48 protein-coding genes, 2 pseudogenes and 1 CRISPR repeat array are annotated in these 51,401 nt (G+C 63.7%); of the genes and pseudogenes, 23 read left to right on the top strand and 27 right to left on the bottom strand.

Annotated features, from left to right (window positions below; translation table 11 throughout):
* The 4 genes from BLR94_RS27730 to BLR94_RS25470 all read left to right on the top strand — a co-directional run.
* The coding region (locus BLR94_RS27730; RefSeq protein WP_208601373.1) for a hypothetical protein at positions 1–265 on the top strand (265 nt) is incomplete at its 5' end.
* Positions 266–295: 30 nt separating this feature from the next.
* Complete coding sequence (locus BLR94_RS25475; RefSeq protein ID WP_084308674.1) at positions 296–997, top strand: transposase; 702 nt, start codon at positions 296–298, stop codon at positions 995–997.
* Positions 998–1,051: 54 nt separating this feature from the next.
* Complete coding sequence (locus BLR94_RS28360) at positions 1,052–1,210, top strand: Imm42 family immunity protein (protein ID WP_425262118.1); 159 nt, start codon at positions 1,052–1,054, stop codon at positions 1,208–1,210.
* Positions 1,158–1,625, top strand: coding sequence for an Imm42 family immunity protein (locus BLR94_RS25470; RefSeq protein ID WP_425262117.1), 468 nt, complete (start codon positions 1,158–1,160; stop codon positions 1,623–1,625). The genes BLR94_RS28360 and BLR94_RS25470 overlap by 53 nt, the downstream gene beginning before the upstream one ends.
* Positions 1,626–1,669: 44 nt before the next feature.
* Here the strand turns inward: BLR94_RS25470 and BLR94_RS28355 are convergent.
* Positions 1,670–1,873: pseudogene (locus BLR94_RS28355) on the bottom strand (IS4 family transposase); the annotation flags it as partial.
* Positions 1,874–1,951: 78 nt separating this feature from the next.
* Between BLR94_RS28355 and BLR94_RS25465 the strand changes: the two are divergent.
* The 4 genes and pseudogenes from BLR94_RS25465 (at position 1,952) to BLR94_RS25450 (ending at position 6,441) form a co-directional block, all read left to right on the top strand.
* Positions 1,952–2,639 (top strand): annotated as a pseudogene (locus tag BLR94_RS25465) (transposase).
* Positions 2,640–3,019: 380 nt separating this feature from the next.
* Positions 3,020–5,161 carry an adenosylcobalamin-dependent ribonucleoside-diphosphate reductase gene (locus BLR94_RS25460; RefSeq protein ID WP_084308675.1) on the top strand — a complete coding sequence of 714 codons (2,142 nt, stop codon included), beginning with the start codon at positions 3,020–3,022 and terminating at the stop codon, positions 5,159–5,161.
* A gap of 10 nt (positions 5,162–5,171) precedes the next feature.
* The gene (locus tag BLR94_RS25455) at positions 5,172–5,855 is read left to right on the top strand and encodes a TSCPD domain-containing protein (protein WP_084308676.1); all 684 of its coding nucleotides are present in this window, start codon (positions 5,172–5,174) and stop codon (positions 5,853–5,855) included.
* A 178-nt stretch (positions 5,856–6,033) separates the two neighbouring features.
* Positions 6,034–6,441, top strand: coding sequence for a lysozyme inhibitor LprI family protein (locus BLR94_RS25450; protein ID WP_244158265.1), 408 nt, complete (start codon positions 6,034–6,036; stop codon positions 6,439–6,441).
* Between the two features lie 124 nt (positions 6,442–6,565).
* Here BLR94_RS25450 and BLR94_RS25445 read toward each other — a convergent pair whose 3' ends face one another.
* From BLR94_RS25445 to BLR94_RS25435, 3 genes are all read right to left on the bottom strand, one after another.
* Positions 6,566–7,012, bottom strand: coding sequence for a DUF7832 domain-containing protein (locus BLR94_RS25445; protein ID WP_084308677.1), 447 nt, complete (start codon positions 7,010–7,012; stop codon positions 6,566–6,568).
* A 27-nt stretch (positions 7,013–7,039) separates the two neighbouring features.
* A complete protein-coding gene (locus BLR94_RS25440) occupies positions 7,040–7,888 on the bottom strand; it encodes a DUF6508 domain-containing protein (protein ID WP_139207509.1) in 849 nt (282 codons plus the stop codon).
* 170 nt (positions 7,889–8,058) lie between these two features.
* On the bottom strand, positions 8,059–8,436 hold the full coding sequence (locus BLR94_RS25435; protein ID WP_084308679.1) for a hypothetical protein: 378 nt from the start codon (positions 8,434–8,436) through the stop codon (positions 8,059–8,061).
* A 253-nt stretch (positions 8,437–8,689) separates the two neighbouring features.
* On the opposite strand from BLR94_RS25435, the gene BLR94_RS25430 reads away from it, so the two are divergent.
* On the top strand, positions 8,690–9,694 hold the full coding sequence (locus tag BLR94_RS25430; RefSeq protein ID WP_084308680.1) for a hypothetical protein: 1,005 nt from the start codon (positions 8,690–8,692) through the stop codon (positions 9,692–9,694).
* A gap of 7 nt (positions 9,695–9,701) precedes the next feature.
* On the opposite strand, the gene BLR94_RS25425 is transcribed toward BLR94_RS25430, so the two are convergent.
* From BLR94_RS25425 to BLR94_RS25375, 11 genes are all read right to left on the bottom strand, one after another.
* Positions 9,702–10,025, bottom strand: coding sequence for a DUF3392 domain-containing protein (locus tag BLR94_RS25425; RefSeq protein ID WP_084308681.1), 324 nt, complete (start codon positions 10,023–10,025; stop codon positions 9,702–9,704).
* Between the two features lie 79 nt (positions 10,026–10,104).
* A complete protein-coding gene (gene hemW / locus BLR94_RS25420; protein ID WP_090423771.1) occupies positions 10,105–11,244 on the bottom strand; it encodes a radical SAM family heme chaperone HemW in 1,140 nt (379 codons plus the stop codon).
* Between the two features lie 99 nt (positions 11,245–11,343).
* A complete protein-coding gene (rdgB, locus tag BLR94_RS25415; RefSeq protein ID WP_084308683.1) occupies positions 11,344–11,937 on the bottom strand; it encodes an RdgB/HAM1 family non-canonical purine NTP pyrophosphatase in 594 nt (197 codons plus the stop codon).
* The gene (locus BLR94_RS25410) at positions 11,934–12,344 is read right to left on the bottom strand and encodes a DUF4426 domain-containing protein (protein ID WP_084308684.1); all 411 of its coding nucleotides are present in this window, start codon (positions 12,342–12,344) and stop codon (positions 11,934–11,936) included. Before BLR94_RS25410 ends, rdgB begins: the two co-directional genes overlap by 4 nt.
* Before the next feature lie 267 nt (positions 12,345–12,611).
* Positions 12,612–13,232, bottom strand: coding sequence for a methionine biosynthesis protein MetW (metW, locus tag BLR94_RS25405; protein WP_084308685.1), 621 nt, complete (start codon positions 13,230–13,232; stop codon positions 12,612–12,614).
* Positions 13,233–13,234: 2 nt separating this feature from the next.
* A complete protein-coding gene (gene metX / locus BLR94_RS25400; RefSeq protein ID WP_084308686.1) occupies positions 13,235–14,374 on the bottom strand; it encodes a homoserine O-succinyltransferase MetX in 1,140 nt (379 codons plus the stop codon).
* A 152-nt stretch (positions 14,375–14,526) separates the two neighbouring features.
* Positions 14,527–16,509: a dynamin-like GTPase family protein gene (locus BLR94_RS25395; protein ID WP_084308687.1), complete on the bottom strand. Its 1,983-nt coding sequence runs from the start codon at positions 16,507–16,509 to the stop codon at positions 14,527–14,529.
* A 107-nt stretch (positions 16,510–16,616) separates the two neighbouring features.
* Entirely contained in the window at positions 16,617–16,913 is a 297-nt protein-coding gene (locus BLR94_RS25390) for a DUF167 family protein (RefSeq protein WP_084308688.1), read from the bottom strand.
* 6 nt (positions 16,914–16,919) lie between these two features.
* Entirely contained in the window at positions 16,920–17,510 is a 591-nt protein-coding gene (locus BLR94_RS25385) for a YggT family protein (protein ID WP_084308689.1), read from the bottom strand.
* Between the two features lie 11 nt (positions 17,511–17,521).
* Complete coding sequence (gene proC / locus BLR94_RS25380) at positions 17,522–18,340, bottom strand: pyrroline-5-carboxylate reductase (RefSeq protein WP_084308690.1); 819 nt, start codon at positions 18,338–18,340, stop codon at positions 17,522–17,524.
* Positions 18,341–18,377: 37 nt separating this feature from the next.
* A complete protein-coding gene (locus BLR94_RS25375) occupies positions 18,378–19,064 on the bottom strand; it encodes a YggS family pyridoxal phosphate-dependent enzyme (RefSeq protein WP_084308691.1) in 687 nt (228 codons plus the stop codon).
* A gap of 135 nt (positions 19,065–19,199) precedes the next feature.
* Here BLR94_RS25375 and BLR94_RS25370 point away from each other — a divergent pair, with 135 nt between their 5' ends.
* Together BLR94_RS25370 and BLR94_RS25365 are read left to right on the top strand one after the other, a co-directional pair.
* Complete coding sequence (locus tag BLR94_RS25370) at positions 19,200–20,234, top strand: type IV pilus twitching motility protein PilT (protein WP_084308692.1); 1,035 nt, start codon at positions 19,200–19,202, stop codon at positions 20,232–20,234.
* Between the two features lie 291 nt (positions 20,235–20,525).
* Entirely contained in the window at positions 20,526–21,671 is a 1,146-nt protein-coding gene (locus BLR94_RS25365; protein ID WP_084308693.1) for a PilT/PilU family type 4a pilus ATPase, read from the top strand.
* 77 nt (positions 21,672–21,748) lie between these two features.
* Positions 21,749–22,076: a CRISPR direct-repeat array (repeat unit 28 nt; unit sequence TTTCTGAGCTGCCTACACGGCAGTGAAG).
* A gap of 216 nt (positions 22,077–22,292) precedes the next feature.
* On the opposite strand, the gene BLR94_RS25360 is transcribed toward BLR94_RS25365, so the two are convergent.
* Positions 22,293–23,150 carry a TIGR03915 family putative DNA repair protein gene (locus BLR94_RS25360; RefSeq protein WP_084308694.1) on the bottom strand — a complete coding sequence of 286 codons (858 nt, stop codon included), beginning with the start codon at positions 23,148–23,150 and terminating at the stop codon, positions 22,293–22,295.
* Positions 23,150–24,361 carry a putative DNA modification/repair radical SAM protein gene (locus BLR94_RS25355; protein ID WP_084308695.1) on the bottom strand — a complete coding sequence of 404 codons (1,212 nt, stop codon included), beginning with the start codon at positions 24,359–24,361 and terminating at the stop codon, positions 23,150–23,152. The genes BLR94_RS25360 and BLR94_RS25355 overlap by 1 nt, the downstream gene beginning before the upstream one ends.
* A 136-nt stretch (positions 24,362–24,497) precedes the next feature.
* Between BLR94_RS25355 and BLR94_RS25350 the strand changes: the two genes are divergently transcribed.
* Entirely contained in the window at positions 24,498–24,896 is a 399-nt protein-coding gene (locus tag BLR94_RS25350; protein WP_084308696.1) for an NINE protein, read from the top strand.
* 189 nt (positions 24,897–25,085) lie between these two features.
* Here the strand turns inward: BLR94_RS25350 and BLR94_RS25345 are convergent, their stop codons facing one another.
* From BLR94_RS25345 to gshB, 7 genes are all read right to left on the bottom strand, one after another.
* Positions 25,086–26,357: a dihydroorotase gene (locus BLR94_RS25345; RefSeq protein WP_084308697.1), complete on the bottom strand. Its 1,272-nt coding sequence runs from the start codon at positions 26,355–26,357 to the stop codon at positions 25,086–25,088.
* Positions 26,357–27,361 (bottom strand): aspartate carbamoyltransferase catalytic subunit, encoded by a 1,005-nt coding sequence (locus tag BLR94_RS25340; protein ID WP_084308698.1) that lies wholly within the window; start codon positions 27,359–27,361, stop codon positions 26,357–26,359. The genes BLR94_RS25345 and BLR94_RS25340 overlap by 1 nt, the downstream gene beginning before the upstream one ends.
* On the bottom strand, positions 27,358–27,879 hold the full coding sequence (gene pyrR / locus BLR94_RS25335; RefSeq protein WP_084308699.1) for a bifunctional pyr operon transcriptional regulator/uracil phosphoribosyltransferase PyrR: 522 nt from the start codon (positions 27,877–27,879) through the stop codon (positions 27,358–27,360). The genes BLR94_RS25340 and pyrR overlap by 4 nt, the downstream gene beginning before the upstream one ends.
* 27 nt (positions 27,880–27,906) lie before the next feature.
* The gene (ruvX, locus tag BLR94_RS25330) at positions 27,907–28,350 is read right to left on the bottom strand and encodes a Holliday junction resolvase RuvX (RefSeq protein WP_084308700.1); all 444 of its coding nucleotides are present in this window, start codon (positions 28,348–28,350) and stop codon (positions 27,907–27,909) included.
* Positions 28,350–28,916: a YqgE/AlgH family protein gene (locus tag BLR94_RS25325; RefSeq protein WP_084308701.1), complete on the bottom strand. Its 567-nt coding sequence runs from the start codon at positions 28,914–28,916 to the stop codon at positions 28,350–28,352. The genes ruvX and BLR94_RS25325 overlap by 1 nt, the downstream gene beginning before the upstream one ends.
* Positions 28,917–28,994: 78 nt before the next feature.
* Positions 28,995–29,891 carry an energy transducer TonB gene (locus BLR94_RS25320; RefSeq protein WP_084308702.1) on the bottom strand — a complete coding sequence of 299 codons (897 nt, stop codon included), beginning with the start codon at positions 29,889–29,891 and terminating at the stop codon, positions 28,995–28,997.
* A 162-nt stretch (positions 29,892–30,053) separates the two neighbouring features.
* A complete protein-coding gene (gene gshB, locus BLR94_RS25315; protein ID WP_084308703.1) occupies positions 30,054–31,016 on the bottom strand; it encodes a glutathione synthase in 963 nt (320 codons plus the stop codon).
* 229 nt (positions 31,017–31,245) lie between these two features.
* Between gshB and pilG the strand changes: the two genes are divergently transcribed.
* The 8 genes from pilG (at position 31,246) to BLR94_RS25275 (ending at position 44,926) form a co-directional block, all read left to right on the top strand.
* Complete coding sequence (gene pilG / locus BLR94_RS25310; RefSeq protein WP_084308704.1) at positions 31,246–31,653, top strand: twitching motility response regulator PilG; 408 nt, start codon at positions 31,246–31,248, stop codon at positions 31,651–31,653.
* A gap of 49 nt (positions 31,654–31,702) precedes the next feature.
* The gene (gene pilH / locus BLR94_RS25305) at positions 31,703–32,068 is read left to right on the top strand and encodes a twitching motility response regulator PilH (RefSeq protein WP_084308705.1); all 366 of its coding nucleotides are present in this window, start codon (positions 31,703–31,705) and stop codon (positions 32,066–32,068) included.
* A gap of 42 nt (positions 32,069–32,110) precedes the next feature.
* A complete protein-coding gene (locus BLR94_RS25300; RefSeq protein ID WP_084308706.1) occupies positions 32,111–32,647 on the top strand; it encodes a chemotaxis protein CheW in 537 nt (178 codons plus the stop codon).
* Between the two features lie 85 nt (positions 32,648–32,732).
* A complete protein-coding gene (locus BLR94_RS25295; RefSeq protein ID WP_084308707.1) occupies positions 32,733–34,781 on the top strand; it encodes a methyl-accepting chemotaxis protein in 2,049 nt (682 codons plus the stop codon).
* Between the two features lie 68 nt (positions 34,782–34,849).
* Positions 34,850–35,698: a CheR family methyltransferase gene (locus tag BLR94_RS25290; RefSeq protein ID WP_084308716.1), complete on the top strand. Its 849-nt coding sequence runs from the start codon at positions 34,850–34,852 to the stop codon at positions 35,696–35,698.
* Between the two features lie 14 nt (positions 35,699–35,712).
* Positions 35,713–43,398, top strand: a complete 7,686-nt coding sequence (locus BLR94_RS25285) for an Hpt domain-containing protein (protein WP_084308708.1) — start codon at positions 35,713–35,715, stop codon at positions 43,396–43,398.
* Positions 43,395–44,414: a chemotaxis protein CheB gene (locus tag BLR94_RS25280; RefSeq protein ID WP_084308717.1), complete on the top strand. Its 1,020-nt coding sequence runs from the start codon at positions 43,395–43,397 to the stop codon at positions 44,412–44,414. Before BLR94_RS25285 ends, BLR94_RS25280 begins: the two co-directional genes overlap by 4 nt.
* 41 nt (positions 44,415–44,455) lie before the next feature.
* Positions 44,456–44,926, top strand: a complete 471-nt coding sequence (locus tag BLR94_RS25275; protein ID WP_084308709.1) for a chemotaxis protein CheW — start codon at positions 44,456–44,458, stop codon at positions 44,924–44,926.
* Between the two features lie 325 nt (positions 44,927–45,251).
* Here BLR94_RS25275 and BLR94_RS25270 read toward each other — a convergent pair whose 3' ends face one another.
* Together BLR94_RS25270 and BLR94_RS25265 are read right to left on the bottom strand one after the other, a co-directional pair.
* Positions 45,252–45,782 carry a cytochrome b gene (locus BLR94_RS25270; protein ID WP_420492709.1) on the bottom strand — a complete coding sequence of 177 codons (531 nt, stop codon included), beginning with the start codon at positions 45,780–45,782 and terminating at the stop codon, positions 45,252–45,254.
* Positions 45,783–45,949: 167 nt separating this feature from the next.
* Positions 45,950–46,669 carry a 16S rRNA (uracil(1498)-N(3))-methyltransferase gene (locus BLR94_RS25265; protein WP_084308711.1) on the bottom strand — a complete coding sequence of 240 codons (720 nt, stop codon included), beginning with the start codon at positions 46,667–46,669 and terminating at the stop codon, positions 45,950–45,952.
* A gap of 384 nt (positions 46,670–47,053) precedes the next feature.
* Here BLR94_RS25265 and BLR94_RS25260 point away from each other — a divergent pair, with 384 nt between their 5' ends.
* The gene (locus BLR94_RS25260) at positions 47,054–48,364 is read left to right on the top strand and encodes an OprD family porin (protein WP_084308712.1); all 1,311 of its coding nucleotides are present in this window, start codon (positions 47,054–47,056) and stop codon (positions 48,362–48,364) included.
* 44 nt (positions 48,365–48,408) lie between these two features.
* Here the strand turns inward: BLR94_RS25260 and BLR94_RS25255 are convergent, their stop codons facing one another.
* Entirely contained in the window at positions 48,409–49,812 is a 1,404-nt protein-coding gene (locus BLR94_RS25255; RefSeq protein ID WP_084308713.1) for an adenosylmethionine--8-amino-7-oxononanoate transaminase, read from the bottom strand.
* 264 nt (positions 49,813–50,076) lie between these two features.
* Between BLR94_RS25255 and BLR94_RS25250 the strand changes: the two genes are divergently transcribed.
* The gene (locus BLR94_RS25250; protein ID WP_084308714.1) at positions 50,077–50,622 is read left to right on the top strand and encodes a cytochrome b; all 546 of its coding nucleotides are present in this window, start codon (positions 50,077–50,079) and stop codon (positions 50,620–50,622) included.
* A gap of 61 nt (positions 50,623–50,683) precedes the next feature.
* Positions 50,684–51,262 (top strand): YceI family protein, encoded by a 579-nt coding sequence (locus tag BLR94_RS25245; protein ID WP_042552441.1) that lies wholly within the window; start codon positions 50,684–50,686, stop codon positions 51,260–51,262.
* Positions 51,263–51,401: the final 139 nt, after the last annotated feature.

Genomic DNA, 51,401 nt, shown 5'->3' with positions numbered 1-51,401 from the left:
CCTGGGTGTAACGCGCTGGGAAGCCGCGCCACGTCTGGGCCTGGACGCCTGGACAACGAAATTCGCGTCGGGTGATACAGTTGGGGCAAAAGGAACTGGAAATATTACAGCTCACGCGGCTGATGATATTCGGTTCTCGCAGAATACCGTGTCATTCAATAAAACTGACCGGGTCACAGGTACAAACTACACGTACAACGATTTAGTTCAGAGGATTCCTCAGGGACAGACCACGATTATTCTTTCCACTTCGATAGTGGTCTAGGCTTGTAAGTCTCTATGGAAGGAGGTTTTCATGCCACGTCGAGCGCGTATTTTGTTGCCAGGAATGTCACTCCATTTAATTCAGAGAGGAAATAATCGCTCGGCCTGTTTCTACGCAGCTGAGGATTATCTTTTCTATCTGGATGTATTGGCGGAGCAAGCAAAGAAGCATGGGTGTGCTGTCCATGCTTGGTGCCTGATGACCAATCATGTTCACTTGCTGGTTACGCCCCAAAGCCCCGAGAGCACGGGGCTGATGATGAAGGGGCTAGGGCAACGCTATGTGCAGTACATCAATCGGACATACCGCCGTAGCGGTACGCTTTGGGAAGGTCGCTTTCGCTCCTGCCTGGTGCAGGAGGAAGCTTACGTGCTCGGTTGCTATCGATATATTGAAATGAATCCTGTGCGCGCCGGCATGGTTGAGCACCCAGCTGAATATCGCTGGTCGAGCTACCGGGCCAACGCGCAAGGCGAGGCGTCAGTTCTGCGCTGCCCCCATCCTATCTACCATGCATTGAGTCAAGATGAGCGGCTCAGGGTTAGGGTTGAGTTCTATAGGGAGTTGTTCCGCTATCAGCTAGATCCGGGGCTAGTTGATCAAATTCGAGCCGCGACAAATGGAAACTATGCGCTGGGTAGTCCGAAGTTTTCTGCCGAAGTGGAGGCAGCCTTGGGGCGAAGAGTCACAAGAGGTAAGGCGGGGCGTCCCAAGCGTGCGTCGGATCTTTGAGTGAAATCGGGGTCTGTCCCCTAATACACGAAAAGAGTTCGGGTTGCCTGGAAAATGGAGGTAAGTATGGTTTTTGGTAATCCCCATCGATTTGCCATCTGGGTGGAAATTGTTCCTGAGTGGAGTGGGTCTTTTAAAAAATGGATTGTTTTACTTTATTGTGAATGGGAATTTGTATCCCAAAGATATTCGAGTAGCAACATTGTCTACTGATTGTTTTGAGGTGATTGAAGACGGCAGTGCTTTAATTTCATTTCCTGAAAATAATGATACTTTTACTTTGCCAGCAGATGAAGCGTTTAACAGGCTGTATAGCTTAGCTTATCCAGAGCCGTCAGCTGATGATGAGTATCCAGAACAGATGTTTGACTACTATATAACGCCTACAAATATTAGTGAGTCTGGTGGATGTTTTTTTGCCGTTGCAAATGAGTGTGATCTGAGAATTGTCGGTGGCACTGTAGAATGCCTTTTGGAAGACTCAGTTAAGGGTGTGCACTATTGGGGTAAAATTAAGGATCCGAAGATAGAAGAAGTAGTGGTCTCTAAAGAAGAGATGAATAGAATAACTTCAGATTTGAATAAGTATATGACATCTATTGTTGGGTGCAAGGAAAAGAATCAATAGGGTCAAGAGTCAATGGGGTCAGATTCTGAGGAATCCCCACAAATCTACTCCAGCACCTGAGCTTGCCGGTGTACCTCTTCACGCAGCAATAGCTCCATCTTTGTGAGCGCCAAACAGGATAAATCGCTGGCTGAGCGCCTGAAGTATTCAAGGCCGATCCGCCAGAGTGACAGCACGGTTCTGTGCTTGATGCTGTTGCTCTGAAAGCGGCATGACCTGCCTTTCGTTCTAGCCTGAAGGCCAACCAGGGAAAAAGAGGAAAAAGGGGACAGATTTGTTTTCTACCTGATCGGCTAAGCTGAAGGTCTCAATGGACGTAGGTCGCTATGCCGAGGATGGGGCGAATTGTGTTGCCGAACCACCCACATCATGTGGTGCAGCAGGGGCATAACCGGCGGGTGGTGTTTGCCGCTGAGCAGGACTATCAGCGCTACATAGCTGACCTACGTGAGTTGAAAGAAGGTCTACGCTTATTGCCTCATGACCAATCATGTTCATCTGCTGCTGGCGCCCGGTGAGGCCATCGCTGGGTTGGGGCAGCTGATGAAGGCGCTGGCAGCACGTGCCACGCGGTATAGAAATCGTCTGGAAGGGCGCACCGGTACTCTCTGGGAAAGTCGCTACAAGTCCAGCGTGGTTGAGTCAGACACCTACCTGCTTGCCTGCTGTCGCTATATCGAGCTGAACCCGGTTCGAGCACTTATCGTTGCCGAGGCGGGTGATTATTCCTGGTCTAACTATCGGATGCGGGTAACGGATCAGGCTGACAGCGATTGGCTGGACATGGATCCTTGCTTCGTCGCACTTGGCGATACGCCTGAAAAGCGTCGCATCCGTTACACAGAGTTCATCCGCCAAGTCGTTCCACCAAGCGAGATTGATTTGATTCGTGCAGCACTGCAGAGGGGACAACTAACCGGCAGTGCTCGTTTCGTGGACGAAATAGAAAGAATCCAAGGGCTGCGGGTTGAGTTACAAGGCCAGGGCAGACCGAGGCGTAATCCTGAAAAATAAATCTGTCCCCTTTTCCTGTGTCCCCTTTTCCGATAACGAACGCAGGCCGGATGAGCGACGCGTAATGCATCGTTTGCCACGATCAGCCTTGCGGCCCCACTTGGCGAGTAAGCCCTGCGGCTCCCGTCTGCCGTTTCTGTGGCGCAATCTCCTTCCACCGGCAGCCTGGCCGGTCACCGCGATGGCGGCGTGCAGGCCTGCGCGCATCGGTCGCGTACGCTCGTCGACAAGAATCATTATCATCTTGGGCGATCCCTATATATGGGCTAATATCCGGCATCGGATACAACATCTTGTGCAATTCGGGTGATAGCCGAAGCATCCATCCCCCAAACGGTGCGCAAGCCACACCCCGCCCCCGAACCAGGAGGTTCCCTGCAATGACCCAAGCAGCGAAGGTACGACCCATCAGCAAGGCCGTCGCCGATATCCCGATCCAGGATGCGTCAATGGACATCTGGGACAAGAAGTATCGCCTCAAGGCCAAGGATGGCCGGGTCATCGACCAGACCATCGACGACAGCTTCCAGCGCGTCGCCAAGGCCCTCGCTGGCGTCGAGCAGACACTTGAGCTGCGCAAGCTCTGGGGCGAGAAATTTCTCTGGGCATTGCGGCGTGGCGCCATCCCTGCCGGGCGCATCACCTCCAACGCCGGTGCCCTGGAACACAAGCCCGCCACCAGCACCATCAACTGCACCGTCTCGGGCATCGTCGCCGATTCCATGGACGATATCCTCGAGAAGGTCCACGAGGCCGGCCTGACGCTCAAGGCCGGTTGCGGCATCGGCTACGAGTTCTCCACCCTGCGCCCGCGGGGTGCCTATGTTTCCGGGGCCGGTTCGTACACCTCGGGGCCCCTGTCGTTCATGGATATCTACGACAAGATGTGCTTCACCGTGTCCTCCGCCGGTGGGCGCCGTGGGGCGCAGATGGCCACCTTCGACGTCGGCCACCCGGACGTCGCCGACTTCATCCGGGCCAAGCGTGAGGACGGCCGCCTGCGCCAGTTCAACCTGAGCCTGCTGATCACCGACGAGTTCATGACCGCCGTGCAGGCCAACGCCGACTGGCCGCTGGCCTTCCCGCTGAGCCAGAAGGAAGTCGAGGAAGACGGCATCGACACCACCGACGCCAGCCAGGTGATCTGGCGCGACTGGCCGCAGAAGGGCCCCTACATCACCAACGACCAGGGCCTGACCGCCTGCCGGGTGTACAAGGTGATCAAGGCGCAGCGCCTGTGGGACATGATCATGAGCTCCACCTACGACTTCGCCGAGCCGGGCTTCATCCTCATCGACCGCGTCAACGAGATGAACAACAACTGGTTCTGCGAGGACATCCGCGCTACCAACCCTTGCGGCGAGCAGCCGCTGCCGCCCTATGGCGCGTGCCTGCTCGGCTCGGTCAACCTGACCCAGTTCGTGCGCGATCCGTTCACCGAGCGGGCGCGTTTCGACTGGGACGAGTACAAGGACGTGGTGCGCATCTTCACCCGCATGCTGGACAACGTGGTGGAGATCAACGGCCTGCCGCTGGAGCAGCAGCGCCATGAAATCCAGCGTAAGCGCCGCCATGGCATGGGTTTCCTCGGCCTGGGCTCGACCCTGACCATGCTCAAGATGCAGTACGGCGATGCGCAGTCGCTGGCGTTCACCGAGGACGTCGCCAAGCACATGGCCGTGGTCGGCTGGGAAGCCGGTCTGGAACTGGCACGGGAGAAAGGCGCCGCGCCGCTGATGGACGAGGACTTCGTGGTCACGGCGCAAATGCTCGCCAAGCGCCCGGAAATGGTCGTGGACGGCATCAAGCCCGGGGATACGCTCAAGGGCCGCGTGCTCTGGGCCAGGTACTCGCGCTACATGCAGCGCATCGGTGAAGTCGCACCGCAACTGATCGAACAGCTGGCCGAGACGGGTAGCCGCTTCAGCCACCACAGTTCCATCGCACCGACCGGCACCATTTCGCTGTCGCTGGCCAACAACACCAGCAACGGCATCGAGCCGAGCTTCGCCCACCACTACTTCCGCAACGTGATCCGCGAGGGCAAGAAGTCCAAGGAAAAGGTCGACGTCTACTCGTCCGAACTGCTCGCCTACCGGCATTTCATCGATGCCGATGCAGCGCCCGGCAACGGCCTGCCGGACTACTTCATCACCGCCGACGACATCACGCCGAAGCAGCACGTGGATATCCAGGCAGCGGCGCAGAAGTGGGTCGACAGCTCCATTTCCAAGACCGCCAACGTGCCCAGCGACTACCCCTACGAGTCGTTCAAGGACATCTACGTGTATGCCCACCAGCAGGGCCTGAAGGGCTGCACCACCTTCCGTTTCAACCCCGAGGCCTTCCAGGGCGTGCTGGTCAAGGAGGCTGACCTGGCCGCCACCACCTACCGCTTCACCCTGGCCGATGGCAGGCTCGTCGAGGCCAAGGGCAACGAGGAAATCGAATACGACGGCGAGCTGCACAGTGCCGCCAACCTGTTCGATGCTCTCAAAGAAGGCTATTACGGAAAATTCTGAGGACGTGCCGATGAGCAACAAGACAATCCGCATCGACAGCAAGATCGTTGGCTACGAAGTGGTCAAGCCGGAACGGGCCATCGCCGTCGACAGCGCCCCGGCGCCGGTGGAGATCGAGCTGATGCACGAGAAGGTCCAGCGCCCCGATGCGCTGGAGGGCTCGAGCTACAAGATCAAGACGCCGCTGTCCGAGCATGCGCTGTACGTCACCATCAACGACATCGTGCTCAACCAGGGCACCGAGCACGAGCAGCGTCACCCGTTCGAGATCTTCATCAACTCGAAGAACATGGATCACTTCCAGTGGATCGTCGCCCTCACGCGCATCGCCTCGGCGGTGTTTCGCAAGGGCGGCGACTGCACCTTCCTGGCCGAGGAGCTCAAGGCAGTATTCGATCCCAAGGGCGGCTATTTCAAGAAGGGCGGCAAGTTCATGCCGTCGCTGGTCGCCGAGATCGGCGATGTGATCGAAATCCACCTGCGCAAGATCGGCCTGATCGAGTCCGAGCGCCTGGACGAACACCAGAAGGCCTTCATCGAGCAGAAGAAGGCCGAGCTGAAGGCGGATGCCGGCAGCGCCGATTCCGGTTACCCGCCAGGCGCCATCTTGTGCGGCAAGTGCCACAACACGGCGTTGGTGCAACTGGATGGTTGCCTGACCTGCCTGAATTGTGGGGATAGCAAATGCGGATGAGCGGGGTCTGAAAACCGTTCGAGGTTGTTTGCCAGGGGCGCCAAAGCCCGTATGCCAGGCGGGTACGAGGTTTCGAAGTGCACCTGCAGACGGCAATGGGCCTCGAAGGCGCTATCATGCCCCCTTGTCGTAATGGCCGACTTCCAGAAGTCGCCTGGTAATTATCCAAGGAGCCTGTGTGAGAAAATTGTTCTGGTCGATTGCGGTTCTGGCTTTTTCGCCCTTGATGGCCATGGCGGATGACTGCATGGACACGGCCGTGTCGCAGACGGCGATGGACAACTGCGCGCGGCAGGGGTTCGAGGCAGCGGACAAGCAACTGAACGTCGTGTATCGCGAGGCGACCGGTCGTTTGACCGACGATACGGCAGTCAGGAAGGCGCTGGTCGCGGCGCAGCGGTCGTGGATCGCTTTCCGTGATGCGGAGTGTGCCTTCAGCTCCTCCGCGCTGGGCGAGGGCAGTGCACGCGTCATGGTCAATCTGGGATGCCTGGAGACGTTGACCCGCAAACGCACCGCTGACTTTCAAGCGTACCTGGATTGCCCGGAAGGTGATCTGAGTTGTCCACTGCCCCGAAGGGAATGAGCGTCGCCGCATAGCGCGATTCTGCTGGCCGCAGCGGTAGGTCGCTCGGCAGATCGCCTTTCGCGTTTTCTATCGGTCCGCCAGTTGACGGGCCCCGCGCGAGGCTCCGCGTCCGTCGCTGCGCTCAGCGAATGTACTGGGGCCTGCCCTGCTCGTTCCAGGCCTTGAAGCGTTCGTCGATCAGTATCGCCAGCCTGTCGTAGTTGGCCCAGTTGTCCTCGACATGGTAGAGGGTGTCCGGGTCATCGAATGCCCGCAGATAATCGTCGACGTAGCGGCTGTCGTCGTCCTCGCCCTGGTAGTAGGCAACGGCGAAGGCGTTGCCGGTGTCGTCGAGGTCCTCGTCGACGAGCTTTTCGTCCAGCACCTTCATGAGCAATTGTGCACCTGTGATGCGGCGCTCCTCGAGCGCGGCCAGCTCGTCTTCAGCGTCTTCGCGCAGGTCGTCACCGGCCATGCCATGAAGCAACAACCAGGCGAGGAACATGCCTATGTGGGTGGCGCCCGCTGCGGGAGGCAATTGCTTCGGGAAATCGCCTTCATAGTGCCAGGAGGCGTCGTCGTATTTCATGGTAAGTCTCCGTTGGATGCGGGTGGCTCATGCCGGGGTCGGATAGCGCTGGCGCAGCGTTTGCAGGCGCTGCAACAGGCGCAGGATATGACCATTGTCGATGACCGAGCCGTGGTGGCCGTCGCAGAAGCGTTCGCCGCGCACGCACCAGGTCAGCATGCTCTTGAGTTCGTCCAGCGAGGCCGCGGCCACCTGCTCGGGGTCGGCGAGCCGGTTGGCCGAGCGGGCCATGTCATAGTCGAAATCGCTCCAGCAGTCCTTGCCGGCGGCGCTGAAGAATGCCGTGACGGGCTCGGCATACACCGGCCAGCGGCCGTCGTGATAGGCGACTACAGCCTGGATGGGCGCGCCATCGGGGTACAACTGTGGCAGGAACGCCAGCAGTTCGTCCATGTCGGCGGGCTGCACGTGCAGGTAGGAGGAGGTGTCCACGGAAGCCACGTAGCGGTCGAACCAGCCGACCTGGATCCAGGTCAGCGGCCCTTCTTTGTACCCGTGGACATCGCGCTGGTAAGCCTTGAACTCCGCCGACCCGGGCCCGCAGGCCAACAGTGCGACGGTCGCCGCGCCCTGGGTCAGCCAGTAGATGTCCGGGGACTGCTCATGGGCCTTGGTGCTGCCCAGGTTGACGGCTTCGCCGTGCAGGTCGCGGGCGAGTTGCCGGCCCTGGTCGACGTCATGCTGCGGCTGGCGGACGAAGTCTCGATAGCGTTCCTGCAACTGCGCCGGAGCATTGAGCAGAGGGGGCAGAGCTGGCGGGTGATGCATCAGGCGATCGGCTGGCGGCGGCTCGGCGGGCATTCTGGCCTGCTGTGGCCGAGGGCTGCGCGGCTTGCCTCGTAGCCAGGTTTTCACGCGTTCTATGGGGCCGGGCATGTGCGTGTCCAGGGAAAGGCGAGGGGCATGTCCATTGTCTCGGCATCCGTTGTCGTGCTGCTTCGATGCGTGAGCGGTGGGGCAGGTTCCCGACACTCTGCCCAAGTGTCGGCTACCGGTCACCGGCGAACGCTGCAGGCGCTGCGGTTCGTCGGTGCTGCCCGTTACCGTCAGGGCAAGGTCAAGGTGACCATGCTACCGGAGAATATAGCCTGGAGGTGGGCGCGCAGTTGTGGGAGTTCGGTGCTTGGCGCAAGCTCGGCCCTGAATCGCCTGGCGCCCGCGCGCCGTGACGCCTCTTCGTTGAGGGTGATGCTCAGGCTGCCGCTGTCGAGCTGGACCGCTTGTATGGCGGCTGCCAGCTCGTATTCGGTCACTTCGTTCTGGAAGCCGATGCATTGATCGACGCAGCGGTCGTCTTCATCGAGCCGGGCGATGATGAAGTAGCTCTCCGGAGCGTAGGGATCGTCGCCCACGGCGACGGTCAGCACGTCATCTTCGTCGAGGCAGCTCACATAGGCGCGAGGGAGGATCTTGCTGGTGTGCATCAGGGCTCCTTGGCGGGCATTGCCGGCTGTTCGAGTGACGTGAGTCCAGGATCATAGCGAACCACCGTGCGCCCATCCCGCATGGTCGGCAATGCCGCCAGTGTGAAGCGAGGGAATGGCGCCGGCAAATCAGCCCGTCAAGGCCATGATTGGCTCTCGTCTTGGCCCTGCATATCGCTCCGACGGGCTTTGAAGACCCTTGTGCGAGGCTGTCATACTCCGCCGCTGGCGAAGGCGCACCTCAAGGACGTTCATGATACCCGTCAACCCGCTGGCCATGATGCTCGGTTCATTGATGCTGCTGATTTCAATCGCCTGCCTGGGCGGGTTGATCCTGTGGCTTCTGGCTTGCCTGCACCCGCGCTCCAGGCGGTTCATGTGCGTGCGGCGCTGGCGGTTCGGCCTATTGGCGGCGGTGCTGGCCGTGGGCAGCCTGCCGACGCTCGTGTTTCTGGGATGGCTGCTGGATGATTGGCGTGAGCAGCAGGCGCTCAGCCCTCGCCTGGAGCGGGAAGAAATCCTCGGCGATCTGGTTCTGCCTGCCGGCACGCGGGTGTGGCTGGAAAGCCTGGAGCCCATGAACGATCTCGGTGGCGAGCCACTGCCCTATGGCTTGCAAAGCGTGAAACGGGCCGAGTTCGACCGCGTGCCCGGCATGATCCTCGGCATGCGGGTGCGCCGCCTGGATCTGGATGCGAGCCGAGGCACCGCCGAGTTGCAGTTGCTCGATACCGCCAACCTGCAGGGCTGGCCCTGCTCGCCCGAGGCCGCGGTCAGCTTCGATTACCCGTTCAATACCCCCTTCGTGTTCGCCGGCTGGCGTCTGGAGCGCTGCACGCTGGCGCCTGGCAGCGAGGTGGCTGGTGTCGCGTGGCCCGCTGGGGTAACGGTGCATGCCGACGAAAGCGGCTGGCAGTTGCAAGGCGATGGGACGCCGACCCGCTTCCAGGGCCTGGATCTGCATGCTTTGACCCTGTGGTTGGATGCTCCGGCAGGTGAGGTCCAGAGCTGGCGCGCCGAGTTGGCGACGTCGCTCGATCTGGGGCCCATGCGCTACCCGTCAGGAACCCGGGTTCGTGCTTATCGGGATCATCTGCTGTTCAGCCCGAATCCCGATGCTGCCGCTGTCAATCGGCAGCATGGAACGTCCGTGGAGGTTGGCCAATCCGTGGAGCAGAGCCGTGCGGGCGAAATGCTGGGTATCCATCGCAATGAGGATGTCGGGGTGATCGACTGGGACATCCTGGAGGTGCCTTGACGGTCTTTCAGCTGCGATCCGCCAGAACGCCAATCAGGAACATCACCACCAGCAATACCGGTGCCAGGGTGTAGTTGTTGAAGTGGCCAAGCACCTGAGTCAGCAATGGCGTCAGGTAGACCAGTGCCAGCCCATAACCGACCACGCAGACGACGACGAAGATCAGTGTGCGCAGCACGAAGTTGAGGCTGCCGATGCGGCCTTGTACCCAGGCGTTGACGGCAGGGCCGAACAGCACCAGCAGGGTGGCCATGAGCCCCAGGGAAATCTCGCCGAGGTGGCCGCGACTCCAGCGTGACACGGTGGTGATCAGGTCCAGCAGATAATCCATGGTCGCTCCTTGGGCATGACGATTGAATCCTGTTGCCTCGGATCACCCGGCGCGCCGTTGGTTCGCTGGAGCCGGCGATTCAGGGCAGGAAGTGCTGCAGCAGATCATTGAGAAACAGTTGGCCTTCGCGGGTCGCCACCAGGCGGGTCGGATCCGCTTGCAATAGGCCGCGGCGCTGCGCCTGTTCACGTGCATCGGCCAGTCGCTGCAGAGGCAGGCCGGTGCGCTGGCTGAACAGCTGCGCAGCGCAGCCATCGCTTAGGCGCAGCACGTTCATCAGGAACTCGAAGGGCAGTTCCTCGGCGCCAAGCAACCGTTCGCCAGCGCTATAGCGCTTGGCGGGGTCGAGGTAGTCCTTGGGCAGGCGGGTTTTCCAGGTGCGGCTGATGCGCCCATCTGGTGTGCTCAGTTTGCCGTGGGCACCGGCACCGATGCCGAGAAAATCACCGAACGTCCAGTAATTCAGGTTGTGCCGGGCGGCACGCCCGGGCTGCGCATAGGCGGATACTTCGTACTGGCCGTAGCCCTGTTCGGCGAGCAGCGCCTGGCCGGCCTCCTGGATATCCCACAGGGTGTCGTCTTCGGGCAGCACTGGCGGCTGGTTCCAGAACACCGTGTTCGGTTCCACCGTCAACTGATACCAGGACAGGTGGGTCGGTGCCTGGGCGATGGCGATGCGCAGGTCGCCCAGTGCGTCGTCCAGGGACTGCTCCGGCAGGCCGTGCATCAGGTCCAGGTTGAAGTTGTCGAAGCCGGCAGCGCGGGCCATGTCGGCGGCGCGAATCGCTTCATCGCCATCGTGGATGCGCCCCAGGGCCTCGAGCTTTGCGGCCTGAAAGCTCTGCACGCCGATCGACAGCCGATTGATGCCCAGGCGCCGGTAGGCGGCGAATTTCTCCTGCTCGAAGGTGCCCGGGTTGGCTTCCAGGGTGATTTCGATATCGCTGGTGAACGGAATACGTCGCTCCACACCCTCCAGCAGCCGACCAAGCGCCTTGGCGGAAAACAGGCTGGGTGTGCCGCCGCCAAAGAAGATCGACGTCAGCGGGCGACCCTGGGCCTGCAGCAGGTCGTTGTCGAGGTCGGCGAGCAGCGCGTCGACGTAGGCCTCTTCCGGGAGGTTCGGGCCAGCGGCGTGGGAGTTGAAGTCGCAATAGGGGCACTTGCGCACGCACCAGGGAATATGGACGTACAGGGCCAGAGGGGGCAGCTGGAACACAGGCGTTGGGTCACGGCAAAGTGGTTGCGGGGCGCTATCGTGGCACGACTGGGGCAAGGCGCCAATGTTCGCGGACGAAACGCCCCTCTGGCAGTGTCCTTACAGGCCCAGGCGCTGCTTGAGCAGGGTCATGGCGATGGCGCGGTGGCTTAGGCTGTTCTTGACCGCGGGGGGCAGTTCGGCGCTGGAGCACTGGCGCTCTTGCACCCAGAACAGCGGGTCGTAGCCGAAGCCCTGTTCGCCGCGGGCTTCATGCAGGATGCTGCCGTACCACAGCCCTTCGCAGAGAATCGGCAATGGATCGTCGGCGTGGCGCACCAGGGCCAGGCAACAGACGAACTGGGCGCCGCGCTCGGCGTCCGGCACATCCTTGAGGGCGGCCAGCAGCTTGGCGTTGTTGGCGGCATCGCCCTGGCCATCGGCGTAGCGGGCGGAGTAGATGCCCGGCGCACCGCCCAGGTGATCGACCGCCAGGCCGGAATCGTCCGCCAGGGCAGGTAGCCCGGACAGGCGCGAGGCATTGCGGGCCTTGAGGATGGCGTTCTCGACGAACGACAGGCCGGTTTCCTCCGGTTCCACCTGGCTGAATTCAGCGACCGAGCGCAGGCGCACGCTGTCGCCGAGCATGGCTTGCAGTTCCTTGAGTTTGCCGGCGTTGTGGCTGGCGAGAACGAGTTCTGGGAAAGGCATCATGGCTCCGGAAAGAGTTCCTGGTTGAAGTCGAGGCGCTGGCCGTTCACCTGCAGGTTGAACAACAGCACTTCACGCGAGGGGATGGGAAACTGCGCCAGGTACGAGACGAACTCGCCCTCGCGCTGCTCGATGAACCTCAGGGGCTGGCCGTGGCCGAGCACGCTTTTCACTTCGCCGCTGACCGTGGCCGGGCTGGATTTGCCCGCGCGCAGCACGCTGACGTTCAGCACGCCCTGCTGGCCACTGCGCAGCAGGCCGCTGGCCTGGGCGATCTGCGGTTGCAGGTAGCTGGCGTTGAAGGCGCTGTAGTGCACCTTCAGGTCACCCAGGCGCTGCATCCGCTCGGCGGCGCTCAGCGGCAGGCTCAGGCACAGGGCGATCACGATGGCTAGTGTAGTGTCACGCATCAAATGTGGTATCCGAACGATTGGGCTGAGTGGCTGCCCAAAGGCGCCAGCGGCCGATCCCCGTAGGGTGGATCGGGGCGCGTAGCCGACGCTCTTTTCATCCACCATTGCGACCGCAGGGCGGTGGACGATCGCGCCGCGTAGGCAAGCGTCGTCCACCCTACGACAGGCCGCTTACGCCACATGGCTACCATCCCATATGACGATACCCCTGTTCGCCGCCCCGGGCACATCGGTCACTCTGGGGCGCATGGGCGGCTCCACGACTCAGTTGGCAATGCGTACATCGCGGGCATTGTGCCCGCTGATGCGGTAGATGCCGATCTCCCCCAGCAGGTTCGGCCAGGCACGGCTGGCCCAGCCATGTCGGTGCTCGTGGTCGACCGCCAGGCGCTCGAGTACCCGGGCGCTCTGCTGGTGGCACAGGCGCTCGAAGTCCTCGAAGGTGCAGAAGTGGATGTTCGGCGTGTTGTACCAGGTGTAGGGCAGGAAGTCCGACACGGGCATGCGGCCTTTGCTGGCCAGGTACCAGCGGCAGCGCCAGTGGCCGAAGTTGGGGAAGGTGATGATGCAGGTCTTGCCGACGCGCAGCATCTCGGCCAGTACCTTGTCGGGGAAGTGCAGCGCTTGCAGCGACTGGGTCATCACCACCACGTCGAAGCTGTCGCTGGCGAAGTTGCCGAGGCCTTCGTCGAGGTTCTGCTCGATGACGTTGACGCCCTTGACGATGCACTGGGCGATCTTTTCCGGGTCGATTTCCAGGCCATAGCCGCTGACCCGCTTGTTGGCGCCCAGCCAGGCGAGCAGCTCGCCGTCGCCGCAACCCAGGTCGAGGACGCGGCTGCCGGCGGGAATCCATTCCTGGATGATCTCTAGGTCGGCTCGCATGCTTATACCTCGATCCGTTTCATGTAGCTGCCGAAACCCTGCAGATACCTGGGAATCGGCATCAGGAAGGCATCGTGGCCCTGGGGGGCGTCGATTTCCAGGTAGCAGACGTTCTTGCGAGCGGCGAGCAGGGCGTCGACGATTTCCCGTGAGCGCGCCGGCGAGAAACGCCAGTCGGTGGTGAAGGAAATCACGCAGAAGTCCGCCTTGGCCTGGCCGAGGGTCCTGGCCAAGTCGCCACCGTGCTCGGCGGCTGGGTCGAAATAGTCCAGCGCCTTGGTCATCAGCAGATAAGTGTTGGCATCGAAACGCCCGGAGAACTCCTCGCCCTGGTAGCGCAGGTAGCTCTCGACCTGGAATTCCACGCTGTGGAAGTCGTAGTTGAGCTTCTCGTTCTTCAGGCCGCGGCCGAATTTCTCGCCCATGGCGTCATCGGACAAGTAGGTGATATGGCCCACCATGCGCGCCAGCATCAGGCCGCGCTTGGGGATCACGCCCTGATCCTGGAAATGCCCGCCGTGGAATTCCGGGTCGGTGAGGATGGCCTGGCGGGCGACTTCGTTGAAGGCGATGTTCTGCGCCGAGAGCTTGGGTGCCGAGGCGATGGCCAGGCAATGGCGGACGCGCTCCGGGTAGCTGATCGTCCACTGCATGGCTTGCATGCCGCCCAGGCTGCCACCGACCACGGCGGCCCATTGGGCGATGCCCAGCTGATCGGCCAGGCGTGCCTGGCTGTTGACCCAGTCTTCCACGGTCATCACCGGGAAGTCGGCGCCAAACGGCTTGCCGTTCGCCGGGTTGAGGTCGGACGGGCCGGTCGAGCCGTTGCAGCCGCCCAGGTTGTTGAGGCTGACCACGAAGAAACGGTTGGTGTCCAGCGGCTTGCCGGGGCCGATGCAGCTGTCCCACCAGCCCGGCTTGCGGTCGTCCACGCTGTGGTAGCCGGCGGCGTGGTGATGGCCGGACAGTGCGTGGCAGATCAGCACGGCGTTGCTGGCGCTGGCGTTCAGCTCGCCATAGGTTTCGTAGATCAGTTGGTAGTCGGCCAGGCTGCGCCCGCAGGCCAGGGCCAGGGGCTCGGCGAAATGGGCGATCTGCGGCGTGACCAGGCCAACGGAGTCTTGAGGAAAAACAGTCGGCATCGACCCTGCTCGGATAATAAAAAGTACGTAGGAAAGTGCAGCAGTCTAAAGAGCGCGCTGGTCAGCGGCAAGGAAAGCACACACCGCGATGCCCGTGGCCGGCACTACGCCATGCGCTGGTTCCGCCGAGGGCGAGCTGCTGCCTGGCGTGCCTAGTCGAGGTTGCCTTGCGGGCGCGGCATGCCGGGTAGCGTCACCACCTTGCCCTGGCGCCGGATCGGCGCGGGGCGACGCATGACACGCAGCATCTCGCCTGCCTGGGCCAACTGCTGTTTCAGCTCCGCGGCGTACTGCGCCAGTTGCTGGCGACGTTGGCGGCCGTGCTGGGTGTCCTGTGCCAGCGCCTTGAGGCGCAGCATGTGGCCTTCGAGCAACTGCTTGTGCTCGAGGGTGTGCTGCAGCAACGGCATCAGGGCTTCGTCGGCCCACTGCTCGGCGTCACGACGCAGGCGATGGTGCATGCCGATGACTTCTTGCCCCAGCGTGGCGAAAAAGCGTCGGCTGAGGCTGCGCTGTTCGGTGAGTAGCGTCTTGAGGCCCAGGCGGAAGCGGTCGGCCTTCTTTTGCAGATGACGCAGTTCACGGACGTAGCGGGCCAGTTCGAAGCGCGGCGCATCAACGGCCTGCAGCGGGTTTTCCCCATTGTGTCGGTGGTAGATGGCGTCGACCATGCGGTTGGCCATTTCAGCGTCGTGGGACAGGCAGTGCAGGTCGTCCTCGACGGCGGTGAAGAACTGCAGGATGGCCTGATTGATGCCCAGTGTCGTCCAACTGCCGGTGAGCTGGCGGCGTAGCAGGTTGAGGTGGGCGTCGAGCTTGTCCGGGTGCGCTGCAACCTTAAGGCGCTCGCCCTGGTTGCGCAGCAGGCGCTGGTTGGTCTTCAGGGCGACCAGGCGCTTGTGGTGCACGCTGTGCTCGTCCTTGGTCCGTGCGGTCAGCTCCAGCAACATCTGACCGTTGTCCTGGCGACGTTCGTCGAGCAGCCCCAGCTGTTCGTCGACCTTGCCGAGGCGCAGGCCGAGCACGTGCTGGCTGTTGCTGAGCATGGCCAGCACCTGGCGCACCACACGTTCTTCGAGCAGGCGTTCCTTCTGCGCCACGATGCGCTCGCAGAGCAGCGACTCCAGGCTGGCCAGCTGGCTGCGGGCGAGCAGTGCCGGCTCCTTGCGGACCTTGGCGAGCAGCGCCTGCTTGGCCGAGAGCGGCAGGATGTCCTGGCTGGCGATCCCCAGGTGGCGGGCCGCCTGCATGCGCACCCGCTCGATGGCGTTGGCGACCGCTGCCTCGCCGGCCAGGTCGTCCCAGAGCACGTCGATCTTGTTCAGCACGGCGAACAGGCTGCCCCGGGTGCCTTCGTCCAGGGGCTGGACGTGCTGCTGCCAGATGTCCAGGTCGCTGGCGGTGACGCCGGTGTCGGCGGACAGCAGAAAGATCACCGCCTGGGCGCTGGGCAGCATCGACAGGGTCAGTTCGGGCTCGCAGCCCAGGGCGTTGAGGCCTGGTGTGTCGAGAATGCGCAGGCCCTGGCGCAGCAGCGGGTGATCGAAGTTGACGATGGCGTGGCGCCAGGCCGGTACCAGCACCTGGTCGGGTGTGTCGGTGCTTTCCAGGTTGTCCGGGTGGAAGCCCAGGCCGACGGCTTTCTCCAGGCTCATGCGCTTGCTGGCCGCGACCTGGGCGAAGGCCTTGGCCATGTTGTCCGGGTCGCTGGTGTCCAGCGGGACGCTCAGCCAGTGGCGGGGCGTGCGCTTGAATTGCGCCACGCTGGCCTCGGCGATCCGCGTCTCGATCGGCAGCAGGCGGATATACGGGCGCTCGGCGCCGGGGTCGAAAAGGATCTCCGTGGGGCACATGGTGGTGCGCCCGGCCTGGGAGGGCAGCAGGCGCTGGCCGTATTCGGAGAAGAACAGGCTGTTGATCAGTTCGGTCTTGCCGCGGGAGAACTCACCGACGAAAGCCAGGGTGATGTGATCGGTGCGCAGCAGGCGCAGTGCCCGTTCCAGGCGTGCCCCGACGCCTTCGCTGCTCAGCCGGTTGTGGGCCAGCCAACTGCGGTAGCGGGTGATCTCGCGGACCAGCTCGCGCTTCCAGGCTACGTAGGCATCTACCTGTTCACTGAGGCGTTCCATGCTCATGGGGGATTCCCTGACGGGGCATCGGGTGACGATGCTGGCTGTCAGCATTATGCGAAGGGCGACGGCGGCGTCAATGGCGTGGCCGTGGCAATGGCGCTGGTGGTCGCTCAGGCGGGGCGAACGGTCAGGCCGAGGTCGGCTGGCAGCCGCCTGGGGGCCTGGATACGCACGCGTTTCTGGCGGCTCTGCTGGCCGCTTTCCAGCGTGACCTGGCTCTTGGCGACGCCAAAGGCCTCGGCCAGAAAGGCCAGCAGGTGCGCGTTGGCCTTGCCGTCCACGGGCGGGGCGGTGAGGCGGATCTTCAGGCGCTCGCCGTGCAGCCCGGCGAACGCATCGCTGCTTGCTTTGGGCTGCAAGTGAACGTCGAGGATCAGCGCCTTGCCGTCCCAGCGGTGGAAGCTCATGGGCGCTTAGATGGCCAGGCTCAGGCCACTGAACATACCGGTGCTGACCGCCAGGTTGCGGATCACCAGCATGTCGATCAGGTTGAGGATCAGGAATGCCACGATGGGCGACAGGTCCAGGCCACCCAGGTTGGGCAGGATGCGGCGGATCGGCATCAGCAGCGGCTCGCATATCTGGTTGACCAGCAGGGCGGCCGGGTTGTGCGTGCCCTGGGCGACCCAGGAGAGGATCACGCTGATGATCAGGGCGAAGAAGAATACCTTGAGCAGCAGGGCGGTCACGCCAATGATCGACCAGACCAGAATCAGCAGCGGATCGCCGACGCCGACGCCCATCAGCATCAGGGTCAGCGCCATCAGCACGAACTGCACGATCAACGCCAGCACCAGCGAGGCCAGGTCGAGGCCGCCGATACTGGGGATGATGCGACGCAGCGGCTTGAGCAGCGGATGGGTGGCGCGCACGATGAACTGGCTGAGCGGGTTGTAGAAGTCCGCCCGCACCAGCTGCAGGATGAAGCGCAGCAGCACGATCAGCAGGTAGAAGCTGCCGATGGTCTGCAGGATGTAAACGGCTGCGGTGTTCAGACCGATCATTGATTGTCTCCTTATTGACCCAGTTGTTCGGCCAGCTCGGCCGAGCGGTGATCAGCGGCCCTGACGGCCTGCTCGACCAGCGCTTCGAAGCCGCCTGCCTGGAATGTCTTGATGGCCGCTTCGGTGGTGCCGGCCGGTGAGGTCACGCGGCGGCGCAGCTCGGCGGCATCCACGTCACTGTTCAGTGCCATCTGTGCGGCGCCCAGGGCGGTCTGCAGGGTCAGCTTGGCGGCAACATCGCGGGGCAGGCCGAGCTTCTCACCGCTGGCGGTCATCGCCTCGATCAGCAGGAAGAAATACGCCGGGCCGCTGCCGGACACGGCGGTCACGGCGTCGATCAGCTTTTCCTCTTCCAGCCACACCGCCATGCCGACGGCGCTGAGCAGTTGCTCGGCCTGCTGGCGCTGCTCGATGCTGACCTGCGCATTGGCGTACAGGCCGCTGGCACCCAGGCGCAGCAGCGACGGGGTGTTGGGCATGCAGCGGACGATGGCTCGCGCGCCCAGCCAGTTTTCCAGGCTGGCGCTGGTGATGCCGGCGGCGATGGAGACGATCAACTGACCGGCCTGCACATGGGGCGCCAGGTCAAGGCACACGTTCTTCATGACCTGCGGCTTGACCGCCAGGACGATCACGTCGGCGTCACGGCAGGCCTCGGCATTGCTGGCCACCACGTCGATGCCGTGTTCGGCGGCGATCTTCTCGCGCTGTTCGGCGCCACGGTCGCTGGCGCGGATGGCGCTGGCCGGCAGGCCCTGGGCGAGCAGCCCGCCGATCAGGCTGGCAGCCATGTTGCCGGCGCCAATGAAGGCGATACGGGGAGTGGTCATGGGGAGGTTCCTATCTGAAGAGTCGAGATCGGGTAATTCAAACCTTGCCGTAATCGCGTTCGCCGAACAGCGCCGTGCCGATACGCACCCAGCTCGCGCCCTCGGCGATGGCCGCTTCGAGGTCGTGGCTCATGCCCATGGACAGGGTGTCGAGATCGAGGTTCAGCGCGTCCCGCAGTGCGCGCAGGCGGGCGAACGCCGCACGTTGCTCGGCCACGTCATCGGTGGGCGCGGGGATTGTCATCAATCCGCGCAGGCGCAGGTTGGGCAGTTGTGTAACCGCCTGTGCCAGCGCCGCGAGCTCATCGGGCTGGCAGCCGGATTTGCTGTCCTCACCACTGACGTTGACCTGCAGGCAGATGTTCAGGGGCGGCAGCTCGGGCGGGCGCTGGTCGTTCAGGCGCTCGGCGATCTTCAGGCGGTCCACCGAATGCACCCAGGCGAAGTGTTCGGCGATGGGGCGGGTCTTGTTCGACTGGATGGGGCCGATGAAATGCCAGGTCAGCGCCAGCTCGGCCAGCTGCGCCTGCTTGTCGAGGGCCTCCTGCAGGTAGTTCTCGCCAAAATCGTGCAGGCCGGCCGCATGGGCCTCGCGAATGGCGTCGGCTGGCTTGGTCTTGCTCACCGCCAACAGGCCAACCGTGGTGAAATCTCGCTGCGAGGCTTGCGCCGCCTCACGGATACGCACACCGACCTTTGCAATATTCTCTGCTATCGTGGACATTACCTGCGCCTGCCGCCTGAGCGTTTCCGCGGGCCTGACGGTGGTCTCCACAGGGCGTGCTCGCGCAGCCGCATGGTGATCCCCCAAGGCTCCTATCCTGAGTTACGCGGCATTCTACCGTCATTAGGGAGTTCCATGGATATCACCGAGCTGCTTGCCTTCAGCGCCAAGCAAGGCGCGTCGGATCTGCATCTCTCGGCAGGCCTGCCGCCGATGATTCGGGTCGACGGCGATGTGCGCCGGATCAACCTGCCGGCCCTGGATCATAAGCAGGTGCACGCGCTCATCTACGACATCATGAACGACAGGCAGCGCAAGGATTTCGAAGAGTTCCTGGAAACCGACTTCTCGTTCGAGGTGCCGGGCGTGGCGCGCTTTCGGGTCAATGCCTTCAACCAGAACCGTGGCAGCGGTGCGGTGTTCCGTACCATCCCCTCCAAGGTGCTGAGCATGGAAGACCTCGGCATGGGCGAGATCTTCAAGAAGGTCTCCGACGTGCCCCGTGGGCTGGTGCTGGTGACCGGGCCGACCGGGTCGGGAAAATCCACCACCCTGGCGGCGATGCTCGACTACATCAACAGCAACAAGTACCACCACATCCTCACCGTCGAGGATCCGATCGAATTCGTGCACGAGTCGAAGAAGTGCCTGGTCAACCAGCGTGAGGTGCACCGTGATACCCACGGCTTTTCCGAAGCCCTGCGCTCGGCCCTGCGCGAAGACCCGGACATCATCCTGGTCGGCGAGATGCGCGACCTGGAAACCATCCGCCTGGCGCTGACCGCCGCGGAAACCGGTCACCTGGTATTCGGCACCCTGCACACCACCTCCGCCGCCAAGACCGTCGATCGGGTAGTCGACGTGTTCCCGGCAGAAGAGAAGGCCATGGTTCGCTCCATGCTGTCCGAATCCCTGCAGGCCGTGGTTTCCCAGACGCTGTTGAAGAAGATCGGTGGCGGTCGCGTGGCCGCCCATGAAATCATGATCGGCACTCCGGCGATCCGTAACCTGATCCGCGAAGACAAGGTGGCGCAGATGTACTCGGCCATCCAGACAGGTGGCGCACTGGGCATGCAGACCCTGGATGCGTGCCTGAAAACGCTCATTTCCAAAGGGCTGGTCAGCCGTGAAAGTGCCCGCGAGAAGGCCAAGACTCCTGAAAACTTCTGATTGCCCGAAGTACGGCGAGCCCCAGCAGTGCATGGCCCGGGCTCATCCACAGGCGTCACGAGGCTCGTCTGGCTCGCTCGTTAGAGGTCATGCCGAGCGTGCGTCGGCCGCGAGCCGCTTTTCGAGTGGTTCGGTATGTCGACGCAGCGGTAGCGCCGCGCAAACATTTATGAACAGGTTCCAGGGCCATCCTGGTCACGCCGGCCGATCCCCTGATCGCCTGTGTTCATGGTCACTGGCCAATACTCGCCCGTAGCTGAACGTCGTTCCAGCACATGTAGGTAGTCACCCATGGAATTCGAAAAACTGTTACGCCTGATGGTCGAGAAAGGCGCCTCCGATCTGTTCATCACCGCGGGTGTGCCGCCGTCGATGAAGGTCAACGGCAAGATCATGCCGGTGACCAAGACGCCGCTGTCGCCGGAAATGACCCGTGAAACCGTACACGCGGTGATGAACGAGCAGCAGCGCCGGGATTTCGCCGAGCACCACGAATGCAACTTCGCGATCAGTGCCCGTGGCATCGGCCGCTTCCGTGTCAGCGCCTTCTACCAACGCAACCTGGCGGGCATGGTGCTGCGCCGTATCGAGACCAATATCCCGACGCTGGATGACCTCAAACTGCCCGAGATCCTCAAGAAACTGGCGTTGACCCGGCGTGGCCTGGTGCTGTTCGTCGGGGCGACCGGCACCGGCAAGTCCACCTCGCTGGCGGCGATGATCGGTTACCGCAACAAGAACAGCAGCGGTCACATCATTTCCATCGAAGACCCGATCGAGTACATCCACCAGCACCAGAGCTGCATCGTCACCCAGCGTGAAGTGGGCATCGATACCGAGTCCTTCGAGGTGGCGCTGAAGAACACCCTGCGCCAGGCGCCAGACGTGATCCTGATCGGTGAGGTGCGAACCCGCGAGACCATGGATCACGCCGTGGCCTTCGCCGAGACCGGTCACCTGTGCCTGGCCACCCTGCACGCCAACAACGCCAACCAGGCGCTGGACCGGATCATCAACTTCTTTCCGGCGGATCGGCAGAATCAGGTGTGGATGGATCTGTCGCTGAACCTCAAGGCCATCGTCGCCCAGCAACTGATCCCCACGCCGGACGGCAAGAGCCGCCGTGCGGTGATCGAGGTGCTGATCAACACCCCGCTGGCGGCCGACCTGATCCGCAAGGGCGACGTGCACGAGCTCAAGGCGCTGATGAAACGCTCCACCGAACACGGCATGCAGACCTTCGACCAGGCGCTGTACAACCTCTACAGCCAGGGCGAGATCACCTACGAAGACGCCTTGCTGTACGCCGACTCGGCGAACGACCTGCGGCTGATGATCAAGCTCGGCTCGGAAACCGATGGCGAGCACCTGACCAGCATGTCCCAGGGATTGGCCCTGGAAGTCACCGATGAGGACCAGGGCCGACGCTTCCGCTGAACCTGGCACACGGCCCGCACGCCATCGAGGCCACGCCGTCAACTGCCGGCCAGGCTGGTACCTGCCCGGGATGGCCATTTGTGGGCTGCCTACACGGCAGTGAAGTCGCCGGCGTCATAGCTGTCGTCATCGATAAATTTCTGAGCTGCCTACACGGCAGTGAAGGCTTTCATCGCGAGGCTCCTGAGGTGCTGGTATTTCTGAGCTGCCTACACGGCAGTGAAGGGAGACCAACCTAGGGTAGTCCTGCAGGACGTTTTCTGAGCTGCCTACACGGCAGTGAAGGGCGTCACCGGCATCAGCGCCGACGTGTTCTGTTTCTGAGCTGCCTACACGGCAGTGAAGGCGTTCTTGACATCGCGTGCACGGCTGCGAACTTTCTGAGCTGCCTACACGGCAGTGAAGTCAGATCCAGGCCGCCGAGCTTCCATTCGAGTTTTTCTGAGCTGCCGTATAGGCAGCTAAGAAATGGAGAAGCTGCAGGGCCGCTTCGGCGATCTGGTTAACTGCCGTGTAGGCAGCTAAGAAATGTCGAGATGACCTGATGCTTTCGATAACAGTGTTAACTGCCGTATAGGCAGCTCGAAAGCCAATGCCCTTGCAAGGCTTGATGCGCTTGCGTCACCTGCGTACAGGGAGCACCTTGTCGGCCTCGGCGGTGATGCGTTTCCCCGGTCTGGTCGCTACAGCCTGTGCCTGCCCATCGGCCTGGGCGCCTGCCCGGGCCTGGCTCATCAACCTTGGAATCAGCGGGCCTTCCGGCAGGTTGCGCCAGAAGCGCACCGGCATGTTGGTTTCCAGCACGCTGCGATTGAGTCGCGCCGGGTTGAAGGTACTGCCGTAATAGGCCAGCCACATCGCTTCGTTGCGATCGTCGGTGCCCTGCGCCAGTTGCTGCCATTCGGGCGGGCAGGGGGTGGCGTGGTGCAGGTTCTCGCCGTCCCAGAACACGCCATCCTCTGGGGTCGCGATCATCCAGGTCTGCCGGCCCAGGCGCTCGGCGAAGTGCATGCTGGCACTGGCCAGGACGTCGTGCGCCGGCTCGTGCCAGGCCACCAGTTGCGGGCCCCCGGCCGTTGTTTCCCGTGGTTTGAAGCGTAGAAACGCATGCAGATGGTGAGCTTCACGGCGCACGGCCTTGAGGCGCGCATGCAGCTCGCTGCCGTCGATATCCCCAGCCAGCATGGCGGCCTGGTCACCTGCGGCGACGCGCCAGAGAATGCGGTACAACAGTGCCCAGCGCTGTGGGCAGCGAAAGCGTGCAGCGCTTTCCAACTGATCGAGCAGGGCGCGGGGTACGCGCACCGGGCGATCGCCGGCCACGGCCTGTTGCGGCTCGTCCAGCTGGCCGAACAGGTCCTGATGCTCCTGGCTGTCCTGCACCCAGCTCAACTGGTGCGGCGCCAGGCCGCGGCGTAGTTGGGTACGAGCCGCCTCGCGCCAGCCGGCGAAGCTGCCATCGAAACGCACCTGGTGCATCACCACAGGCCCATCTGCCGGGGGGGCTCGCTCAGTTGCTGGCGCAGCAACAGGGATTCGCGGGTGGCCTGGGCCGGGCGGTAATCCTGAGTGACGATGAATGGCTTGGCCTTCTCCAGGGCGCAGCGCAGGCGGCCGACGTCCTCGAAGCGGATGCGCTTCTGCCGCCGCAGGGCCACCAGGCGCTGGGCGCTGAGCACGCCGATACCGGGGATGCGGGCGATCATGTTCACATCGGCACGATTCAGGTCGACGGGGAAATGCTGGCGGTTGTTCAGGGCCCAGGCCAGCTTGGGGTCGATGTCCAGGGCCAGGTTGCCGGGGCCGTCCAGCAGCTCGATGGCCTTGAAGCCATAGCCGCGCATCAGGAAATCCGCCTGGTACAAACGGTGCTCGCGCAGCAGGGGTGGTGCCTCGAAGGGCACACTCTTGGGGCTCTGAGGAATCGGGCTGAACGCCGAGTAGTAGACGCGCTTGAGGCGGAAGTCGCCATACAGCGACTGGGCGGTATGCAGGATGGTGCTGTCGTCGGTGGCGTCGGCGCCGACGATCATCTGCGTGCTCTGTCCGGCCGGCGCGAAGGCCGGGGCGCGTTTTTCGCTGTCCGCTTCCTCGACACCGTTGCGAATGGTGCCCATGGCCAGCTTGATCGGTGCCACGCTTTTCTCTGGTGCCAGGCGGATCAGGCTGCTTTCGGTAGGCAGCTCGATATTGACGCTGAGACGGTCGGCATAGCGGCCCGCTTCGGCAATCAGTTCCGGCGACGCATCGGGAATGGTCTTGAGGTGGATATAGCCACGAAACTCGTGCTCTTCGCGCAGCAGTTTGGCGACACGTACCAGTTGTTCCATGGTGTAGTCGGCCGAGCGGATGATCCCGGAGCTGAGAAACAGCCCGCTGATGCAGTTGCGCCGGTAGAAATCCAGGGTCAGCGTGACCACTTCCTCCGGCGTGAAGCGCGCGCGGGGCACATCGCTGGACCGCCGATTGACGCAGTACTGGCAGTCGTACAGGCAGAAGTTGGTGAGCAGCACCTTGAGCAGGGCGACGCAGCGCCCGTCGGGAGTGAAACTGTGGCAGATGCCCATGCCGTCCGTGGCGCCCATGCCGCTCTGGCCCCTGGAACTGCGCTTGGGCGCACCGCTGCTGGCGCAGGACACATCGTATTTGGCCGCGTCAGCGAGTACCGTGAGCTTGTCGATCAGCTGCATGCTGCGATCCGATGGCTGTATTTATATACAGTATCGGGTGGTGGGTCCGTTTGCTCAAGGGCGTCTCGTCGGCGCGTGATGCGAAACCGCTGGCGAGCGTCTCTAGGGTCGTACAGATAAATGAGAGGTAATACAGATGCAGCGTCCTGACACTCACAGCAAAATCATGGGTTATCTGTTATGGATTTTCGGTTTCCTCGGCGCTCACCGTTTCTATTACGGCAAGCCGGTCACCGGCACGATCTGGTTTTTCACCCTGGGTCTGCTGTTTGTTGGCTGGATCATCGACCTGTTCCTGATCCCGGCCATGGATCGAGAGGCGGACCTGCGCTTCACTGCGGGCCAGACCGATTTCAATATCGCCTGGATCCTGCTGACCTTCCTCGGCGTCTTCGGCGTGCACCGCATGTACCAGGGCAAATGGATCACCGGCATCCTCTATCTGTTTACCGGCGGGCTGTTTCTGGTCGGCGTGCTGTACGACTTCTGGACGCTGAACACCCAGGTATCGATCAAGAATGCGCGCGAGGGCTAGATCGGGAGGGCGCTGCAAGGCGATAGCGGCCGTAGGGTGGATGACGCTCTTTTCATCCACCATCGCGAATCGCAGAGCGGTGGACGGGGCGGGCCGCGTAGGTGAAGCGTCGGCTACGCGCCCCGGTCCACCCTACAAATGCTCGCTTTCGCCTTGCTGCTGTCGTGCGGTGTTATCCCCGGCGGGTGCTCAGCCCTGGTAGCTGATATGCCCATCCACCAGCGTATAGCGCACCTGGCCGGGCAGGCAGTGGCCGAGGAAGGGGCTGTTGCGGCCCTTTGAGTGCCAGTTCTCGCCGGCCACGGTGGAGGCCTGGGGATCGAACAGCAGGATATCCGCGGCACCACCGACCTGCAGTTTGCCAGCCGGCAGGCGCAGGGCCTCGGCCGGACCACTGCTCAGGCGGGCGAGCAGGGTGGGCAGATCGAGCAGGCCATCCTGCACCAGGGTCATGGCCAGCGGCAGCAGCAACTGAACGCCGCTCATGCCGGGTTCGGTCTCGCCGAAGGGCGCCAGCTTGGCGTCGCGCTCATGGGGCTGGTGATGGCTGGAGATGGCGCCGATCACCCCACTCTTCACTGCTTCCCGCAGGCCGTCGCGGTCGGCGCGGGTGCGTAGCGGCGGTTGCACGTGGTAGAGGCTGGAGAAGTCGATCAGCGCTTCATCGGTGAGGATCAACTGATAAAGGGCCACGTCGGCCGTGACCGGCAAGCCACGTGCCTGGGCGTCGGCGATCAATTGGGCGCCTCGGGCGCTGGTGAGCTGGCTGAAGTGGGCGCGTACGCCGCTCTGCTCGACCAGCAGCAGGTCGCGAGCCAGGGCCACCGTTTCGGCGGTTTCCGGAATCCCCGACAGGCCGAGGAAGCTGGCCGTGGCGCCCTCATGGGCCAGACCGCCTTCGGCGAGGTCATGGTCCTGGGAGTGGATGACCACCGTGAGGTCGAAGGTCGCCGCGTACTCCAGCGCGCGACGCAGGGTGCGGGCGTTACGGAAGTTGTTGAGACCGTTGCCGAACGCCACGCAGCCGGCATCGCGCAGGGCGACCAGCTCGGCGAGCTGCTCGCCATCGAGGCCCTTGCTCAGGGCGCCGATGGGGAACACCTTGGTGTGGCCGGCTTCACGGGCGCGGTCGAGAATCAGCTCGGCAACCGCCGAGGTATCCAGCACTGGCTTGGTGATCGGTGGGCAGCACAAGCTGGTGACGCCGCCGGCAGCGGCCGCCAGGGTTTCGCTGGCGATGCTGCCTTTGCGGCTGTAGCCGGGCTCGCGCAGGGCGACGGAGAGGTCGACCAGGCCCGGCGCGGCGATCAGGCCCTGGGCATCCAGCGTCTGGTCGGCTTCGAAGCCGGCCGGTGCCTGGCCGATGGCGCTCAACTTGCCGCCTTCTACATAGAGGTCGGCGAGTTGGTCGAGGCCGCTGCTCGGGTCGATGACACGGGCGCCGAGGATACGGGTACGCATCAGTTGTGCTCCTCGGAGTTGAGTTGTCGTTGCGCGGCCTGGCCGCTCATGGCCATGGACAGCACGGCCATGCGGATGGCGATGCCGTAGGTGACCTGATTGAGGATCACCGACTGCGGGCCGTCGGCGACCGCCGATTCGATCTCCACGCCGCGGTTGATTGGCCCCGGGTGCATGACCAAGGCATCCGGCCTGGCCAGCCCGAGGCGTTGCTCGGTCAGGCCGAACAGGCGGTAGAACTCACCTTCGCTGGGCAGCAGGCCGCCCGTCATGCGTTCGCGCTGCAGGCGCAGCATGATCACCACGTCGACGTCCTTGAGGCCCTCGCTCATGTCGCTGTAGACCGTCACGCCGTATTGCTCGATGCCCACGGGCAGCAGGGTTTTCGGCGCGATCACGCGGATGTCCGGGCAGCCGAGGGTCTTCAGCGCCAGCATGTTGGAGCGCGCCACCCGCGAATGCAGGATGTCGCCGACGATGGCCACCGAGAGATGCTCGACGCTGCCCTTGTGGCGGCGGATGGTCAGCATGTCGAGCATGCCCTGGGTGGGGTGCGCATGGCGGCCGTCGCCGCCGTTGATGATCGCCAGGTTGGGGCACACGTGCTCGGCGATGAAGTGTGCGGCACCGGAGTCGGCGTGGCGCACCACGAAGATGTCGGCGGCCATGGCTTCCAGGTTGCGCAAGGTGTCGAACAGCGTCTCGCCCTTGCTGGTCGAGCTGGTTGACACGTTGAGGCTGATCACGTCGGCCGACAGGCGCTGGGCGGCCAGTTCGAAGGTGGTGCGGGTACGCGTGGAGTTCTCGAAGAACACGTTGCACACGGTCTTGCCACGCAGCAGCGGGACTTTCTTCACCGCCCGGGCGCCCACTTCGAGGAACGAGTCGGCCGTGTCGAGGATTTCCGTGAGCAGCTCGCGGGGCAGGCCATCGAGGGACAGGAAGTGGCGCAACTGGCCTTGGTCGTTCAGTTGCAGCGGGCGCTTGGCATCGATCGGGGTCATTGCGGACGGCCTTGGGCGGAAAGCGTCTGGAGTTCGAGGGTGAAGGGCGCGGGGCCGGACAATTTTACCCGTTGCTCGGCGGCCAGCGACAGGGTGGCGCCGACCACGTCCGGGCGGATCGGCAATTCGCGAGCATCCAGGTCGAGCAGGCTGACCAGGGTCACGCTGGCCGGGCGGCCATAGTCGAACAGCTCGTTGAGGGCGGCGCGGATGGTACGTCCACTCATCAGTACGTCGTCGATCAGCACCAGGTGCTGGCCTTCGATCTCGAACGGCAGCTCGGAGGGCTGTACTTGGGGGTGCAGGCCGTTCTGGCTGAAGTCGTCGCGGTAGAAGGACACATCGAGGATGCCCAGCGGCTCGTCGCGACCCAGTTGCTCCAGCAGCGCCTGGGCGACCCATACGCCGCCGGTGCGGATGCCGATGAAGCGCGGCGTGGCGATCTGCCGCCGGTTCAGGTGGCTGATCAGCGAGGACGCCATCTGCGGCAGCAGTTCGGCGGGGTTGGGTAGACTCATCGAAAGCTCCTTGTGGTCGTGGCTCGTTCAGCCCGGACGGTTCTCTTCCAGCCAGCCCTGCAACAGCAGGGCCGCGGCCAGGGCGTCGACCGGACGCTGGCGATAACCGGCGGTCTGGCCCTGCTGCAGGCGCTCACCCTTGGCGGCGTAAGTGGTCAGGCGTTCATCGTGGGTGAACACCGGCAGGTTGAAGCGACCGTGCAGGCGGCGGGCGAACTTCTCCGCGCGTTCGCTCATGTCGCTGGGCGTGCCGTCCATGTTCAGCGGCAGGCCGACGACCAGCGCGTCAGGTTGCCACTCGCGGATCAGCGCTTCGACCTTGTGCCAGTCCGGCACGCCATTCTGTGCCTTGAGTATGCACAGCTCGCGGGCCGATCCGGTGATCGGCTGGCCCACGGCGACGCCGATCTGCTTGGTGCCGTAATCGAAGCCGAGCAGCAGGCGCAGCGTCTTGCTGCTCGCCTCGGCCATCAGGCGTGCCCAGCCTGGGCCGTGAGCAGGTTGAGGTCGACACCGAGCAGCGCGGCGGCGGCGCCCAGGCGTTTGTCGTAGGGCGTTTCGAAGAGGATCGCCTGGCTGGCCGGGCAGCTCAGCCAGGCGTTGTCGGCCAGTTCCTCTTCCAATTGCCCGGCTCCCCAGCCGGCATAGCCGAGGGCGATCAGGTGCCGTACCGGGCCTTCGCCCTGGGAGATGGCGAACAGCACGTCCTGGGATGTCGACAGGCCCAGCTCGCCCAGCTCGAGGGTCGCCTGGAACTGGGTGCCGCTGGGGTGCAGCACGAAGCCGCGATCGGTCTGTACCGGGCCGCCATTGAAGATCGGCAGGCTCTGGCAGAGCACCGAGGGTTCGCTGTCGGGCCGCAACTGTTCGAGCACATCGGCCAGGTTCAGGCCGTTGGGGCGGTTGATCACCAGCCCCATGGCGCCCTGGTCGCTGTGCTCGATCAGATAGACGACGGTTTGCGCGAAATTCGGATCGGCCATGTGCGGCATGGCAATCAGAAAGTGGTGCTTGAGGCAGGTCGGGTCGCTGTTCATCGGCCTAGTGTGAAGCCGCAGGCTGCAAGCTTCAAGCTGCAAGAAAAGCCATCAGCGCTGCACGCTGGCCGTTGCTGTTCAGTTGCTCGACAGGCGGTCGCCGCGTTCGAAGCGCCAGGTACGGATGATCTCCAGGCGGTCGATGTCCGCCAGGTCGCCCGCGAAGGGCGCGTAGGGTGCGGCCAGGCGCACGATACGCATGGCGGCCTGGTCGAGAACCTGCTCGCCAGACGACTCCAGCACCAGCACTTCATACAGGCTGCCGTCGCGGTTGATCGACACCAGCAGCCTCAGGCTGCCGTAGATCTGCCGGCGTCGCGCATCGTCCGGGTAGTTGAGATTGCCGACGCGCTCGACCTTCTTGCGCCATTCGTCCTTGTACCAGGCACCCTTGTCGCGCATGGTCGAGGCGGCGTTGAGGCGATGAATCTTCGGCCGTTTGGCGTACTGCTGCACCTCGTTGGCCAGCTCGGCTTCCAGGCTGGCGATTTCCGCAGACAGCTGTGCGCTATCGAATGCCGGGGCGGTAGGGGCTGGGGGCGTAGGTTTGGTTTCTTCGCGCTTGGCGGGCGCTTTCTGAGCCTGCGGCGCCTTGCTGGTGACGACCGCCTTGGGCGCCTCCGGTTTTACCGCGGGCGGCGGTGGGGCAGCCGCCGGCGTCACCTTGCGCACTTCGGTGTCCTGAAAGGGCGCCTGTTCCGTAGTGGTCGGCGCTGCTTTCTTCTCCAGGGTGCCGCTGCCCTGCTGGTTGTCCTGGGCGAGGAAGTCAGCCTCTTTGGGCTTTTCCTCGTTCTTGAAGGTGGACAAGGTGATTTCCAGGGTTTTGCTGACCTGGCCAGGTTCGACGAAGGTGAAGCCCACGCCAAGGATCAGTGCAGCGTGCAGCACTGCGGCGACAAACAGGGTGAACCCCAGGCGATCCGCCGGGCGAACGCCGGAGGCAGTGACATCGGGTGGGCTGGCTGCTGCGCTCATCGCTATTCGGTCGTCAGGGTCTGTTAACGGTTCGGCTCGGTGGTGCCGAGCCGTTGCCAGCCCTGGCGGGCCGCCGGCGGTTCGGCGCGAACCGCAGGGCCCTACGCGAGTGGGTAGCGCCCCTGGATTGCCGCGCAGTCTGCCGAGGCGTCCGAAAAAAGTCTATGAAGCACTCCGCGCATCGAGCTTTTCGGCGATCTTGTCCATCAGGCGTTCGCCGATGCGCGTATCGAAGGCCGCATCGATCTCGCGAATGCAGGTCGGGCTGGTGACGTTGATCTCGGTAAGGCGGTCGCCGATCACGTCCAGGCCGACGAACAGCAGGCCGCGTTCGCGCAGGCTGGGGCCGACTGCCGCGGCGATCTCGCGATCCCGATCGGTCAGCGGGCGTGCTTCGCCACGGCCGCCTGCAGCCAGGTTGCCACGGGTTTCGCCGCTGGCGGGAATGCGCGCCAGGCAGTAGGGTACCGGTTCGCCGTCTATCATCAGAATCCGCTTGTCGCCATCGACGATGGCCGGCAGGTAGCGCTGCGCCATGATCTGCTGGCTACCATGGGCGGTCAGGGCTTCGAGAATCACCGACAGGTTCGGGTCGCCTTCGCGGTGACGGAAGATCATCGAGCCCCCCATGCCATCGAGGGGTTTGAGAATGATGTCACGGTGCTGCTGCGCGAAATCACGCAGAATGTCGGATCTTCGGCTGACGATCGTTTCCGGTGTGAAGGCTGGAAAACGAGTGGCGAAGAATTTCTCGTTGCAGTCGCGCAGGCTTTGCGGTCGGTTGACCACCAGGGTGCCGGCTTCCTCGGCCTGCTCGAGCAGGTAGGTTGAATAGACGAATTCGTTATCAAAGGGTGGATCCTTGCGCATCAGGATCACATCCAGTTCGGCCAGCGGCAGATCCTCTTCCTCGCCCAGTTCGAACCAGCGTTGCGGGTCGGCGAATACCTGAAGGGCGCGGGTGCGACCCCGGGCGATGCCGGCGGCCTGGTGGAGATCCTTCTGCTCCATATAGAAGAGGCTCCAGCCACGGGCCTGGGCGGCCAGCAGCATGGCCAGCGAGCTGTCCTTCTTGTAGGCGATCTGCGCGATGGGATCCATGACGATGCCGAGCCGAACGCTCATGGGAATATCTCCGTGAAGGGCGGTGGGGAAATCAGCCGCGTAGGTAGCAGGGTAGGGCGCCAAGGGTGGCGCTGACAGGGCCGGTGGTCAAGGGAAACCGGGCCGATGGCTTGCATGGGGAGAGTGTGCTAAAAAGGCCCAGCGATGGGCCGTGCCCATTGGTTTCAGGGCCTCCGGCACACTGGAAATGACGTAATAAACGACTCACCGACGTGGTGGCAGGGCAGACATGGAACAGCATTCCGAAGGCTTGAGGGTGATGGTGATCGACGATTCGAAGACGATTCGTCGTACAGCGGAAACCCTGCTGAAAAAGGTGGGTTGCGAGGTGATCACCGCGGTGGATGGCTTCGATGCCCTGGCGAAGATCGCCGACACCCATCCGAGCATCATTTTCGTCGACATCATGATGCCGCGTCTGGATGGCTATCAGACCTGTGCCCTGATCAAGAACAACAGCGCCTTCAAATCCACGCCAGTTATCATGCTGTCTTCCAAGGATGGCCTGTTCGACAAGGCCAAGGGACGTATAGTCGGTTCTGATCAATATCTGACCAAACCCTTCAGCAAGGAAGAGCTGCTCGGCGCGATCAAGGCCCACGTCCCGGAGTTCTCTCCGGTCGAACACGCATCCTGACGTCCAGCCGACGCCACAGACGCCTTCTCTTCATGTACTGGAAAACATCATGGCCCGAATTCTGATTGTTGATGACTCGCCGACCGAAATGTACAAGCTGACCGCCATGTTGGAGAAACACGGGCATCAGGTGCTCAAGGCTGAAAACGGTGCCGACGGTGTCGCGCTGGCCCGTCAGGAAAAACCCGACCTGGTGCTGATGGACATCGTCATGCCTGGCCTCAATGGTTTCCAGGCAACCCGGCAGTTGACCAAGGATGCCGAGACCAGTCACATCCCGGTGATCATCGTCACCACCAAGGATCAGGAGACCGACAAGGTCTGGGGCAAGCGCCAGGGGGCCAGGGATTACCTGACCAAGCCGGTGGATGAAGCCACCCTGCTGAAAACCCTGAACGCAGTACTGGCGGGCTGACGCCGGACTGGCCACGGTTACAAGAAGAAGGTCGCGGCAGGCATGTCAGAGACACTCACTCCTTTTCAGATTCTTCTCGGCATCGAGCAACGCTGCCGCGCGGTGGCGGCCGGCCTGCCGTCACAGCAGGTGGCGGTACAGACCTGGAGCGGCATTGGTTTTCGCATGGGCGAACGGCTGTTCGTCGCACCGATGGGAGAGGTCGGTGAGGTGCTGCACGAACCACGCCACACCTTGTTGCCTGGTGTGAAGAGCTGGGTCAGGGGGGTGGCCAATGTGCGCGGGCGGTTGCTGCCGGTGATGGATCTGTGCGGTTTCTTCGGCACTGAACTGTCGCCGCTGCGCAAGCAACGGCGGGTGCTGGTGGTCGATCACCAGGACGTCTTCGCCGGCCTCACGGTCGATGAGGTGTTCGGCATGCAGCATTTCGCGGTGGATACCTTTTCCGAGCGGTTACCACCGCTCGAGGCATCCATCAAGCCGTTCATCCATGGCGTGTTCCAGCGCGAGCAGACCTGGTTGGTGTTCAGCCCACACGCGCTGGCCCAGGCTCCAGGGTTCATCGACGTGGCGTTTTGAGAGCTTTTCGGTGGAGGCGGTTTGGCCAGCCTTCTGACGTTATATGGAATTCGAAGTGCGGTAGGGTCCAGGCGGGGGCCGAGTAATGAAAAAAGTAGTCTCAAACAATGTGCTGGTGGGGACGCGTATCGGTGCGCTCGTGGCGGGGTTGTTCGTCATTCTGATCGTCTCGATCGTGATGCTGTTCGCCAACTTCGCGTACGTGAATACGCAGAGTAACTACGATACCGAGTACATCGGCCACGCCGGCGAACTGCGCGTGCTGTCCCAGCGCATCTCCAAGGATGCCACCGAGGCGGCAGCGGGTACGCCCGCCGCCTTCGCCCTGCTGCGTGACGCGCGTAACGACTTCCAGGAGCGTTGGGCCTACCTCACCGATGGCAACGCGCAGAGCGGCCTGCCTGCTGCGCCGGCCGCTGTGCAGGAACAGATGGCCGCCGTGCAGCAGGACTGGGACGGCCTGCGGCAGAACGCCGACGCCATCCTGGCCAGCGAGCAGACCGTTCTGTCGCTGCACCAGGTCGCCAGCACGCTGGCGGAAACCATTCCGCAGTTGCAGGTCGAGTACGAGGAAGTGGTCGACATCCTGCTGGAAAGCGGCGCGCCGGCCGCCCAGGTGTCGGTCGCCCAGCGTCAGTCGCTGCTGGCCGAACGGATTCTCGGCTCGGTCAACAAGGTGCTGGCCGGTGATCAGGATTCCGTCCAGGCCGCCGACATGTTCGGCCGTGACGCCAGCCTGTTCGGCCGTGTGCTGGGCGCCATGCAGGAAGGCAACGCGGCGATGGAAATCGCCAAGGTGACCGACCCGCAGGCCCTCGAGCGCCTGGGGGAAATTTCCGAACTGTTCGAGTTCGTGTCCGGCTCGGTGGACGAGATCCTCGAAACCTCGCCGGAACTGTTCCAGGTTCGTGAGTCCGCCAACACCCTCTTTACCCTGTCGCAGACGCTGCTGGACAAGGTCTCGACGCTGTCCGAAGGTTTCGAGGGCCTGGCCGACGGCCGCTCGCTGAACACCTTCGCCGGTTACCTGCTGGGTGTCCTGGCGCTGGGCTCGATCGTGATCATCGGCCTGGTGATGGTACGCGAGGCCAATCGCCGTCTCGCCGAAACCGCCGAGAAGAATGAGCGCAACCAGACCGCGATTCTGCGTCTGCTCGATGAGATCGCCGACCTCGCCGACGGTGACCTGACCGTGGCGGCGACGGTTACCGAGGACTTCACCGGCGCCATCGCCGACTCCATCAACTATTCCATCGACCAACTGCGTGACCTGGTCACCACGATCAACCTGACCGCCGTTCAAGTAGCGGGTGCCGCCCAGGAAACCCAGGCCACGGCCATGCACCTGGCCGAGGCCTCCGAACACCAGGCCCAGGAAATCGCTGGTGCCTCCGCGGCGATCAACGAGATGGCCGTGTCGATCGACCAGGTATCGGCGAACGCCTCGGAGTCCTCCGCGGTAGCGGAACGTTCCGTGGCCATCGCCAACAAGGGCAACGAAGTCGTACACAACACCATCACCGGCATGGACAACATCCGTGAGCAGATCCAGGACACCTCCAAGCGGATCAAACGCCTCGGTGAGTCGTCCCAGGAGATCGGTGACATCGTAAGCCTGATCAACGACATCGCCGACCAGACCAACATCCTCGCCCTGAATGCCGCGATCCAGGCCTCCATGGCCGGTGACGCAGGCCGGGGCTTCGCGGTGGTCGCGGACGAGGTACAGCGTCTCGCGGAGCGTTCATCCGGCGCGACCAAGCAGATCGAGGCGCTGGTGAAGACCATCCAGACCGACACCAACGAAGCCGTTATCTCCATGGAACAGACCACTTCCGAAGTGGTACGGGGCGCCCGGCTGGCCCAGGATGCCGGGGTGGCACTGGAAGAGATCGAAAAGGTATCCAAGACCCTCGCGGCGCTCATCCAGAATATTTCCAATGCGGCGCGTCAGCAGGCTTCGTCCGCCGGCCACATCTCCAACACCATGAACGTCATCCAGGAGATCACCTCGCAGACGTCGTCCGGTACCACGGCCACCGCCAAGAGCATTGGCAATCTGGCCAAGATGGCCAGTGAAATGCGCCATTCGGTATCCGGTTTTACCCTGCCACAAGACGGCGAGCAGGCCTGATCGACTGCCGGGCGGCGCATTGAACGATGCGCTGTGCGGCAGACGCAGGCGTGAGCGAGGTGCACGACATGCAGTCAGGCGTCTGGGCCCTGCAACCGCTGGCGGACATGTCCGCCACGGAGTTCCGTGACTGGCAACAGTTGCTGGAAGCGCGGCTCGGCATGGTGCTCAACGAGCAGCGCCGGATCTTCCTGCAGACCAACCTCAGCACACGCATGCGCGAACTGGGCATCGGTGATTACGCCAGTTACTACCGGCAGGTCACCGACGGCCCGCGCGGCGCGGTGGAATGGGCGAATCTGCTGGACCGGCTGACCGTCCAGGAAACCCGCTTCTACCGGCATCCGCCCTCGTTCGAGGTGTTCGAGGCCCATGTCGCCCGTCGCGACGAGCGCGGGCTGGATGCACCGCTGGCGATCTGGAGCGTGGGCTGCTCCAGTGGCGAAGAACCCTACTCGCTGGCCATCGGTGCCAGCGAGGTGTTGGGCGCTGACGGGGTGTTCGGTGTCACCGGCACCGACATCAGCCGCGCGGCCCTGAGCAAGGCACGTGACGGGCTGTATGACCGGCGCCGCCTGCAACAGATGGACGAGGGCCTGCGCGAACGTTACTTCCTGCCGCAGGCCGATGGACGCTTCAAGGTGTTGCCGGAGCTTGCCGCGCGCGTGTGCTGCGCCAGGCTCAATGTGCTGGAGTTGGACAAGGCGCCGATGACCGGCATGGACGTTATTTTTTGCCAGAACTTGCTGATTTATTTTCGCCGCTGGCGGCGCCGCGAGATCCTCAATCGCCTGGCCGAGTGCCTGGCGCCAGGTGGCTTGCTGGTGGTCGGGGTGGGCGAGGTTGTCGGTTGGCAGCACCCGGAGATGCTTCCGGTGGCCGATGAGCGAGTGCTGGCGTATACCCGCAAGGGCTAAGAAACGGAGTATGTATGGGTGATCGGCACGACTATGTCGCCCTGGAGTGGGTCAAGGGCGAAATCGCGGAAACCCTGAAGCAGGCGCGACAGGCTCTGGAGGCGTTCGTCGAGAATCCGCAGGACTCGACACGCATGCGCTTTTGCCAGACCTACGTGCACCAGGTTCACGGCACCCTGCAAATGGTCGAATTCTTCGGCGCGGCGCTGCTCGCCGAGGAAATGGAGCACCTGACCCAGGCGTTGATCGACGGTCGCGTGGCCAACCAAGGGGAAGCCCTGGACGTGCTGATGCAGGCGATCCTGCAACTGCCGGCCTATCTGGATAGCATCCAGACCGCCCGCCGTGACCTGCCGATGGTCGTGCTGCCGCTGCTCAATGACTTGCGTGCCGCACGGGGCGAGAAGCTGCTCTCGGAAACCAGCCTGTTCTCCCCCGATCTGTCCGCCCGGGCCAGTGCCCTGACGGCGGAGTCGCTGAGCCAACTGCGCACCGCCGAGCTGCCCGCCTTGTTGCGCAAGCTGCGGCAGATGCTCCAGGTCGCGCTGGTCGGGTTGATCCGCCAGCAGGACCTGGGCACCAACCTCGGTTACATGGCCCGGGTTTTCGCGCGCCTGGAGACCCTCTGCAAGGACTCGCCCCTGGAGTCGCTGTGGCAGATCGCCTCGGGCGTGGTCGAAGGGCTGTCCAATGGCAGCGTGGCCAATGGCACGTCCGTGCGCGCGTTGCTGCGCCAGGTCGACAAGGAGCTCAAGCGCCTGACCGAACAGGGTGCCGATGGCATCAACCAGCCTGCCTCCGACGAGCTCACCAAGAACCTGCTGTTCTACGTGGCCAAGGCCTCGCCGCAGTCAGCGCGCAACCGTGTGCTGCGTGACCGTTACGGCCTCGACGATGCGCTGCCCGGGCACGAGGTCGTCGATGCCGAGCGTGCTCGCCTGGCGGGCCCGGATCGCGATGCCATGCGTTCGGTGGTCGCTGCCCTTTGTGAGGAACTGGTGCGGGTCAAGGACAGCCTCGACCTGTTCGTGCGCAGTGACCGGACCAGGGTCGCGGATCTCGACGCGCTGCTGGCGCCCCTCAAACAGATTGCCGATACCCTGGCGGTACTGGGGTTCGCCCAGCCGCGCAAGGTCATCGTCGACCAGCTCGAGGTGGTGCGCGCGCTGGCTCAAGGTGCTCAGGAGCCCAGCGATGCGCTGCTGATGGACGTGGCTGGCGCGCTGCTGTACGTCGAGGCGACTCTGACCGGCATGGTTGGCCAGAACGACAGCGGCAAGCGTGAGGAAAGCCATCTGCCCACCACCGATGTCGGGCAGATTCACCAGCTGGTGATCAAGGAAGCGCGCAATGGCCTGGAGCAGGCCAAGGACGCGATCATCGAGTTCATCGCTTCGCAATGGAACCACGAGCACCTGGCTCGTGTGCCGGAGCTGCTGACCCAGGTACGTGGCGGGCTGGCGATGATCCCGCTGGATCGCGCCGCCGCACTGCTCAATGCCTGCAACCGTTATATCCAGGAGCAACTGCTGGCCCGCCAGGCGGTGCCCAACTGGCAGAGCCTGGACACCCTGGCCGACGCCATCACCAGCGTCGAATATTACCTGGAGCGCCTTACCGAGGATCACGCCACCCAGGGTGACCTGATTCTCGATGTGGCCGAAGAAAGCCTCGCCGCGCTCGGCTATCCCCTGCAGGAAAAACCATCGACTCCGCAGACCGTGCCGATCGACGAAGAGCCCGCGCCGCTCGACGATCCGCTGCACGATATCGATGTGTTGGCCGTTCCGGTTCTGGGCAGCGTTGCCGAGAACCAATCCCACCGCGAGGCGCCGTCAGTCGATGAGGGGGCGTTCGAGCCCGTCGAACCGCAGGCGGCGCCCTCGCCGACCGTCGAGGCCACCAACCTCGGAGAGCTGGACGACGATGCCCACGCCGAAGCGAAGGCTGCCGGGGCCGAGGACAGCCCGCTGCAGGACGGTGACGAGGGGGCCGGCACAGTGCAGCCCGTCGAGCCGCAGGCGGCGCCCTCGTCGACCGCCGAGGCCACCAACCTCGGAGAGCTGGACGACGATCCCCATGCCGAGGCGAAGGCTGCCGGGGCCGAGGACAGCCCGCTGCAGGACGGTGACGAGCGGGCCGGCACAATGCAGCCCGTCGAGCCGCAGGCGGCGCCCTCGTCGACCGTCGAGGCCACCAACCTCGGAGAGCTGGACGACGATGCCCACGCCGAAGCGAAGGCTGCCGGGGCCGAGGACAGCCCGCTGCAGGACGGTGACGAGGGGGCCGGCACAGTGCAGCCCGTCGAGCCGCAGGCGGCGCCTTCCTCGACCGTCGAGGCCATCGACCTCGGAGAGCTGGACGAGGATCCCTACGCCGATGCGAAGGCCGTGGTGGTCGACGACAGCTGGTCGCTGGATGACGCCGATCTGCTCGTCGAGCCCCCGGGCAATGCCGAACCCCTGACGCTGGATGACACCTCGTTGCCTGCCGTCGAGGCCTTCGACTTGGGGGAGTTCGACCCCCTGCCTGCAGCGGATCTGCCGTCGTCGCTGGCCGACGACGGCTGGACATTCGAGTTTGACGAGCAACCGACGGACCCGTCGCCGGCGGTGGATCTGCAGCCGCTCCAGGACGCTGCCGATGATTCGCTGTGGTCGCTCGAGGAGCTGGATGAACGCCTCGATCTCACCGACCCCGGCCGTCCTGTCGATCAATTGCCACCCGCGGAGCTGCTTGCAGAGGGCTTCGAAGAGCCGCCGCTGCAGGTGCAACCTGAGGATCTCGAGGCTGATGGCGAGCTGGGCTGGGACGATCTCGATCTGGCCGATCTGCAACTGCCGGAAGTCGAATTGCCTGGTATGCCCGAGCCCTCTGCAGGCGAAGAGTCGCTGGCGGAAAGGCCCGTGTCCATGGCCGACGTGATGGCCGCCCCGCAGCAGGCGATCAACCCGCCCGCCCTGGATGTCCCGCCGAGCCTGCTGCCGCCTCCTGCCGACGAGGAAGCGGTCGACGAAGAGTTGCGTGAAGTCTTTATCGAGGAAGCCGGTGAAGTGCTTGAAACCATCGCCGAGTTCCTGCCGCGCTGGTGCGCCGACAGCGAGGACAAGGAGGCGCTCAGCGAAGTGCGGCGCGCCTTCCATACCCTCAAGGGCAGTGGCCGCATGGTACGGGCACTGGTGATCGGTGAGCTGGCCTGGTCGATCGAGAACCTGCTCAATCGTGTGCTCGACCGCAGCATCCAGCCAGGTGCCGAGGCTCAGCAGGTGATCGGTCAGGTCACCGCCCTGATGCCCGAACTGGTCGATGAGTTCGCGGTTCAGGCCCAGCGCCAGCGCGATGATGTGGACCGCCTGGCTGCCGACGCGCACGCGCTGGCCAAGGGGCTGAGCCTCCCAAAGCATGACGCCCCGGCTGCCGCGGTAGCCGAGCCCGCGGGCGAGATCGAGGCCGCAACCACCGTGGTCGAGGAAAGCGAGGGGCTGGATCCGCAGTTACTGGAGATTTTCCGCAACGAGGCGGAAACCCACCTCGAAACCCTGTCCATCTTTCTCGACGGCTGCGCCCGGGAACTGCCGCAGCCGGTCACCGACGACCTGCAGCGTGCCCTGCATACGCTGAAGGGCAGTGCCTACATGGCCGGTATCCTGCCGATGGCCGAGGTCGCCGCGCCGCTGGAGAAGATGGTCAAGGAGTTCAAGGCCAACCTGCTGCCGCTGGACCTGGCCGAGGCTGAGGTGCTGGTCGAGGCCCAGGCGCTGTTCCGCCAGGGCCTGGGGCAACTGGAAAACGATCCTTTGCAGCCAATCCCCGGTACCGACGAGTACCTGGCGCGTGTTCAGCAGTTGCATGACAAGCGCCTCGAGCATGCCGAGAAACAGCGCCAGGGCGTACAAGGCGAAAGCCGCGACCCGCAACTGATCAGTATCTTTCTCGCCGAGGGCATGGACATCCTGCTGGATGCCGAGGGCCTGCTGCGTCGTTGGCGTGAACACCCCTCGGAGCACCAGGAACTCAGCGCGCTGCTGGAGGAGCTGACCACCCTCGGCCGCGGTGCGGAAATGGCCGAGCTGCCGCAGATCGACGAACTGTGCGAGGCATTGCTCGATCTCTATGGCGCGGTGGAAGAGGGCCGTCTGGCCGTCAACGAGCGCTTCTTCGACGAAGCCGAGCAGGCCCACGAAGCACTGGTCAGCATGATGGACCAGGTGGCCGCGGGGCTAGAGGTCAGCGCCAGCCCCGAACGCGTCGCTGCGCTGCAGGCGCTGCTCGACGAAGCCCAGGATCCCGCCACGCTGGCCCTGTTGTCGGGCGATACGTCCGGTTTGCAGGCGGTCGAACTGGACGAAGCCACCCGTGCTCTGGAAGAGGCGCTGGTCGTCGACGCGGCCAATGACGAAGCCGGCGAACCGGCACAGCCGGTGGACACAGCCGACGACGAGCTGGAGTCGATCTTCCTCGAGGAAGCCGTGGACGTCCTCGACAGCGCCGGCCTGGCCCTGGAGCGCTGGTTGGCCGAGCCGGACAACCGCACTGCGTTGTCTGCGCTGCACCGTGACCTGCACACCCTCAAGGGCGGTGCGAGCATGGCCGGGATCGCCCCGATCAGCGAGCTGGCCCATGAACTCGAAGCCCTTTACGAAGGGCTGTTGGACCGCCGGTATGGGATTTCGCCCTTCGTCACCGACAGCCTGCAGCAGGGCCATGCCCGCCTGGTCGGCATGCTCGACAACCTGCAGCAGCGCCAGCCCGCGCAACATGCGGATGAGCTGGTCGCGGCGATCCGGCAGTTCCGGCAGCGTGGCGGGCAGGATGAGCAGGCCGTGGAGTCGCTGGCGCCGTTGCCGGATGCCGATGCGCCCGGGGTTGCTCCCTTGAGCATGGCCGCGGACACCCCGCCAACCCAGCCCGCTGCGGGGGGCAACGATGAGCGTGACCCTGAGCTGGTGGCGATATTTCTCGAAGAGGGTTTCGACATCATCGACAGTGCCGGTGCGGCGCTGTCGCACTGGATGAGCGATGTCGACAACAGCCTCGATCTGGAGTCGCTACAGCGCGATCTGCACACCCTCAAGGGTGGCGCGCGGATGGCCGAGATTCGCGAGATCGGCGACCTGGCCCACGAACTGGAGTTCCTCTACGAGGATCTCGGCAATGGCCGCCTGCGCGCCAGCCCGATGCTGTTCCAGCTGCTCCAGGCCTGTCATGACCGATTGGCGGAGATGCTCGATGCGGTGCGTGCCCATCGAGCGATCCCCACTGGCGACCCACTGATCGAAACCATTCGCCGGCTGCGGGCCAACCCGGACGAACAACTCAGCGTGCCCGCTGCGGTGCCGTTGCGGGCCGTGCATGAACAGGCCTTCGACACCGAGGCGGATATCCTCGATATCTTCCTCGAGGAAGCCGACGACCTGCTCGAGGCCATGGAAGCCGCCATCGGCCGCTGGGAAGAGCACCGTGACGATGCCGGCGCCATCGATGATCTGTTGCGCGTGCTGCACACCCTCAAGGGCGGTGCCCGCCTGGCTGGCCAGAAGCAACTGGGTGACCAGAGTCACGATCTCGAGCAGCACCTGACCGAGGCCCAGGCGCAAGGGGCGCCCTGGCCGGAGAGCCTGTACCTCGACGTGCAGTCCGGTTTCGAAGGCCTGCAGAGCAGCCTCGACGCGCTGCGCCTGCACCTGCAGCAACAGCCCGTGGATGACCGCGACGTGCCGGATCAGCCCCAGGCCAGCACGGTGGCTGCCATCGTCGCCGCCAGCGAACTGCCGGCCGCGCCAGCGCAGCATCGCGTGCTGCCCTTCGTGCAGCGTGCCGAGCTGGCGGCTGAAGAAGCCGCGGCCCGCCGTGCGCCGCAGGAGCTGGTCAAGGTGCCGGCGGATCTGCTCGAAGGTTTGGTCAACCTGGCCGGCGAAACGTCGATTTTCCGCGGACGCGTCGAACAGCAGGTCAGCGATTTCAGCTTCACCCTGAACGAGATGGAGGCCACCATCGACCGCGTGCGCGATCAGTTGCGCCGCCTCGACACCGAAACCCAGGCACAGATCCTCAGTCGTTATCAGGCCGAGGCCGAGCGCGCCGGCTACGAAGAGTTCGACCCGCTGGAGATGGATCGCCACTCGCAACTGCAGCAGCTGTCGCGAGCCTTGTTCGAGTCGGCTTCCGACTTGCTGGATCTGAAGGAAACCCTGGCGTTGCGCAACCGCGACGCGGAAACCCTGCTGCTGCAGCAGGCTCGGGTCAATACCGAGCTGCAGGAAGGCCTGATGCGCACGCGCATGGTGCCGTTCGACCGCCTGGTGCCACGCCTGCGGCGCATCGTCCGGCAAGTCGCCAGCGAGTTGGGCAAGCAGGTCGAATTCATCGTCGGCAATGCGGACGGCGAGATGGACCGCACGGTGCTCGAGCGTATCGTCGCCCCCCTCGAGCATATGCTGCGCAACGCCGTCGATCACGGCATCGAAGGTGCCGCCGTACGGCGCGACGCCGGCAAGCCGGAGCAGGGCTGCATCCGCCTCGGGCTTTCCCGCGAGGGTGGTGATATCGTCCTGGCCCTCAGTGACGACGGTGCCGGGATCGACCTCGACGCCGTTCGGCGCAAAGCCATCGAGCGCGGTCTGATGGAGGCCGGTGGCGATCTCGACGAGCATGAAATCCTGCAGTTCATACTCGAGGCCGGTTTTTCCACCGCCGAGAAGGTCACGCAGATTTCCGGGCGTGGTGTCGGCATGGACGTGGTCAATGCCGAGGTCAAACAGCTCGGCGGCTCCATGAGCATCGACTCCACTCCCGGCCAGGGCACCACCTTCCGCATCCGCCTGCCGTTCACCGTATCGGTCAACCGGGCGCTGATGGTGCTCTCCGGCGAGGACCTGTACGCCATCCCGCTCAATACCATCGAAGGCATCGTGCGGGTCTCGCCCTACGAGCTGGAGAGCTACTACGGCCCGGACGCGCCGCGCTTCGAGTATGCCGGGCAGGCCTACGAGCTGCGTTACCTGGGTGACCTGCTGAACAATGGCCAGCACCCCAAACTGGTCGGGCAGAGCCTGCCGCTGCCGGTGATCCTGGTTCGCTCCAGCGAACATGCGGTGGCCGTGCAGGTGGATTCGCTGGCCGGTTCGCGGGAAATCGTGGTGAAGAGCCTGGGGCCGCAATTCTCCGCGGTGCATGGCATTTCCGGGGCGACCATCCTCGGCGACGGCCGTGTGGTGGTGATTCTCGATCTGCTGGCGACCATCCGCGAGCTGCATGCGCACCTGCAGTATCAGGGACGTCCGCGGCTGTCGGCCGACGCGGGTGTGGTGCCCGAGCTCGAGGCGGAGCGCCCGACGCTGGTCATGGTGGTGGACGACTCGGTGACCGTTCGCAAGGTCACCAGCCGCCTGTTGGAGCGCAACGGCATGAACGTGCTGATCGCCAAGGATGGGGTCGACGCCATCGCCCAGCTCCAGGAGCAGCGCCCCGATATCATGCTGCTGGACATCGAGATGCCGCGCATGGACGGGTTCGAGGTCGCCAACCTGGTGCGTCACGACGAAGGGCTGAAGGATCTGCCGATCATCATGATTACCTCGCGTACCGGCGAGAAGCACCGTGAGCGTGCCATGGGCATCGGGGTCAACGAATACCTCGGCAAGCCCTATCAGGAATCGCTGCTCTTGAGCGCCATCGAAAAATGGGCGAAACGGCCATGATCGAACGGGCCGCGGCACGCATCGCGGTGATCGCCGATACCTCCCTGCAGCGTCATGTGCTGCAGCAGGCACTGAGCAGCAATGGTTATCAGGTGGTGCTCAACAGCGACCCGGCGCGGCTCGACGATGCCGCGCTGCGAGAATGTGACGCCGAGCTGTGGCTGGTCGAACTGGCGCATTCCGATGACCTGCCGCTGATCGACGCGCTGATGGAAGACGCCAGGGTGCCGGTGCTGTTTGGCGAGGGGCATGCGCCCGAGCGGAGTTCAGAACACTATCCACGCTGGGAGCGGCGCCTGGTCGGCAAACTGAAGAAGCTGGTCGGTGACCCCGCTCTGGCGGCTGGGGGCGGTCTCGATGGTCTGCTGGGCGAGGCGCAGCGCCCGGCGCGCGTGGAGTTACCGCCGGTGCTGGCCAATACCCCACTGCAGGCCGGAGAGCCCGCCAGGCAGGTCTGGCTGCTGGCCGCCTCCCTTGGCGGGCCGGCGGCGGTGAAGGCCTTTCTCGACGCCTTGCCCGGTGGCCTGCCGGTGGGTTTCCTGTATGCCCAGCACATCGATCCCGGCTTCGAGACGACGCTGCCGCAGGCCGTGGGCAGGCACAGCCAGTGGCGTGTCGGTACGGCGCGTGATGGCGACAGCGTGCGGTGCGGCGAGGTGGTCGTGGTACCGATCAGCAATGAGCTGACCTTCGCCGAGGACGGCACCCTGCAGGTCACTGCGCGAGCCTGGCCCGAGCCCTACAGCCCGTCGGTCGACCAGATGATGCTCAACCTGGCGCAGCGCCATGCAGCGGGCTGCGGTGTCATCGCTTTCAGCGGCATGGGCAGCGACGGCAGCGCGGCTGCCGCCTACGTGGAACGCCAGGGCGGCCTGATCTGGACCCAGCGCGCCGACAGCTGCGTCTGTTCGAGCATGCCCGACAGCCTGCGCGAAGGCGGTTACAGCAGTTTCAGCGCCGACCCTCGCGAGCTGGCTGCGGCGCTGGTCGAACACCTCGCCGAGCAGTGCCGCTGATGTTTTCCTTCATTGAGTTCGCTGCCTAACAGGATGTCTTCATGAGCCAAGCCGTCGTTACCCAGAACAGCGTCAGCAGCCTGACCGGCCTGGTCGTGCCGCTGGCCGACCGCTCGCTGCTGCTGCCCAACGTGGCGGTAGCCGAACTGATTGCCTACCGTGCCCCGCCAGCGGTTTCCGGCATGCCGGACTGGTTCCTCGGCCAGGTGGCCTGGCGTGACCTGCGTCTGCCACTGTTGTCGTTCGAGGCGGCCTCGGATGGCCATGCGCAGGTTGGCGCGGGCGCGCGTATCGCCGTGATCAACGCCCTGGGCGGCCGCCCCAACGTCAAATTCATCGCCCTGCTGGTGCAGGGCATTCCGCGCTCGTTGAGGGTCACCGAGGATCTGCCGCGCGCCGACGCGCCACTGGCGCCACTGGAGCTGGCAGCGGTGAGTGGCGAAGAGGGTGTGCTGAAAATCCCGGATCTGCTCGCCCTGGAGCAGAAACTGGCGGATGCGGGCCTGATCTGAGCCCGGGTGACGGATGTTCGGTGCAGCCGCGACATCGCCGAACGCGCCGCGGCCTTACAGATACTGCTGCACTGCTGCATCGCCGCGCGACCTCAGCGTCATCTCCTTGCGGCAAAGCGTTTCCCGGGATCCGCTGCTGATGGATGCACTCGCACCGCTACCCGACCAGGTCCAGCGCCCTCGAGAAACGTTTGGGAACGCTTATCTATCAAGCTCTGGATATGGCCGCTCTCAGAGGCTCCTTTCGTAATAGCGATGCGTTCATTGCTTTCCCCGGGCTGGACGTGCGCACGAAAGAGTCAGGCCGATACTGCGGCCGGCGCCGCTAGCGGTCGCGCGCCGCCGGCAACATGGCCGGCAGCACGCCATCGCGCAGGCGATAGTGGTGCCAAAGCGCCATGCCCGCGTGGCCGAGGATCATCGCGAACAGCAGGTACTGGGCGATCAGATGGAACTGCTTGGCAGCATCGCGCAGGGCATCGGACAGCGGCAACGGGCCGATCTCCACCAGCCAGAACAGCTCTACCGGTCGCTTGCCGAACAGCAGGCCGCTCAGCGGCATCAGGATCATCAGGAGATAGAGCAGGGCATGGCCGGCCCTGGCCGCGCGTTGCTGCCAGACGGCGTCGGCCGGCAGCAATTGCGGTGCGCCCTGTCGAGCCCTCACCAGCAGGCGCACGACCGTGAGCAGCAGAATGGTCAAGCCCAGCGACTTGTGCAGGGTGAATACGCCGCCGGTGCCGCCGAGCAGTGCGCCGAACAGATCCTTGCCGTAGGGCAATGCCAGCACGCTCAACACCAGAATTGCGCTCAGCCAGTGCAGGCCGATCTGTACGCTCGAATATCGGGTCTTCATGGTCATCTCTCATCGTTAGCGGGCTACGTATATCCTGCGCGCCCGCTGTCGATCCCCGCTATAGAGCGTCTTTGACCAGATGTTTCATGTGGGCTTTGCCGGGCGTGTCAGCGCCCGCCTGGCGCTGCGGCGAGCTTCCCGTAGCCACCGGCCGAGCGCAACCGCGTTCAGAAATCGCCCCACAACTGCTGCGCCACGGCGAGTGCCACCACTGGCGCGGTTTCCGTGCGCAGCACCCGCGGGCCCAGGCGCGCGGCATGGAAGCCGGCGCTTTGTGCCCGCTCGACCTCGCTGTCGCTGAGGCCGCCCTCCGGGCCGATCAGAAAGGCCAGGGATCGTGGTCTGGCGTGACTGAGCAGTGGTGCGGCGACCGGATGCAGCACCAGTTTCAGCTCGGCCTGGCTCTGTTGCAGCCAGGCGTCCAGGTCAATGGGGGCGTGAATCACGGGCAGCACCGAGCGCCCGCACTGTTCACAGGCACTGATCGCGACCTGGCGCCAGTGCGCCATACGTTTGTCCGCGCGCTCATCCTTCAGGCGCACCTCGCAGCGGGTGCTGATGATCGGGCTGATCACCTGGGCGCCCAGCTCGGTGGCTTTCTGGATGGCCCAATCCATGCGCTCGCCGCGAGACAGGCCCTGGCCCAGATGAATGTGCAGAGGCGACTCGGCCTGCCCGTCGAGCTGCTCACGCAGTTCGACACGTACGGTCTTCTTGCCGACCTCGATCAGCTCGCCGCGAAACTCCTGGCCGCTGCCATCGAACAGTTGCACCGCATCGCCCGCAGCATGGCGCAACACGCGGCCGATGTAATGGGCCTGGGCTTCCGGCAGCGAGTGCTGACCGAGGGAAAGAGGGGCGTCGATGAAGAAACGGGAGAGGCGCATGGTGGTAACGGTATGGGCTGCGGGTGGGCAAGCATAACCGGGTGGCGTTTTTTCTGCAGGCCGTCAGGGCGTTTGCACATCGCCGCAGGCCGCGCTGAGAACCGTAGCGGGGTGTTGGTCGTGCGCCTCTACGAAGGCAGTCGTCTGGCATCGAGGGTTGCGGTGATACGCCCATAACCCATAGGGTAAAAAAAGAACGGCTCTGCTCCCGGGCTGCATTCCCGGGGCGCTTCAACACGGCAGGGCTGGTTAAGGGGCGGGTGGCTCACTCGTACGCACGTCAGGCTGGGGAGACCTGTTGCCGTGCATCGTCGTGGGCGCTGCAGCCTGCCCCGTTCCAAGGGCGGAGTATCCGCCGTCACATTCCACGCATAGGGAATAATAATGAAAGTGCAACGCAGCGGATTATCGTTGATGGCGCTGAGCGCCAGCGTTCTGGCCATGTCCACCGCGCAGGCGAGCCAGGCCGAATCCAAGGGGTTTCTCGAAGACAGCACGCTGGATCTGCTGGCCCGCAACGTCTACTGGCACATGGACCGCCATGCGACGGGCGGCCAGGACAACCGCGAGTGGGGTCAGGGGTTTCATCTGAACTACAGCTCGGGCTACACGCAGGGCACCGTCGGCTTTGGCGCCGATCTGAACGCCTACATGGGCATCAAGCTGGACAGCGGCCGCGGGCGATCGGGATCCGGGCTATTACCGGTGGACTCGTCCAGCAACCGTGCCGATGACGAATTCGGCTCCCTGGGCGGCGCGGTGAAAATGCGCCTCTCCAATTCGGAACTCAAATACGGCCAACTGCGTCCCTACAATCCGGTCATCGCGGTTGCCGATGCCCGCCTGGTGCCCGCCACCGCGACCGGTTTCCAGCTGACCAGCGCCGAGATCGATGGCCTGATCGTCGACGCGGGTCACTTCACCTCGTCCAGGGATTTCAACCAGGCCGGTAGCCGCGACGGCTTCTACAGCACTTATGCGCCGGGCGTGGAAGGCGGCAACGTCGATTACCTCGGTGCCAGTTGGGTGGCCAGCGATGCCCTGAGCTTCAGCGCCTACGCCTCGCGCTATGAAGACCTGTGGCGCCAGTACTATGGCAACGTCCTCTACAACCTGGCGCTCGATGACGAGCAGGCGCTGAGTTTCGATTTCAACATCTACCGCACGCTGGACGAGGGCAAGTCCGTGGCTGGCGACATCGACGTCACCGCCTGGTCGCTGGCAACCGCCTACTCGGTGGGCGCACACACCTTCACCATCGCCCACCAGCGGGTGCATGGCGATCAGCCGTTCGACTACCTGACGCTCGGCGGTGGTGGCGCCCAGGATTCCATCTACCTGGCCAACTCGTCGCAGTTGGTGGATTTCAACGGCCCGGGCGAGCGCTCATGGCGGGCCACCTACGCCATGGATCTGGCCAGTTACGGCGTGCCGGGGCTTTCGTTCTACGTCTCGTACATCCGTGGCGACCATGTCGATGGCAGCAAGATGGATGCATCCAGCCCCTACGCCTATTACGCCGACAGCGAGAAGCACTGGGAACGTGACGTGAACCTGCAGTACGTGGTGCAGAGTGGCGCGGCCAAGGACCTGAAGTTCCGCCTGCGTCAGGCGACGCACCGCATTTCCGGAACTTCGGATGTGGACTCCGACCAGGTGCGCTTCATCGTCGAGTATCCGCTGAGCGTGCTCTGAGCGCGACATGACGGCAGGCGGGGCAACCCCGCCTGCCGTATCGCTCAGCCCGGGTCGCGAAAGCCCGGGTAACGGGTATCGCCCGTGGCCACGCTGACCGAGGTGCGCGTGGCCAGGTCGATGCCTTCGCTGGCAACCTCGGCGAGAAAGTCGATCTGCTCTTCGCTGATCACGTAGGGTGGCAGGAAGTACACCACGCTGCCCAGTGGTCTCAGCAGCGCACCGCGGGTCAGGGCATGCTGGTACACCTGCAGGCCGCGTCGCTCCTGCCAGGGGTAGGCGACCTTGCCAGCCTTGTCCTGAACCATCTCGATGGCCAGGGCCATGCCAGTCTGGCGTACTTCGGCCACGTGAGGGTGGTCCACCAGGTGAGCGGTGGCGCTGGCCATGCGTGCCGCCAGTGCCTTGTTGGCCTCGATCACGCCGTCTTCCTCAAAGATATCCAGCGTCGCCAGGGCTGCCGCGCAGGCCAGCGGGTTGCCGGTGTAGGTGTGCGAGTGGAGGAACGCGCGCAAGGTGGCGTAATCGTCGTAGAAGGCACTGTAGACATCATCGGTGGTCAATACCGCGGCCATCGGCAGGTAGCCACCCGTGAGGGCCTTGGAGAGCACCAGGAAGTCCGGGGTGATGCCGGCCTGCTCGCAGGCGAACATCGTTCCGGTGCGGCCGAAGCCTACGGCGATTTCGTCGTGGATCAAGTGCACACCGTAGCGGTCGCAGGCTTCGCGCAGCAGGGTCAGGTAGATGGGATGGTACATGCGCATGCCGCCAGCACCCTGGATCAGGGGCTCGACGATCACCGCCGCGACCTCGTGGTGATGCTCGGCCAGGGTCTGTTCCATCAGTGCGAACAGGGTGCGCGAGTGATCCTCCCAGCTCACGCCGTCCGGGCGCAGGTAGCAGTCAGGGCTCGGCACCTTGAGGGTATCGAGCAGCAGTGCCTTGTAGGTGTCGGTGAACAGCGCGACATCGCCTACCGACATCGCCGCCACGGTTTCGCCGTGATAACTGTTGCTCAGGGTAATGAAGCGTTTCTTCGATAGCTTGCCGCTGTTGAGCCAGTAATGGAAGCTCATCTTCAGCGCCACCTCGATGCCCGAGGAGCCATTGTCGGCATAGAACACCCGGTTCAACCCTGGCGGCGTGATACGCACCAGGCGTTCGGACAGCTCCACCACCGGCTGATGGCTGAAGCCGGCCAGCATCACATGCTCGAGGGTATCGATCTGCGCCTTGATGCGCTCGCCGATGCGCGGGTTGGCATGACCGAAGACGTTGACCCACCAGGAGCTCACCGCATCGAGGTAGCGCTTGCCTTCGAAGTCTTCCAGCCACACGCCTTCGCCGCGGCGGATGGGAATCAGCGGCAACCGCTCGTGATCCTTCATCTGCGTACAGGGGTGCCAGAGAACCTCCAGGTCACGCTGCATCCAGTGTTGGTTCGTCATCGACGTGCTCTCTCAATCAACAGCGGGCAAGCCTACCAGATGCGGGCTACCGTCGTTTTGCTACAGCGGCACCCGCCTATCAGGGGAAATCGACCACTCACGTAGGTGACCCTGACCGCCGTCGGCATGAGCTTCACTAAGCTGATCGCACCTTTGAGGTGCAGTGGGGGTATCGGTTTTCTCGATATTTCAAAGCAACAATTTCTGCTTTAAGTCGATAGGTTTGTTGCTAATCTCTGTCAACTCACCTTCTGGAATCAGGCCATGCAGTGGCGTAATTCAACGTTTCGTTACGGTCTCGTCAGCGTATCCCTGCATTGGCTGGTCGCGATCGCCGTGTTCAGCCTATTCGCTCTCGGTTACTGGATGGTCGGGCTGAGCTATTACAGTGTCTGGTACCAGACCGCGCCGAACATCCACAAGAGCATCGGCGTGCTGCTGTTTCTGGTCATGGCCGGCCGCTTGCTGTGGCGCTGGATCAGCCCGCCGCCACCCGCGCTGCCCGAGCATGGGCGGTTGACACGAGTGGCCAGCCAGTTGGGGCACAGCTTTCTGTACCTCGGCCTGTTCGTGCTGATGATCTCTGGCTACCTGATTTCCACCGCCGATGGTCGCCCGATCAGTGTGTTCGGGCTGTTCGAGGTGCCGGCAAGCGTGACCAGCATCCCCAATCAGGGCGACATCGCCGGGTTGATCCATGAGTATCTGGCGTGGGCTATCGTGATCTTTGCTGTACTGCATGGCCTGGCTGCATTGAAACACCACTTCATCGACCGTGACCGCACCCTATTGCGTATCTTCGGGCGGTGATCGTCCTGCTGTTCCGGCGTTGCCCCGCGGCGCCGTTCATTTCATCTCACAAGGAGTTTCCATGTTGAAGAAGACTTTCGCCGCACTGGCACTGGGCACCGCACTGTTGGGCGCTGGTCATGCAATGGCTGCTGACTACGCCATCGACAAGGAAGGCCAGCACGCCTTCGTCAATTTCAAGATCAGCCACCTGGGCTACAGCTGGCTGTACGGTACCTTCAAGGATTTCGACGGCAGCTTCAGCTTCGATGAGAAGAACCCTGAGGCCAGCAAGGTCAACGTCACTCTGAAGACCGAAAGCGTCGATACCAACCACGCCGAACGTGACAAGCACATCCGTGGTTCGGACTTCCTCAATGTCAGCAAGAACCCGACCGCAACGTTCGCATCCACTGCCGTCAAGTCGACTGGCAAAGGCACCGCCGATATCACCGGCAACCTGACCCTCAATGGCGTGACCAAGCCGGTGGTGATCGCTGCCAAGTTCATCGGTCAGGGCGACGATCCATGGGGCGGCTACCGCGCGGGCTTCGAAGGCAGCACCAAACTGAAGCTGAAAGACTTCAACATCGAGAAGGATCTGGGCCCGGCTTCCCAGGAAGTCGAGCTGATCATCTCCGTGGAAGGCGTACGCAAGTAAGCTGTCGCCGCTGCAGGCAGAGCCGCTTCTGGCGCGGCGCTAGATGTGTAAACCCAGTACGTTGTTCAGTGGAAGTGGCGCGCGACTGATGGGTGGTAGGTAGCCTAGGCTGGCGTGAGGTCGGTGCCAGTTGTAATGA

This window comes from Phytopseudomonas flavescens, from assembly GCF_900100535.1.
Classification (GTDB): Bacteria; Pseudomonadota; Gammaproteobacteria; order Pseudomonadales; family Pseudomonadaceae; genus Aquipseudomonas; species Aquipseudomonas flavescens.
Note: the sequence above shows the minus strand (reverse complement) of the source record. Positions and strands in the feature narration are given on the sequence as shown.

Coding starts and splice junctions, on each gene's coding strand:
- BLR94_RS25245 (WP_042552441.1), top strand. CDS start 50,684: ATGTTGAAGAAGACTTTCGCCGCACTGGCACTGGGCACCGCACTGTTG.
- BLR94_RS25325 (WP_084308701.1), bottom strand. CDS start 28,916: ATGAACAGCGACCCGACCTGCCTCAAGCACCACTTTCTGATTGCCATG.
- BLR94_RS25355 (WP_084308695.1), bottom strand. CDS start 24,361: ATGCAGCTGATCGACAAGCTCACGGTACTCGCTGACGCGGCCAAATAC.
- BLR94_RS25255 (WP_084308713.1), bottom strand. CDS start 49,812: ATGACGAACCAACACTGGATGCAGCGTGACCTGGAGGTTCTCTGGCAC.
- BLR94_RS25395 (WP_084308687.1), bottom strand. CDS start 16,509: ATGAGCATGGAACGCCTCAGTGAACAGGTAGATGCCTACGTAGCCTGG.
- BLR94_RS25285 (WP_084308708.1), top strand. CDS start 35,713: ATGGGTGATCGGCACGACTATGTCGCCCTGGAGTGGGTCAAGGGCGAA.
- BLR94_RS25435 (WP_084308679.1), bottom strand. CDS start 8,436: ATGCACACCAGCAAGATCCTCCCTCGCGCCTATGTGAGCTGCCTCGAC.
- BLR94_RS25365 (WP_084308693.1), top strand. CDS start 20,526: ATGGAATTCGAAAAACTGTTACGCCTGATGGTCGAGAAAGGCGCCTCC.
- pyrR (WP_084308699.1), bottom strand. CDS start 27,879: ATGAGTCTACCCAACCCCGCCGAACTGCTGCCGCAGATGGCGTCCTCG.
- BLR94_RS25410 (WP_084308684.1), bottom strand. CDS start 12,344: ATGCGTGACACTACACTAGCCATCGTGATCGCCCTGTGCCTGAGCCTG.
- BLR94_RS25345 (WP_084308697.1), bottom strand. CDS start 26,357: ATGCGTACCCGTATCCTCGGCGCCCGTGTCATCGACCCGAGCAGCGGC.
- BLR94_RS25390 (WP_084308688.1), bottom strand. CDS start 16,913: ATGAGCTTCCACCGCTGGGACGGCAAGGCGCTGATCCTCGACGTTCAC.
- rdgB (WP_084308683.1), bottom strand. CDS start 11,937: ATGATGCCTTTCCCAGAACTCGTTCTCGCCAGCCACAACGCCGGCAAA.
- pilH (WP_084308705.1), top strand. CDS start 31,703: ATGGCCCGAATTCTGATTGTTGATGACTCGCCGACCGAAATGTACAAG.
- BLR94_RS25275 (WP_084308709.1), top strand. CDS start 44,456: ATGAGCCAAGCCGTCGTTACCCAGAACAGCGTCAGCAGCCTGACCGGC.
- BLR94_RS25320 (WP_084308702.1), bottom strand. CDS start 29,891: ATGAGCGCAGCAGCCAGCCCACCCGATGTCACTGCCTCCGGCGTTCGC.
- BLR94_RS25340 (WP_084308698.1), bottom strand. CDS start 27,361: ATGACCCCGATCGATGCCAAGCGCCCGCTGCAACTGAACGACCAAGGC.
- BLR94_RS25475 (WP_084308674.1), top strand. CDS start 296: ATGCCACGTCGAGCGCGTATTTTGTTGCCAGGAATGTCACTCCATTTA.
- BLR94_RS25460 (WP_084308675.1), top strand. CDS start 3,020: ATGACCCAAGCAGCGAAGGTACGACCCATCAGCAAGGCCGTCGCCGAT.
- BLR94_RS25360 (WP_084308694.1), bottom strand. CDS start 23,150: ATGCACCAGGTGCGTTTCGATGGCAGCTTCGCCGGCTGGCGCGAGGCG.
- proC (WP_084308690.1), bottom strand. CDS start 18,340: ATGACCACTCCCCGTATCGCCTTCATTGGCGCCGGCAACATGGCTGCC.
- BLR94_RS25455 (WP_084308676.1), top strand. CDS start 5,172: ATGAGCAACAAGACAATCCGCATCGACAGCAAGATCGTTGGCTACGAA.
- BLR94_RS25250 (WP_084308714.1), top strand. CDS start 50,077: ATGCAGTGGCGTAATTCAACGTTTCGTTACGGTCTCGTCAGCGTATCC.
- BLR94_RS25440 (WP_139207509.1), bottom strand. CDS start 7,888: ATGCCCGGCCCCATAGAACGCGTGAAAACCTGGCTACGAGGCAAGCCG.
- metW (WP_084308685.1), bottom strand. CDS start 13,232: ATGCGAGCCGACCTAGAGATCATCCAGGAATGGATTCCCGCCGGCAGC.
- BLR94_RS25280 (WP_084308717.1), top strand. CDS start 43,395: ATGATCGAACGGGCCGCGGCACGCATCGCGGTGATCGCCGATACCTCC.
- BLR94_RS25295 (WP_084308707.1), top strand. CDS start 32,733: ATGAAAAAAGTAGTCTCAAACAATGTGCTGGTGGGGACGCGTATCGGT.
- BLR94_RS25370 (WP_084308692.1), top strand. CDS start 19,200: ATGGATATCACCGAGCTGCTTGCCTTCAGCGCCAAGCAAGGCGCGTCG.
- BLR94_RS25445 (WP_084308677.1), bottom strand. CDS start 7,012: ATGAAATACGACGACGCCTCCTGGCACTATGAAGGCGATTTCCCGAAG.
- BLR94_RS25375 (WP_084308691.1), bottom strand. CDS start 19,064: ATGTCCACGATAGCAGAGAATATTGCAAAGGTCGGTGTGCGTATCCGT.
- BLR94_RS25300 (WP_084308706.1), top strand. CDS start 32,111: ATGTCAGAGACACTCACTCCTTTTCAGATTCTTCTCGGCATCGAGCAA.
- ruvX (WP_084308700.1), bottom strand. CDS start 28,350: ATGGCCGAGGCGAGCAGCAAGACGCTGCGCCTGCTGCTCGGCTTCGAT.
- pilG (WP_084308704.1), top strand. CDS start 31,246: ATGGAACAGCATTCCGAAGGCTTGAGGGTGATGGTGATCGACGATTCG.
- BLR94_RS25385 (WP_084308689.1), bottom strand. CDS start 17,510: ATGATCGGTCTGAACACCGCAGCCGTTTACATCCTGCAGACCATCGGC.
- BLR94_RS25350 (WP_084308696.1), top strand. CDS start 24,498: ATGCAGCGTCCTGACACTCACAGCAAAATCATGGGTTATCTGTTATGG.
- BLR94_RS25290 (WP_084308716.1), top strand. CDS start 34,850: ATGCAGTCAGGCGTCTGGGCCCTGCAACCGCTGGCGGACATGTCCGCC.
- gshB (WP_084308703.1), bottom strand. CDS start 31,016: ATGAGCGTTCGGCTCGGCATCGTCATGGATCCCATCGCGCAGATCGCC.
- BLR94_RS25265 (WP_084308711.1), bottom strand. CDS start 46,669: ATGCGCCTCTCCCGTTTCTTCATCGACGCCCCTCTTTCCCTCGGTCAG.
- BLR94_RS28360 (WP_425262118.1), top strand. CDS start 1,052: ATGGAGGTAAGTATGGTTTTTGGTAATCCCCATCGATTTGCCATCTGG.
- metX (WP_084308686.1), bottom strand. CDS start 14,374: ATGCCGACTGTTTTTCCTCAAGACTCCGTTGGCCTGGTCACGCCGCAG.
- BLR94_RS25425 (WP_084308681.1), bottom strand. CDS start 10,025: ATGGATTATCTGCTGGACCTGATCACCACCGTGTCACGCTGGAGTCGC.
- BLR94_RS25430 (WP_084308680.1), top strand. CDS start 8,690: ATGATACCCGTCAACCCGCTGGCCATGATGCTCGGTTCATTGATGCTG.
- BLR94_RS25260 (WP_084308712.1), top strand. CDS start 47,054: ATGAAAGTGCAACGCAGCGGATTATCGTTGATGGCGCTGAGCGCCAGC.
- BLR94_RS25270 (WP_420492709.1), bottom strand. CDS start 45,782: ATGAAGACCCGATATTCGAGCGTACAGATCGGCCTGCACTGGCTGAGC.